Raw genomic sequence first — 55854 nt, forward strand, 5'->3', positions numbered from 1 at the left:
AGAAGATCGACGGCCGGACGCTGCGATTTCAGCATCGCCGTCCGGAGCTGCTGGCCGCCGCCACCGAATACGTGCTCGACAACGGCATTCACGATCTCTCCCTCCGCCCGGTCGCGCAGGCCCTCGGAGTCAGTCACGCCACCCTGATCCGGCACTTCGACACCAAGGATGCGCTGCTCGTCGAAATCCTGGACCGGATCCGGACCGATTTCGAGGAGCGACTGCTGTCGGAGGAGATTCGCCGCGTCGATTCGGCCGCCGACCTGCTGCGCGCGGCCTGGCGGCATCTGTGCCGGCCACGCGAACAGCGCCAGTTCCTGATCCTGTTCGAACTGGTCGCCACCGCCGCGCGCACTCCCGACCACCCGGCCTCCCGGCTGGTCACCGATTGGCTCACGGTCATCGAGCGTGAGCTGGTGCGCTATCACTGGCCTGCCGAAACCACCTCCCGCACAGCTACTTTCATCCTCGCGCAGATCCGCGGTCTGCAGCTCGATCTCATCACCACCGGCGATCGTGTCCGCGTGGACGAGGCCTTCGAGACCACCGTCGAATTGCTGACCGGCGGGTAGTACGGGCAGCAGAGGTGTAGCCCCCTGTCGCATCCCGCTAGGGTGACGCCCGTGGCCGAATTCGTAACCGTGGACCGGGGTGTGGCGGAGGGCGTTGCCGTTCTCCGGATCGCCCGCCCGCCGATGAATCTGATCGATCTGCAGGTGGCCCTGGAGGTTCAGGCTGCCGCGGTGGAGATCGCGGCGGACCCGGCCATTGCGGCCGTGGTCGTCTACGGCGATGAGCGGGTGTTCTCGGCCGGCGATGAAATGGCCGAATTGGCACGCTTCACGCCCGAGCAGGCGCAGGCCGTTGCCGCGGATCTGCAGGCGGCCCTGAGCAGTCTGGCCAAGCTGCCGCAGCCGACCGTCGCGGCCATCAGCGGTTATGCGCTGGGCGCGGGACTGGAACTGGCCCTGGGCGCGGACCGTCGCATTATCGGCGACAACGTGAAACTGGGCCTGCCGCAGATCAAGGCGGGACTGATTCCGGTCGCCGGAATCCGCCGGCTGAGTCTGCTCGTCGGCCCCTCGCACGCGAAGGATCTGGTCTACAGCGGCCGCTTCGTGGATGCGAAGGAAGCCGCGAAGATCGGCCTGGTCGACGAGGTGGTCGCACCCGACGATGTGTTCCAGGCGGCCCTGCGCTGGGCCAAGCAGTTCACCGGCGGTCCGGCTCTCGCGCTCGCCGCGGCCAAGCGCGTCTTCGAGGCCGGAACACACGGTCATGATCGCGCCCGCACCGAATGGATTGCGCTGTTCGGCACCGAAGATCAGCAGGTTGGAACACGTTCTTATTTGGCGGACGGCCCGGGCTCGGCCCGATTCGTGGGCCGATAAGCGGCCCCACCGGGGCGTTCATTAGGCTGCCCTGTTATGACCGTTCGTCCTGAAGACCCCGCGCCCAACCCGCACGCCACCGAGGCGCAGGTCCAGGCCGCGTATTCCGACAACAAGCTCGCGCAGGTCCTCTACCACGACTGGGAAGCGGAGACCTACGACGACAAATGGTCCATCTCCTATGACGAGCGTTGTATCGAGTACGCGCGCGGTCGCTTCGACGCGGTCGTGCCGGATGCGCAGCTGCCGTACGAGCGGGCTCTCGAACTCGGTTGTGGCACCGGCTTCTTCCTGCTGAACCTCATGCAGGGTGGCGTTGCCAAGCGGGGTTCCGTCACGGACCTGTCCCCGGGCATGGTCAAGGTCGCCACCCGCAACGGCCAGAACCTGGGCCTGGATGTGGACGGCCGCGTCGCCGACGCCGAGACCATCCCGTACGAGGACGACACCTTCGACCTTGTTGTCGGTCACGCGGTGCTGCACCACATTCCCGATGTGGAACTGGCGCTCAAGGAATGCCTGCGCGTGCTCAAGCCCGGCGGCCGTTTCGTCTTCGCCGGCGAGCCGACCACCATCGGCAATATCTACGCGCGCCGCCTGGGCCAGGCCACCTGGAAGGTGACCACCGAGATCACCAAGCTGCCGTTCCTGTCCGATTGGCGTCGCCCGCAGTCGGAGCTGGACGAGTCCTCCCGCGCCGCCGCGCTCGAGGCCGTCGTGGATCTGCACACCTTCGATCCCTCCGACCTGGAGTCGATGGCTCGCAGTGCGGGCGCGGTCGAGGTCAAGGCCGAGACCGAGGAATTCGCCGCCGCCCTCTGGGGCTGGCCGGTGCGCACCTTCGAGGCCGCCGTGCCCGAGGAGAAGCTGACCGTCCGCTACCGGATGGCGCAGTACAAGGCGTGGCTGGGCCTGAGCTGGCTGGACGAGAAGGTCATGCGCCATGTCGTGCCGCGCCAGTTCTTCTACAACGCGATGATCACCGGCGTGAAGCCCGGCAATTCCGCCAAGTAAGAGTGGGCTACGCCTTCTCTCGTGACGATATCGCCTACCTGGGCAGTGCGGCCGCGACGGCCGCGCTGACCGAGGTCGGCGCCTTCGCTCTCACCCCCGCGTCGCTGCTGGCGGATCTGGATAAGGTCCGCCGCACGCACGGTGACCGGACCGCGGCCCTGGTCGAGACCGTCCGGCTGCGCCGCCGCGCCACCGCCAAACTGGCGGGAGCGGGGGAGTGGCTGTTCACCGATGACGCGCTCCAGCAGGCGACACCCTCCGCCGTGGCCCGGCATCGCGCTACTCGTCTGGCCGGTCGGACCGTGCACGACGTAACCTGTTCCATCGGTGCGGAACTCGCGGAATTAGCGCGAGTCTGCCCGGCTGTCATCGGCAGCGACCTGGATGATGTTCGGCTCGCGATTGCCGCGCACAACCTCGGTGTGGCCGCGCTGGGTTCCGATACCCGCACCGCTGTGCCGACTGATGCCGGTGGCCCACAGGGGCGAAATGTGTTGCTGGTCAAGGCGGATGCCCTGCGGCCGTGCAGTACCGCCGAAGTGGTGATCGCCGATCCCGCCCGCCGGGCCGACGGCCGCCGCACCCACGATCCGGCAAAACTGCAACCGCCGCTGCCGGACCTGCTGTCCGCCTATACCGGTCGCGATCTGGCCGTGAAATGCGCTCCCGGACTGGATTTCGACAAGCTGGGCTGGGCGGGCGAGATCGAGGTGGCCTCGCTCGACGGTGCGGTGCGGGAGGCCTGCCTGTGGTCGCCCGGGCTGGCGGAGTCCGGCGTGACCCGCCGTGCCACGGTGCTGTCTTCCACTCGCGCACCTGAGATTCTCACCGATGCCGATCCCGACGAGATTCCGGTGCGGGAGCCGGGTGAATTCATCGTCGACCCCGACGGCGCGGTCGTCCGTGCCGGTCTGGTTCGGCACTACGCCGCGAAACACGGCCTCTGGCAACTGGACCCGCGCATCGCCTACCTGACCGGCGACACCGTCCCCGAGGGCGTCCGTGGCTTCCGCATCCTCGATCGTATGGAGTTCCGCGAGAAGCCGTTACGCGCCGAGCTGCACCGGCGCGAGTGCGGCCCGCTCGAAATCCTCACCCGTGGCGTAGATCTCGACCCGGATGCGCTGCGCGCCCGGCTCAAGCCGCGCGGTAAGCAGCCGCACACGCTGGTCGTCACCCGCATCGGCAGCACGGCCACGGTCTTCCTCTGCGCCACACCCTGATTCGCCGCTAGATACCGTCCACAGCAGCCACGGTGAAGGGTGCGGGAGTCCCGGCGCCATAGGGCCCGTTCTTGTCGAACTGCGAGATGGACACCAGCGCATGGTCTCCCACGTGCACGATGGATGTGGGGATGTCCAGCGCCGGATCCGTGAGGCGCTGCTGGAGTTCGGCATTCGCCCCGTCATCAGTAATGCGCCAGCGGCTGATGGCATCACTCTTGTTGTGCACCACCCAGAGTGTGTCGCCGCGCAATTCCAGCCCGTCGCCGTCCACCATATTCCCGCCGTGCAGCGTCACCTTGCGGATCTGCCGCTGCCCATCGAGCGCGACCCGATACAGGTCGCCATTGGGCATATCGACGGCCAGTAGATAGCGGCCCGCCGGATCGGCGACCAGGCCATTGAGGGTGATCGGCTGCTGTGCGGCAGCATCTTTCGCGGGACCCAGATCGCTGAAGGTGGACAGCTCTCCACGGCCGCCGTGCGCGACGGCATCACCGAACTGCTGCGGGGTGATGCGATAGATCACCGGCCGCACGCTGTCGGTCAGGTACACAGTGCCATCCGCGGTGATGGCCAGATCGTTCACGAACGGCTGCGCCTCCCGCACATCGAACCGGGCGATGAGCGCGCGAGTCCCGGTGTCGTACACCGCGACCCCGTGCGTGTGGTCGATGACCCACAGCCGCCCGGCGGCATCAACCTTCACCCCGTTGGCGGTCTGCCGGCCGTCGGTTCCGGCGGGCAGGAAGACCTCGGCCTGCTGTTTGCCGGGTGTGGCCCGGTAGACCGCGCCGTCGAGGAAGGAGCTGACGTAGATCGCCCCGCTCCGCGCATCCGCCGCAATGCTTTCCGGGTATGCCTGCGTATCGGGCAGCTCGTAGGCGATGCCGATGTGCGTGGCGGGCGCGGTCGCGGCAGGAGTGGCGTCCGTGTCATGGGAGCAGGCCGCCAGGGTGAGCAGCAGTGCCGCGGGAGCGGCGAAGCGGAGTCGTGTCAGGCGGAACATGCGGGGCCTTCCGATGGCAGTTCGATAGTAGTCGCACCATAGTGCGGACACGAACATAGATTAGAGTTCTAATACTCGTCAATATGCGAATGGTTGGAAGGGTCGATTACCATGCACCCTGTGACGTCGATGCCCGCCTCCGAGCGCCTGGGTTCCTACATCAAGCGCGCCGAACAGGCCCTCCAGGGCGCGAAGAACCCCGCCCTCAAACCCGCAGGCGTCACCGTCCCCCAATACGCCGCCCTCTTCGTCCTGAGCTCCAGCCCCGGCATCTCCGCCGCCGCCCTGGCCCGCGAATGTGGCGTCACCCCACCCACCATGAACACCATCCTGGCCAACCTCCAAGACCGCGCCCTCATCACCCGCACCCCCCACGCCTGGCACAAGAACGTCCTCGAAACCCGCCTCACCGCCACCGGCGAGCAAACCCTCCGAGACGCCGACAAACGCGCAGTCCGAGTAGAACGCGCCCTGGCCGACGAATTCACCGCAGCCGAACGCACAACCCTCGCGCAACTCCTCGAACGCGCCGCCACCCGCCTCGACTCGATCCGCCCCGAATAGCAGGCCCTGCAACGCAGTTCGGCCCCCGGATTTCTCCGGGGGCCGAATCTCGCGTCGTGCGTTTACTTCTTGGTGGGCTTGAAGACGAACAGTTCGCCGATGCGGGTGGCGACGACGATCTGGCCGTCGGGGCCGACGGTGGTGCCGGCGGTGCTGCCCTGGGCGCCGGGGAGTACGTGGGAGTCGACGGTTGCGCCGGATTGGGTGTCGAAGGTGACGAGGTTGAGGTTGTCGCCGATGGGGGCGACGGTGTAGCCGGTGCCGCCGGCGGTTTGGACGGGGTGGCCGCGGAGGGCGAGATCCTTGCGTTCCCAGGCGATTTCGGCGCTGTCGCCCTTGTCCCGGATGGCCATCAGGTGGCCGTCGTCACCGGCGGGGATGAGCAGGCCGTCGGCGGCGGATATGGCGCCGCGGGCCGGGAAGCCGAGGTCCTGAACCCATTTGGTGCGGCCGTTCGAGGTGTCCACGGCCAGTAGCCGATTGGTGTTGTCGCCGACATAGAGGGTGGAGCCGTCGGGGGAGAGGGTGGGGCTGGTGGCGCTGCCTCCGGTGAGCATTTCGGCGCTCCAGTCGCGCCGGATCTCCTTACCGCTGTAGGTCAGCGCGACCAGATCGGCGGTGCCCTCACCGGGGCGCCAGACGGTGGCGTAGAACCGCCCCGACTTCTCGTCCACCGCCGAGACATTCGCGACCGGGCATTGCGGGCCGCCGGTGGCGCAGTCGTCGAGGCCGGAGAAGTCCGGCGGCCGGGGCAGATCCGGGTGGGCCAGGAAATCTGGTTCGCCGAGCAGTTGGAAGGTGGAGACCTGGCGGTTGCCGGTCTGCCGGCTCAGCACGTCGATCTGTCCGAACTGGGTCACCGACAGCACATTTCCGTCACCGGTGAACTGCACCGACACCGGCACCCCGGCGGCCTGGGTACGCCAGCGCGGCTGTCCGAGATTATTGAACGCGTTCACACCGCCGTCGTCGCCGACGTAGATATTGGTGGCGCCGTCCACGGCCGCCCCGCCCTGGATGGCGCTGATCCCCATGGGATTACAGAACCGCTTGCGCCCGGTCGGCATGAGGAACGAGAAGATATCGCAGGAATCGGTGCGGGTGGTGACCACCACCTGCCCCTCCGGGCCGACCATGGCCGGCTGGGCCAGCGGCCCGCCGACCGGTCGCGACCAGCTCAGCGTGAGCGCCCGGGATCCGGTGACCGGACTGGTCGCGCTATTGCGGGCATCGTGGAAGGCGACCGGCCAGCCCCGGCCCGATCCGACCTTGATGTCGTCGACCGTGGTGCTGCCGCAGGCGCTCAGCGCGAGCACTCCGACCGCCGACAGCGCGAAGACTCGCGACACCGGGCGCAGCCAGGACGGCGCGCGACGATCCCGGATATGACCGATGCGCGGTCCCTGCTGGTCACGTCCGGTCTGCCGCCTGCCGCTTCGCACCTGCTGGTGTCCCTTCTGCCAGTACGGAGTCTCTCGTATGCCGTGGTGGCTGATGCAGCTAAGTGGTGGGGCTGACGCAGCCGGAGCACAGCCTACTTTCGACGTCGGCGGCCGGGACCGATACCCCGTGCGGAGCATCGTTTCGCGGGTGGCGCCGGGTGGGCGCGCAGGGTGCCGGGCACGCCGGCGGGAGCACGCGCCGGGGTTTCGGGATGCGCTATCGCGGTGGGGTCCGGGCGGTTCGGTGCGCGTACACGGCGAGCCGCACGCGGTTGTCGCAACCGGTCTTCTCCATGAGATTGCCGATATGGGTTTTGACGGTGGTGACGCCCAGATGCAGGGCGCCGGCGATCTCCTGATTGCTGAGTCCGTCGCCGACCAGCGCCAGCACCTCCCGTTCGCGCGGCGTCAGATCCGCTTGCGCGGGAACGGGTTCCACCGCGTCCCGGGTGGTGACGACTCGATCGACCAGACGCCGCAGCAGCGGCGGGGAGAACAGCATGTCGCCCTCGGCGGTGCGCCGGATGGCGGTCAGCAGATCGGCCGGTTCGGTGTCCTTGACGAGGTATCCGGTCGCGCCCGCCGCCAGCGCGGGGAACAGATGATCGTCGTCATCGAAGGTGGTGAGCACCAGGATGTTCGCGCGGGACCCGGCGCGCACAATGGCCTCGGTCGCGGCGACACCGTCCAGACCGGGCATGCGCAGATCCATCAGAATCAGATCGGGCACGAGTTCGGCGGCGAGGCGAATGGCCTCGACACCATTGGCGGCCTCACCGACCACGCTCAGATCCTCGGTGGATTCGATGAGCATGCGCAGTCCGGCGCGTACCAGCCGCTGATCGTCGACCAGCAATACGGTGATCATGCGCGATACTCTCCGTTCGGCAGCCAGGCATCGACGATCCACTCCGCACCGGTGGCGCCCGCGGTGACCCGCCCGCCCGCGAGCTGCACGCGTTCCCGCATACCGATAATGCCGTGCCCGGCCGGCGGATTCGCGGCTCGACCTGTGGCGCTGCGTACCCGTACCGAGGTGCCGCCGTCCACGCTGTCGATGGTGAGCACGACGGGCACACCAGGCTGCGCATGTTTCATCACATTGGTCAGCGATTCCTGTACCAGCCGCAGCAGCGTGAGCCGTCCGATGGCATCCAATCCGCCCACCCCGGTGCGGATTTCGGCCGTGACGTCGAAACCGGCCGCCCGCACCCGCTCCACCGCCGCCTCGATCTCGGTGCGCGCTGCGTCCGAATCCACCAGTGCGACTTCACCGAGCGCCGGATCCCGCAGCGCGGTCAGCAGCCGCCGAATATCGGCGAGCGCGTCCGAGGCGGTGCCGTGCACATCGTCCAGCACCGCCCGCACCCGCGGATCGGCCTCGGCCACCACATGCCGTGCGACGCCGATGCGCAGCACGATCGAGGCCATATGGTGCGCGACCAGATCGTGCAGTTCCCGTGCCAGCGCACCGCGTTCGATGAGTCGGGTGCGCTGTTCGGCTTCGGCGCGCCGGGTTTCGGCATCGGCGGCGCGCAGGGCCAGATTGGCCGCCAGTTGCCGCTGCCCGCGCAGATACAACCCGAGCAGCAGCGGTAGCCCGACATAGGTGCTCACCTCGAGAACCAGCGAAGCCCGCGACAGCGTGGGATCGTGCTGACTCCAGCGCCCGAACCCCACCGCGCCCGCCCAGCACGCGGTGGCGAGCACCACCGCCGCGGTGCGATGCGTGCGGCGCACGACGTCCACCAGGGCGATCGCCCCGAGGAACGGCACCAGCCCCGACAGTCCCCACGCGGGAATCCGGAACATGGGGGTCGCCAGCGCCGACATCGCGAGCGATGTCGGCAGCGGCCACCTGGCGCCGAGCGCGAACACCAGGCTCGCGGCCATGGCCAATACCCAGTAAACCCAGGGCACCCGGTACTCGCCGGGAAAGGTGCTCGCCGCCAGCAGCAGTGGGACCAGAACCAGCGGCAGGCAGCGCACCACCGTCTCCAGGTGCTGCCGCGTCCGGATCTCGTTCACGCCCCAACGGTAGGGGACGAGGACTGCGGCACGGTCCGGGGGAGGGCGGGGCGCGCCGGTAAAACCGCTGGTTAGCACGTTTCGATCGGCTCCGCCTCCTCCGCTGGGAGGAGGCGGGCCGGATCGGTCTCGGACCTTTGGGAGGAGCGAAAGCAACCGGTCGGCAAACGAAGCTGGAGAGGTATCGATCGAAGGAGTGCGCTGTGGTCTCGAGACGAGGCTTTCTCACCGGATTCGCCGTGGCATCGGTGGCTCTCACCGCCGGGTGCACCCGGTCCGGGTCCTCGGCCCCCGCAACCGCCGGGGGCTCGCGACCGCTGCCGATCCCGCCGCTGGCCCCGTCCACGGTGGGCTCCGACGGTGTTCGCCGCTTCAGCCTGCGGGCGCAGGCGGGCAAAACCGAGATCCTCGCCGGAAAGTCCACGCCCACCTGGGGATTCAACGGTTCCATACTGGGCCCGACCCTGCGTGCCAAGCGCGGTGAGACGGTGGCCTTCACCGTGCGCAATGCGTTGCCGGAGGCGACCACCGTGCACTGGCATGGCATGCATGTCCCCGCGAGCTGCGATGGCGGCCCGCATCAGACGATCCAGCCCGGCGGCACCTGGCAGCCCAGCTGGACGGTGGATCAACCGGCCGCGACGCTCTGGTATCACCCGCATCCGCACGGGGCCACCGAGAAGCATGTCTATCGCGGGCTCGCGGGCATATTCCTCATCGACGACGAATCCTCGGCCCTGGACCTGCCCGAAGACTATGGCGTGGATGACATTCCGCTCATCATCCAGGACCGTCGGCTCACTCCCGACGGCGCGCTCGACGAATCCGATCCCTCCGATATCGGCCTGCTCGGCAAGACCATTCTCACCAATGGCATTGCCGGAGCGCATCTTCCGGTCCGCACCGAGCGGGTGCGTCTGCGCATTCTCAACGGTTCCTCCGGTCGCATCTACCGCCTGGCGTTCTCCGACAATCGGGAATTCCAGATGATCGCCAGCGACGGTGGCCTGCTCACCGCGCCGATCCCCTTGCGCGCCATCCAGATCAGCCCCGGCGAGCGCGTCGAAATCGTCGTGAGCCTGCGCGGAGGAGACCCCGTCACCCTGCGTTCCCTGCCGATCGAACAGCGCGCGGGCATCAGCAAGGCCGCCGCCTTCGGCTTCGACGACACCTTCGACATCCTGAGTCTGGAACCGGAGCAGAAGCTGAAACCCGCTGCACCCCTACCCACTTCGCTGGCCGCCATCCCCGCCCTGGTCGCCCCCGGCACCCCCGCGACCCGCACCTTCGACCTGCGCTGGCACATGATCAACAACCAGCGCATGGACATGAACCGCATAGACATGACCATCCCCGTCGACACCACCGAAGTCTGGTCCGTCCGCAACAGCGACAACTGGCCCCACAACTTCCACGTCCACGACGTCCAATTCCAGATCACCTCCATCGACGGCCAAGCCCCACCCCCGGAACTCGCCGGCTGGAAAGACACCGTCTACACCACCCCCGGCCCCACCTACCTGCTGGCCATGCGCTTCGCCGGCCACACCGACCCCACCTACCCGTACATGTATCACTGCCACTTATTGCTTCATGAAGACCAGGGCATGATGGGCCAATTCCTGGTCCTGGCCCCGGGTCAGCAACCCGCGCCCATGCAGATGGATATGCCGGGCATGGGCGAGACGACCATGCCGGGCATGCCGATGCCCGGTATGGAAGGTCACGGCGCGCACGGCTCCTGACCCTGGATCAGGCGTGCGACGCCAGCACGGCGGTACCGAGCAGGGTTACTCGACTGCCGGGCCGCAGGTCCGGCTGTGAGGTATTCCGAGCGGGTATCAATCCCCGCGTCGTCTGCCCTATGAGCGAAGTCATATGGTGGACGCTGAGATCGCCCGCCCCGCCCGATCGGAGCGGTGGGCCGACCAGCGAAAAACAGGAGTAGTTCGTGACGAGCATGTGGGGCGCGCCGTTGAGTGCGCGTTGGCGCGGGTCGCGTCGCCAGGATCCGGAGCAGGCGCGTTTCCTGACGGTGGCCTCGGCCAAGTGGGTGCTCGCCAATCGGGCCTACACGCCCTGGTACATCGTGCGGTACTACCGGCTGTGGAAGTTCAAGATGGCCAATCCGCACATCGTGCTGCGCGGCATGGTCTTCCTGGGCCGCAATGTCGAGGTGCACTGCACACCGGATCTGGCCCGCCTGGAAATCGGCCGCTGGGTGCACATCGGCGACGGCAATGCCATTCGCTGCCACGAGGGTTCGCTGCGCATCGGCGACAAGGTGGTGTTCGGCAAGGACAATGTCGTCAATACCTACCTCGATATCGAAATCGGCGAATCCACCCTGGTCGCGGACTGGTGCTACATCTGCGATTTCGACCATGTCACCGATGACATCAATCTGCCCATCAAGGATCAGGGCATTGTGAAGTCCCCGGTCCGCATCGGCCCCGATACCTGGATCGCCGCCAAGGTCACCGTCCTGCGCAGCACCCGCGTCGGCCGCGGCTGCGTGCTCGGCGCGCATGCCGTCGTCAAGGGCGATGTCCCCGACTACGGCATTGCCGTCGGTGCCCCTGCCCGCGTGGTCAAGAACCGCAAGGACGCCTGGGACGCCGCCGCCGAAGCCCGCGCCGCCCATATGGCCGCTCTCGCCGATATCGAACGCAAGAAGAACGGCGTCACCGCATAGCGCAGCGCCTGTGACAGGGCAGCGCCGCTGACGAATGGCCGGGCCCGGATTGCCCGGCCATTGTCGTATCCGCCCGGTACCGTCGGCGATATGAGTCGCTACGCCGCTTTCCTGCGCGGGATCATGCCGAGCAATCCGAATATGAAGAACGACAAGCTGCGCGGCGTATTCGAGGGGCTCGGATTTGAAGAGGTGAGCACGCTGCTCTCCAGCGGCAATCTGGTGTTCTCCAGCGATGAGACCGATATGCCCGCCCTGGAAGACCGAATTCAGCGGGCGCTGCAGGCCGAACTCGGCATCGGCGGCGGAACCTTGATTCGCAGTCGTGAGCAGCTGCAGGCGCTGGTGGATCTCGACCCCTTCGCCGGGCTGACCCATTGCCGGGAAACGTATTTGACGGTGACGTTCGTCAAGAACCCCGCGGTGGGTCCGCCCGGAGCCAATACCGAGGAGACGGTGCGCGTGCTCGGCTATGACAAGCACGCTGCCGCGATCCTGTCGGTCATCGACAACACCAATCCGAATACCACGTCCTACATGCAGTGGCTGCAGAAGAAGTACGGGAAGGACGTCACCACCCGCACCTTCCTGACCGTGCAGAAGACCTTGAAGAAGCTCGGCTGACTCAATCCCTGACGACAAGCTCCGCATGGAAAACCTCTGAGGGCGGCCGGGTTCCGGTTCGGATTTGACTGATGAGCAGGCGGGTCGCCGCGACGGCCTGTTCCTCGCGCTTGGTGTCGACCGCAGTGAGCGGCGGGTGGCTCAGGCGGGCGATCATGCCGTCGGCGGTGATCAGGGCGATACTGCGGCCCGTTGCGGTCAGGGCTGACGAGACGCCTCGGGCGATCGAATCCAGTGGGGCATAGACGCAGTCGGTGTCCGGGAAGCGTCGCAGGAGGTCGGTGGCGGCCTCGTGGCCGGCCGCGACGCGGGCGTCGCCGGCGTCGGCTATTCCCACTCGTGGCGGAATGCCTTGGCGTGCACACCAATCCAGGAATGCGCGGTGCGTTCCGGCGGCGGTCTGGCGGCGGCTGGAATCGACGATGAGCGCGGGGCGGGTGTATCCGCGTGCCAGGAAATGGCTCATTGCGCACTCCACCGCGCTGCCACGGTCCAGCGAAACCGTTGCCACATCCTGTCTTTCGGTGTCCCCACTGATCAGGACGACGGGGAGGCCGCGGTCGACGAGTGCGGTGACCAGTCCGTCGTCGGGATCGGGATCGACGAGCAGAACACCGTCCACCGTGAGGTTCTGCACCCAATTCTGTTGATCCGAAGGCGGAACGAGGGTGAGTGCGTATCCCTGCGCGAGGCTCTCGGCGGCCGCGGCGACTGCGGTGCGCATGTACCAGTCGAGCCGGCTGTCGCGATCGGCGCTCTCATCGGACATGAGCGAAGCGACAATGGCGAGGGTATTGCCCGCGCCGGTGCGCAGTGCGCGGGCCCGGGGGTCGGCCTGATAGCCGAGGTCGGCGGCGACCTGGTGAATGCGTTCCCGGGTGCGGCTGTCGATGCGGCCCTTGCCGTTCAGGGCATGCGAGACGGTGGCGACCGATACTCCGGCGGCCCCCGCGACATCGCGAATGGTGGGTCGGGAACCGGCCACCGGAATCTCCTCGTCTCGTGCGTCGTCGAACTCGGTGCTCGATGCTACACGCTCTGCCAAAACGTTTTTGCAACACGGTCGTAAAGCGCGTTCACGCCCAGGAAATCTGCGGCGCGCAAGCTGTTTCGCACGGGTGCTGAAACGTTTTGGCATCCAGGGATTGGAGGCAGCAGATGGCCCATCGCACCGTGTTCACCGACGCCGTCGTCTTTCCGGTGCACGACGAGAGCCTGGATCCCTACCGTGGGTACCTGGTGGCCGACGAGGCGGGAATGCTCATCGAGACCGGCGCGGGGGATTACCGGCCGCGGTCCGAGCAGGAGGCCGTCGTCGATCTCGGCGGCGCGCTGGTCTTCCCGGGATTCGTCTCCGCACACAGTCACCTGTGGCAGAGCGTCTTCCGCGGCGTCGCCGACGGCTGCTCCACCATGGGCTGGATCGGCAAGCTGCACAAGCGATTCGGCGCTGCCATGGAGCCGGGCGATATGTACGCTTTCACCAGGCACGGCCAGCACGATTTGCTTCGCCACGGAATCACCCTGGTGTGCAACCACACTCACGAATTCGGCGGCGGCCCCGCCGAGCAGTGGCAGGCGGCGCTCGACGGCCCGCAGCGGACCGTGTACTCGTTCTCGCCGCCGCTGTGGCTCTCGGCCGACGAACGCCTCAGCGAGCTGGACAAATTCATGCACCTCATCGCCGAGGACCGGCATCGCCTGCCCGCGATCTCGGTGAACACCACCGCCCTGCACAGCGTCGAGCAGATGCGCCGCGAGAGCGAAATCCTGCGCGAACTCGGTCTCGGCCTGCACGCGCACTATCTCGAAGACCCGACAGTCGCTGCGGAACAGCAGCATTCGTTCGAGGACCTGGTGGCCGCCGACCGCCTCGGCCCCGATACCGTCTTCGCCCACTTCATTCACACCACCCCGCATATTCGCGATACCGCTGCCCGCGCCGGTGCGGCCATGGTCTGGAATCCGCTCTCCAACGGCCGGCTCGGCTCCGGAATCGCCGATATTCCGGGCTATCGCGCCGCCGGTCTGCGCATCGGCATGGGCGTGGACGGTCAGGCGAGCGCCGATACCGCGGATCCCTTCCAGAACATGCGCACCGGGCTCTATCTGCTGCGCGCCGCGGCGCAGGACCCGGCCGTGCTCGATGCCCGCACGGTGCTGCGCATGCACACTCTCGACAGTGCCGCGGTGCTCGGCGTCGATCAGCTCGCGGGCAGCCTCGAAGTCGGCAAGGCCGCCGATTTTGTGGTCTGCGATCCGCCCGCGCCCTACGCCCACCTGCCCGCCGCCGAGCTGTGGCCGTTCGCGGTGCTTTCACTGTCGGCCGCCGACATCACCGATGTGTACGTCGGCGGTCAGCGTGTCAGCGGCGGCGCCGCCGATCGCGACCGGGCCCTCGAAAAAGACTGCGGCGCGCGGGTTTCCCGCCTCTACAGCGCCGTCTGAACCATTCCCGCCGCACACAAGGAGAACAACCATGTCCGCATCCGTCGATTTCTCACCGATCGAGAGTCTTGTCGCCGATCTGGGTGAGATCGAGCATTCGGTGGACGAGCGCGTACTGCGCGCCAAGAGCCGAGACCGCTTCGCACAGAGCCCGCTGCTGCGCGAGGTCATGCGCGGCCTGCTCGCCGATATCTACATCGCGCCGACCTCCAAGGAGGAACTGCGCACCGTCGTGGCTTCCTGTGCGCGACACCGCATTCCGATCACCCTCCGAGGTGGCGGCACCGGCCAGTTCGGCCAGGGTGTTCCGCTGACCGGCGGCGCGGTCATCGACGTCACCGGCATCGTGGGCGTCGTCGGCCAGAAGTTCGGTACCGTCCGGGCCCTGTGCGGCACGATCATTTCCGATATCGATGCCGAGATCCGCCTCACCGGCTGGGAATTGCGTATGCATCCCTCCACCACCCGCAAGGCCACCATCGGCGGGTACGTCGCGGGCGGCCACGCCGGAATCGGCAGCTGCCAGTGGGGAATTCTGCGCGACCGCGGCAATATCACCGCCATCGAGGTCATGACGGTGGAGGAGGAGCCGCAGCTGATCGAGCTGATCGGCGATGACGTCAATATCGCGCATCACGCATACGGCGCCACCGGAATCATCACCGAGGTGGAATTGCCGACCGCGCCCGCGTGGAAGTGGCAGGAGCTGATCATCTCCTTCCCTGAATTCTCCCAGGCCGTCCGCTTCTCCATCGATGTCTGCAAGAGCGAGGGCGTCCTGAAGAAAGTGGTTTCGCCGCAACAACATCCGCTGCCCACGCTCTACCCCGACCTGGCGCGGTTCGTCCCGGAGGGGCATTCGATGGTGCTCATGATGGCCGCCGAGCAGAGCATGCCCAATGTGGCGGATCTGGTGGCCGACAATGGCGGCGAGATCCGCAATCGCTCCGAGGAGGAGGCGGGCCCGTACCGGCTGCCGCTCTACGAATACACCTGGGGCCATTCGATGATGCACTTCCAGCGCAAGAACCGCAGCCTCATCGGCCTGCTCGCGCTGTACCCGCAGGACGGCCTCTACGAGTCGATCATGAAGGTCTGCGAGGAGTTCGCCGACCTCGGCCCGACCCACGTGGAGATGAAGCGCTTCGACGGCGGGCTGTCCGCACAGGGATCTCCGGTGTGGGACTTCCAGAGTCAGGAACACCTGGCGGAAGTCACCCGCCGCCTCCAGGAGGCCGGACTCGTGATCGCGAATACGCACACCCCGACCCTGCTCGCCAGCGGAATGAAGCCCTGGGCGCAGGCCGAGGCCGAGTTCAAACGCCGCGTCGACCCGTATCGCCTTCTCGCCCAGGGCAAATCCGACGACGAGGTAGAAGACGAGGTCACCCTCTCCACCCAACTCCCCAACAGCGGCTGGTCCTACAGCCTCACCGACTCGACCGCGCCCGCCCAAACCGCCGCGCCCGCCGAGACTGCCGCGCTCGCACAGACTGTGGAGCAGCTCCGATGACCGCGTGGTGGAGCCGGGCAGGCGCTGCCGCCCTGGCCCTGGCCGCAGTCGGCTCATTGGCCGCCTGTTCCTCGTCCTCCGACAGCACCGCGGCGTCCGGGTTCAGCGGACCCATCGGCGCGGTGAACCTGAAGGATGTTTGCCCGGCCAAGATCGTCGTGCAGAGCGGCTGGAATCCGGAGTCGGAGTTCGGCTTCCTCTACAACCTGGTCAGCGCGCACCCGAAGATCGACGCCGGGAGCAAATCCGTCAGCGGTCCACTTTTCTCGCACGGTGAGTACACCGGCGTGGATATCGAAATCCGTGCGGGCGGACCGGCAATCGGCTTCCAGCCGGTCATGTCCCGCATGTATCAGGACCACGACATCATGCTCGGCTCGGTCGACACCGAACAGGCGGTTTCCACTTCGTCCTCCGCGCCGGTGACCAGCGTCTTCGCGCCGATGGTCAAGAGCCCGCAGATGATCATGTGGGATCCGGCCACCTACCCGCAGGTCAAATCCATCGCCGATCTCAAGGCCACCAAAGCGAAGGTGCTGTACTTCCAGGGCGAGGCGTACATGGATTATCTGACCGGCTCGGGCATTCTCGACAAGGGTCAGGTCGATTCCAGCTACGACGGCACACCTTCGTATTTTGTTGCGGCAGGCGGGAAATCAGCACAGCAGGGCTTCTCCAGCACCGAGCCGTACGTGTACGAGCACCAGGTGCAGGCGTGGAACAAGCCGGTGGCCTATCAGCTCGTCGCCGATGCGGGCTTCCCCACCTACAAGTCGACCGTCGCTGTGCGCACCGGTGATCTGGCGAGCGAATCGGCCTGCCTGAAGAAGCTCGTCCCGGTCCTGCAGCGCAGCCAGGTCGACTTCCTCGGCTCGCCGGAGGCCGCGAACAAGGTCATCGTCGACGCCGTCTCGGCCTACAACACCGGCTGGGCCTACGACGACGACAATGCCAAGTTCGCGGTGAAGTCCATGCTCGCGGACGGCATCGTCGGCAATGGAACCGGCTCCGCAATAGGCGATTTCGATCAAGCCAGGGTCGCCAAGATCCTCGATATCACCAAGCCGATCTTCGCCTCGGGCGGCGTCTCCATGGCGGGCACGCTCACCCCCGCCCTGCTCGCCACCAATGAATTCATCGATCCCACCATCGGATTGACCAAGTGAGGTCCGGGACATGACCACTATGCAGCGTGTCCGGGCCGATCTCGGACCGGAACTCGTCGGATTCGATCAGGCGGCGGTGGTGTTCGGCAACGGCACGCCCGCGCTCGAACGGGTCGATTTGACCGTCCGCGCAGGCGAATTCGTCAGTATCGTCGGCCCGTCCGGCTGCGGGAAGTCCACGCTGCTGCGGGTGGCGGCGGGACTGCAATCCCTCACCGCCGGTCACGCGCGCATCGAGGCCAGCCGCATCGGATTCGTCTTCCAGGACGCCACCCTGCTGCCCTGGCGGACGGTCCGTGAAAATGTCGCGCTGCCCGGCGAACTCGACAAGCTCAACCGAGCCGAACGCAATAGCCGAGCGGACCGCGCCATAGACAGCGTGGGCCTGACCGGATTCGCGAATCACCTGCCGCACATGCTTTCCGGCGGTATGCGCATGCGAGTCTCGGTGGCCCGCGCCCTCACCTCGGACCCCGAACTGTTCCTGTTCGACGAGCCGTTCGGCGCACTGGACGAGATAACCCGCGAACACCTCAATGACGAGACCGCGAAACTGTTCGCGGACAGGCGATTCGCGGGCCTGTTCGTCACCCACTCGGTCGCCGAGGCGGTCTACCTCTCCACCCGCGTCGTGGTCATGTCCGGCCGGCCGGGCCGGGTCCTCGCGGATATCCCCATCCCGTTCGATCACCCCCGCGAGCGTGCGCTGCGATTCACTCCCGAATTCAATGAAATAGCCGCGCACATCAGCGATCTGCTCCGAGGAGGACACAGATGAAGCGCCCCTCCCGAGTGCTCGCACCGGTGGCTGTCCTGTCGGCGCTGCTCGGCTGCTGGTACCTCATCACCTACGTGGTCCTGGCCCCGTCCCGCCGCTTTCTCATGCCACCCCCGCAGCAGGTGCTCACCCAGGGCATCTTCGGAACCCACTCCGACCAGATGTGGGATGCCCTGGGCCGCACCACCGTTGTCGCCCTCACTGGTCTGGCCATCGCCGCGGTCCTGGGCATCGCCTGGGCGACACTCATGTCCCAGTTCCGCTGGGCTGAAACCGCACTCTTCCCCTATGCGGTTGTCCTGCAATGCATCCCGATCCTGGCGCTGGTCCCGCTGATCGGCTTCTGGTTCGGCTTCGGCTTCAATGCCCGAGTCCTGGTCTGCGTCCTCATCGCCCTGTTCCCGATCGTCTCCAACACCGTCTTCGGCCTGAAATCCGTAGACGCCGCCCACCGAGACCTGTTCGCCCTGCACCACACCGGAACCCTCACCCGCCTGCGCAAACTCGACTTCCCCGCCGCCATGCCCGCCATCTTCGCGGGCCTGCGCATCTCCGCCGGCCTCTCGGTCGTCGGTGCGATCGTCGGCGACGTCTTCTTCAAACAGGGCCAGCCGGGTATCGGCGTCCTCATCGACACCTACCGCGCCCGCCTGCAATCCCCCCAGCTCTTCGCGGCGATCATCATCGCCTCACTCCTGGGCGTAACAGTCTTCGTCCTCTTCGGCTGGCTCTCGAAACTGGTGGTGGGCAAGTGGTATCAGCCCACCCATCAGTGAGCGCATCGCGGTGAATTAGAACACGTTCCAATTCAAAGCAGACGGGTGTCCCTCACGAACCGCTACCGGTTCGGCGTGTCGGTTCAGTACGGCTGGTTCGGATCCCGTTCCGGCAGTGGACGTTCCACGATGACCGGGCGACCCATCGGATTGCGCACCCCGCGTTTGGCGGACTGGTAGACCAGGGCGGTCTCCTGCGCCACCACATCCCAGGCGAAATCGGCGGTGAGGCGTTCGCGGGCGGCCCAGGCGCGATCCTGCGCCGCGGCGGGATCGTCGAGGACGGTGCGGACGGCGTCGACGATGCCGTTCACATCGGCGGGCTCGAAGGACGCGCCGGTGACGCCGTCGGTGACCAGATCGCCGAGACCACCGGCGGTCGAGGTGACCAGGGGGGTACCCGCGGCGGCGGCTTCCAGGGCCACGATGCCGAAGGGCTCGTAGCGGCTCGGCAGCACGATCGCGTCGGCGCTGTGCAGCCAGCCGAGCAGATCCGTATGGTCCAGCCGTCCGACGAAATTCACGGCCCGCGCGACCCGATGGGCGCGGGCGCGCTCCCGCAGCCAGTCGATCTGGGTGCCGATACCGGCAATGGTGAGGGTCGCGCCCGGATGCGCCTTGCGAATGCGCGGCAGCGCGGCGATCGCGTCCTGCACACCCTTCTCGTATTCGAGCCGCCCGACATAGAGCAGCCGCGGCGGACCCGAGCGGGGCGCGCGTTCGCGGAAGGTCCAGGAACTCACGTCGATGCCATTGCGAATCACCGTGACCGGCGTCCGCTCCGGCGTGTAGAGCCGCTCGACCTCATCCTTCATGGATGCCGAACAGGTGATGAGCGCATCGGAATCGTGCGCCAGCCACCACTCGACCGAATGCACCTGCTTGTTCACCCGGCCGGACACCCAGCCGCTGTGCCGTCCGGCCTCGGTGGCGTGAATGGTCGAGACCAGCGGAACGTCGTAGTGCTCGGCCAGCGTGATGCCCGGATGCGCGACCAGCCAGTCGTGCGCATGCACCACATCCGGCGTCCAGCCCTCGCCGATGCCCGGCTTGTTCAGCGCGATTCCGGCCCGCACCATGGCGTGACCCATGGCCAGGGTCCAGGCCAGCATGTCCTCGCCGAAATCGAAGCACGGCGGGTCCTCGGCGACCGCGACCACCAGCACCCCGTCTTCGATGAACGAGTGCGTCGGGTGCGTGGTGGCATCGCTGCCCATGGGTCGCCGGGCCAGCACGACCACTTCGTGTCCGGCGGCGGCCAGCTCCGTGGCCAGGTGATGGACGTGGCGGCCCAGCCCACCGACAACGACGGGTGGGTACTCCCACGACACCATCAAGATCTTCATTGGGGTCCTTCTGTATCGATGCGGCGTCCGCGGGCCCCTACGTGGTTACGCAAGCTGCCTCCTTCGGGTCCGTCGCGGCCGCCGTGGCAGGGCCGAGCCGGCGCGCATCGAGCGCTGGGAAGAATCCGTCGGCCGCGTACCATCCTGCCGCCAACTGCTCTGCTTTGGCGAGTTGTCCACCCGCGACCGCGGCTGCGATCTCGCGCACCGCATGGGCGTGTTCATGGGCTCGGTCACGCGCGTAGCCGGCGGCCGAATCCTTCGACACCATGAAGGCCCAGTCGCTGGAGACGGTCAGAATCGCCTCGCGCAGCAGCTGATCGGCGACCCGGTTGCGCAGTCCGCCGACCGCGAATTCGCCACTGCCGGAACCGGTTTCGACATGCATCTTGTCCAGGGTGTCCAGCGCCAGCCGGACGATCTCGGCATTGAGCTCGACCAGATCGGACACCTGATCCCCGGCCCACACCCGCCAATCCTTGCCCGAACCCCAGGACGAGTCGCTGAGCTGCACGGATTCTCCGACATACCCATTGGCCCGGGCATCGGCGAGCGTGCCGACGGTGACGCCCGCTTCGGGCAGCGCGCGCAGCACCTGCTCCAGCCACTGCGGTCCCTCATGCCACCAGTGCCCGAAGAGTTCGGTGTCGAATGCCGCTACGACCAGGGCGCCCCGGCCGATTCGCGCGGACTCGGCGATGAGCCGCTCGCGCACGGTCGCCACGAAGTCGGCGACATCCTGCTGTACGGCCGCGGCTGCGAGCTGCGGATCGTAGGGCGCCTTGTCCGCACCCTCGACGGTCTTGCCGGTCACCCGCGACGGTTTGAGGCCCGTGGCGTGATCATAGTGATGGAAATCACGGTAGGCGGCATGTCCCGGATACCCGGATTTCGGCGACCACACCCGATAACTGACCTGCAGATCGCGTCCGAACGCCACCACATCCGAATCCCACACCGGTCGCCCGAGTGTGGTGTCGCCGCGCAGTGCCGGACCGTCCACCATGAAATGAGTCACACCGGCGGCGGCATAACCATGTTCCATTCCGGGCGTGAATCCGCATTCGGGCGCCCAGATTCCGGTGGGCGTGGTGCCCCAGCGCTGCTGCGCGTCGGCCAATCCCTCGCGGAGCTGATAACTGCGCAGCCGCTCGTCCAGCAGCGGCTGGAACGGATGCGCCAGCGGCCCGCCCAGCAATTCGATGGCCCCGGCATCGATGAGCTCACGCCACACCGGTGACGCACCGTGCTGCCATCGAGTTTCGAAATCGCTGATGGCTTCACCCGCCAGCCGATGCTCATGGCTGCCCAGCGCGACATTGCCCGACATGGAGGCCTCGTCGGCCCGCAGCTGCCAATTGCCCAGCCAGTGGTGCATGGCCGAGAGGCTGTGCGGATCATCCAGCTGCGCCGCGAGCACCGGCGTGATGCCCAGGCTCAGTAGGTGCGAACGTCCTTCGGCCGCAAGGGTTCTCAGCACCTTGGCGACGGGAAGGTAAGACGCCGCCCAGGATTGGTAGAGCCACTCCTCGCCGACCGGCCAGCGCCCGTGATGCGCCAGCCACGGCAGATGGGAGTGCAGGACCAGGGTGAACTGGCCCGGCACCGGAGATTGCTTGCCACTCACGGTTTCACCGCGATGGCGACCAGATCGAGGCTGGCGTCGATATCGGATTCGCTGTCCGCGAGCAGCGCGAAATCATCGGTGCGCACGGCGGCGACATCGGCGGTCAGATCGGCGGGCCACGGCTCACCCGCGAGCGCGCGCTCGATCTGCGCGTCGATGATCGAGCCGCCCCACTTCTCGTCCAGCGCGACCAGTGCCGGGCCGTGGAAGACGCCCGCCATCAGTTCCACCTGGAAACCGGCCTCGACACAGAGTTCGGTGAGTTCGGCGGCATTGAGCTCGCGGGTGTGGAACGGGTTGAGCGGGGTGTCGCGGCCGGGGGAGAAGGTGATCCGGTTCGGCGTGCTGATCAGCAGCTTGCCGCCCGGCTTCAGCACCCGCAGGCATTCGCGAACGAACTGCGCCTGATCCCAGAGGTGTTCGATGACCTGGAAATTCACCACGACATCGACGGATTCGTCGTCGAGCGGCAGTGCGGCCAGATTGCCCTGGATCATTTCCACGGCCGGGTACTTGGAGCGCACGTGCGCCACGGCGCTGTCGTCGTAGTCGAGGCCGATCACCCGCGCGGCGACACCCGCGATCATGTTGGCGCCGTAGCCTTCTCCTGATCCGGCTTCGAGCACGGTCTTGCCGGCGCAGCGTTCCAGCAAGCGCACGTACGCGATCTCGTGCCGACGGAACCAGTAGTTCTCCTCGGCGATTCCGGGCACCGTCCGTTCACCGGTCAAAGGCAGGGGATCGGTGTGGTTTTCGGTGGGTATCACGGCCTCGCTCATTGGATCGACGTTAGCGGTTGCCCATATCACAGCGGCAGCCGGATCGGCCGATGGAGAAGATCACAGCCTAAGTTACCGACGGGTAACTTAACGTAGGGTAATCTCCATCGCGAGCTACTTGTGGACGTACGGCCAACCAATCGTGCGACCGCCACACCCGTGCCATCAGAACAGGAGGTCGACGAAGACCCATGCCTAACATCGTCGTACTGATCAAGCAGGTTCCTGACACCTGGTCCGAGCGCAAGCTGACCGATGGTGACTACACCCTGGACCGCGAGGCCGCCGATGCCATCCTCGACGAGATCAACGAGCGCGCTGTCGAAGAAGCGCTGCTGATCAAGGAGGCCCAGGGCGGTGAGGTGACCGTGCTGGCCATGGGCCCGCAGCGTGCCACCGAGGCCATTCGCAAGGCGCTGTCGATGGGTGCCGACAAGGCCATCCACATCAACGATGCCGCCATCCACGGCTCCGACGCCGTGCAGACCGCCTACGTGCTGGCCGCCGCTCTCGGCCAGATCGAGGGCATCGAGCTGGTCATCGCCGGCAACGAGGCCACCGACGGTCGCTCCGGCGCCGTGCCGGCCATCATCGCCGAGTACCTGGGCCTGCCGCAGCTGACCCACCTGCGCAAGCTGGTTGTCGACGGCGAGCGCATCACCGGTGAGCGCGAGACCGACGAAGGCGTCTTCAAGCTCGAGGCGACCCTTCCGGCCATCGTCTCGGTCACCGAGAAGATCAACGAGCCGCGCTTCCCCTCCTTCAAGGGCATCATGGCCGCGAAGAAGAAGGAAGTTCAGACCTTCACGCTGGCCGATCTGGGCGTCGACCCGGAGACCGTCGGTGTTGCGAACGCCGGCACCCAGGTGACCGGTGTGACCCCGAAGCCGGCGCGCACGGCGGGCGAGAAGATCGTCGACGAGGGTGAGGGCGGCCAGCAGATCGCCACCTACCTGGTCGGCCAGAAGATCATCTAAAGCCCCTCGAGCCCAACTGCCGGGGCGCAGTGCTTGCAGCTCGCCCCCATGGACACAGCAGGAGAAAGAACAATGGCAGAAGTACTGGTGCTCGTGGAGCACGCTGACGGTGCACCCAAGAAGGTGACCACCGAACTCATCACCGCCGCCCGCGGCCTCGGCACCCCGGCCGCTGTCGTCGTTGCCACCCCCGGCACCGCCGACAAGCTGGCCGACGCGCTGGCCGCCGCCGGCGCCGAGAAGATCTACGTCGCGGAATCCGATGAGGCCGAAGGCTTCCTGGTGACCCCGAAGGTCGACGTGCTGGCCGCGCTGTCCGAGTCCGCGACTCCGGCCGCGATCCTGGTCGCCGCCACCGCCGACGGCAAGGAGGTGTCGGGCCGCCTTGCCGCCCGCATCGGCTCCGGCCTGCTCGTCGATGTCATCGCGATCGACGCCGACGGCACCGCGCAGCACTCCATCTTCGGTGGCGCGTTCACCGTGGCCGCCAAGGCCACCGGCGATGTGCCGGTCATCTCGGTGCGCCCCGGCGCCATCGAGGCGGCCCCGCAGGCCGGCGCCGGCGAGAAGGTCGTCGTCGAGGTGCCCGCCCAGGAAGAGGGCGTCACCAAGGTCGTCTCGCGGGAGCCGAACGCCGGTGGCGATCGTCCCGAGCTGACCGAGGCCGCGATCGTGGTCTCCGGTGGCCGTGGTGTCGGCTCGGCCGACAACTTCGGCAAGGTCATCGAGCCGCTGGCCGATGCGCTGGGTGCCGCTGTCGGCGCCTCGCGTGCCGCTGTCGACTCGGGCTACTACCCGGGCCAGTTCCAGGTCGGTCAGACCGGTAAGACGGTCTCCCCGCAGCTGTACCTCGCCCTCGGCATCTCGGGCGCGATCCAGCATCGCGCCGGCATGCAGACCTCGAAGACCATCGTCGCTGTCAACAAGGACGAGGAAGCCCCTATCTTCGAGATCAGCGATTACGGCATCGTCGGCGACCTGTTCAATGTCGCCCCGCAGCTGACCGAGGCGGTCAAGGCCCACAAGGGTTAAGCACCTCGCGCTGAGCGCAATTCAGTGGCCCCGGCTGGAAACAGCCGGGGCCACTGGCGTTCTGCCCCTGCTTTTGGGGGCAGCGTGAAAGGCTCGGGACGCTTATGTCTGAAATGAATTTGCTTTAGATTCGAGCGGTCGCGGCAGTCGCCGGGACTGATCGGAAGGTTCTCGCTTATGCGTTCTCTTGTTATTGCTGTTGGTACTGCCGGTCTGCTCATGTCCGGTGCGGGGATGGCGGCGGCGGCCCCGCTGCCGCTGACCGCGCCTGCGCCCGTTGCCGATTCGACGGGCTCGAGCGACCTGCTGAACAGTTCCGCCGCGGTGCCCGACAGTGGTTCGGCCACCTCGGTCCTGACCGGTTCGGGTGGTCTGCTCGCCGTGCCGATCTGGCTGCTGAGCTGCTCGCTTTCGGCGCAGTGCCAGTTGCCGATCTAGGCTCTCGGTGTGGGCCGATCGGCCCGCAGAAATCGAGATTGCCGGTATGTCTTCCATTCCCGACGTGACCGACGTGGTCGCCGCCCTGCACTGGGACCTGGCCGAGTGGCTGGGGTCCGATGCGCTGCCCAAGGTCTTCGACCGGATCGGCATCGCGCTGGACAACCAGTTCTCGTCGGTGGTGACCACCGGTCAGGCCGTGGACCGGGAGACCTTTCTGGCCGGTATCTGGTCGGCGCGAAATGTGCAGCCGGGGTTGGAGATCGAGGTCTCCGACGTGCAGGAGCTCGCGCGCAGCGGCAATCTCATCATCGTCCGATTCGTCGCCGAGAATGTGGTCGGCGAGGTGCGGTCCGGACGCCTCGTGACCGCCGTGCTGATGACGGACGGCCGTACCTACCTGTGGCGATCGGTGCACGAGACCGCGGCGCCGGCCGCCTCCTGACGTCGTCGTTCAGGAGGATTCGGGTACGCCCACGCAGGTCAGGGTGAAGTAGGAGTACGGGCTGGGGTGCCGCCAGGAGTCGTGGGTGACCTCGCCGGGTGACTCGAAACCGAAGTGCCGCAGGAAGATCGCGGTCAGCTGCGCGGCCTCGGTGATGGCGGTGGGGTCGGCGGTGTAGTCGCGGGCCTGGACGCCGTCGCCATAGGGCTTGAAACCCTTGGCGGTCAGCTCGTCCTGCCAGTCGTCGCCATCGCTGACCAGCAGCAGCAGCGTGTCGGGGTACAGCACGATCTGCACCTTGAGATCGCTGTCGACGGTGCTCGCGTCCCGGTCCTCGTCGTCCTGTTCGTCTTCCTCGTCGAGGTCCGTATCGGCCTGCAGGGTGATCACCAGCCGATCGGGCCCGAGTTCGGGATCGGGATCGGCGGTGCCCAGCGCCCACATGCCCAATTGCACATCGAGCAGGGTGTTCTTCAGTGCTTCGGCGACATCGTCCCAATTCGAGACGACCTTCTCGCCCATGGCGAACCCGTCCATCCCGGGCCCGTCCTTATCGCCCATCCAGGTGAAGGGCACCTCGGTGAGGTCGTCCTCGAAATCCCAGGCGCGATAGTCCCATTCCTCGAACACCTCGGTGGAGGCCGCGCGCAGATTGAGCTCGCCGGAGTGGTCCATGGACAGCTCGCGGAAGGTCACCTTGTCACGCCATCGCACGAAGACATTGCGGCTGCCGCCGAACATCGACGGCTCACCCCACACCTCGATCGCGGCGGCCAGATAGGTCGGGAACTGATCGGGCTCGGCGTGTCCCACATACATGCCGACCGCATCGTATTCGGGTGCGCCCGGATCGGTCCGGTGGTCGTTGTCCGACATCCAGCCGCCGCGTTCGGCCCCTGGGATATCGGCGATCTCGTCGTCATCGTCCACGGTCCAGCCCGCTGTGGTGCAGGCCGTGACCACGGCGGCGCGATCCCACGCGCCGAAGTCGGCGGCCAGCCCCGTCAGTGCGGCGTGAAACTGCTGATCTGTCATCCCTTGCACGGGCGGACCCTATCGCGTCGATCCGGCTGCGGCGCCGAGGCAGCGCCTTGTGTACAACACCGGATTGCTCGGCCGGTGCGTTTTCGGGCAGGCTGGTTCGATGTCGATCACACTGCCGCCGGAGGTCTCCGACAATATTGCCACGGCATTCGGGGCGCGCGGTCGTGAGTGGTTGCGGGATCTGCCCGCGGTGGTGGCGCAGCGGTGTGCGGCTTGGGAGCTCGAGGTAGTGGGCGATGGATTCGGCGGCGGGACGCATTCCTATGTCGCGCCGGTCCGGCGGGCCGACGGATCGGTCGCGGTACTCAAGGTGCCGGTGGTGGACGAGGAGAACCACGGCGAGGCGGCCGGAATGTTCTGCTATCGCGGTGCGGGTGCGGTCCGGTTGTACGAATTCGATTCCGCCAGTGGCTCTTTACTGCTGGAGTGGGCGCGGCCCGGCACACCGCTGCTCGAGCAGCCGGGATTTCCGAGCCTGGAGGGCCGGGCCGAGAATATCGGGAAGGTCGAGTTCGCCTGCGAGCTGTACCGGCGATTGCGCCGGGAACCGGAAGCGGTCCCCGAGGGTTATCCCGCCCTGCCCACGGCGGCGGGCATGGTGCAGCAGTGGAGCGAAATGTTCATAGACCCCGAAGCCGCTGTATCGCAGGTGATTCCAGCCCGGCTGCTGGCGCGGGCCACTGAATGGTGCGGCGAGCTGGCGGCGCCCGACGGCCCGCTGCTCATCGTGAATCGGGATACCCATCTCGGCAATATCGTTGCGGCGGAACGTGAGCCGTGGTTGCTGATCGACCCCAAGGCCTATCTGGGTGAAGCCGCGTTCGATGCGGGATTCCTGGTGATGATCCAGGTGCAGAGCATCCCGGTGGCCGAACACGCACGCACGGTGGTGCACCGGACCGCAGCGGCCCTGGACGTCTCCGCGGACCGCGCACACGGCTGGGCCTTCATGCGGTCGATGGAGGAGATCGTCTGGGCCATCCAGGACGACGAGCCCGAGGACCTGCGCCTGCACCTGGCGGTAGCGACCGCCCTGGGGTAACCCTCAGTGCCGGTGCTGTTCCCGCGCCCGCTCGGTCCGGCTGTTGTCCCGCCCGACAACAATGCCGATGGTGCTCGGAATGAGCAGCGCCAGCCCCCATGGCACCGCCACCCAGAACGGCCAGAAATACCCCGCACCGGTCGCCAGCCAGATGACCAGGCACAGAATATTCACGAAGACCCACGGGATCCACATAATGATCACCCAGGTCGGCAGCCCACCCCTGCCGGTCCCGCCACTCGTACTCGACCGGGAAACCCGTTGCACGGGAAGGTCGGACAGCACCGGCGCCAGCTCGCCATAGGTCTTGGCGGCATACACCTGCTGGAGTCGCTCATCGAATTCATGCAGATCGATCCTGCCGTCATCCATGGCCGTCCGTAACTTCGCGACGATCTGTTCCCGATCGGCATTGGACGCCCGCATGTGCTCCTGGCTCACACCAGCCAGCGTAAGTCGCTTCCGGCTCCGCTGTCGGCTCAATGGCGCGTGATCTGATCGGCCTGCGCGATGTACTCGATCTCGGGGATGCGATGGAACAAATAACCTGTGATCCCCTCGGGCGCGAAGTGCGCACCGCTGTGCGGGTCGTACGCGAGATGATCACGCCCGCAGTAGGCGAGCGTTTCCCACAGTGCCGCACGCTGTCCGGCGCGCTGCCATCCTTGCTGCTTCGGTGTATCCGCGGCGGTGGCGGCCTCGTCGAGTCTCTGGGCGATCAGCCTGGCGAGTGGAACCACCAGGACCCACGCGACCGTCGGCAGGAAAATCCAGGAGACCAGAAAGTCGAGGGATCCGCCGTCCGTGGTCGCATGACTCAGCAGCCCGACGAGGACGGGTATCGCCCAAGCACCCAAAACCAAAAGCGTACTGGCCCGACGGCGGGTCAATCCGGCATGTCGTGGGTCGAGGAACATGGTTCCTGCGAGAGTTCCGGCGAGCACGCTGCCCTCGATTCCGTGCTGAACGATCGAACCGCGCACCGACGTCGTGGCGCGCCCGTGCTGGCTGGGGAACAGGTCACCGGCTCGTGTCACGGTGAAGTGCTGTCCGGCACGGAGATTGACACTCCCCACCGACGTGCTGTGCCGGATGTCGTTCTGCAGAATCGCGCGTAGACCGCGCACTTGATCGAGCATGCCGCAGCGCGGACACGGTCTCATGGCTCCCCCTACCTCCGGGCCACTCCCCGCGGCCCGCTTCGACGGAACGACGATAGCCGACGAATGCTGTAGCGCCGCTCCGTTTTCAGGCGCTCCGCTTCAGGCGCAGTGCAGGGCGGCGAGGAGGGTGGTGAGGATGGGGGAGGGGCGGAGGTCGCTGCGGATTACGGCGGAGACGGGGATGCGGAGGGGGTTGCCGGTGAGGCGGAGGATGGCGATGCCTTCGGTTTGGCTGTCGGCGTAGAGGATGGTCCAGGCGTCCGGGCGGTTGATGAGCTCCATGGTGGCGGTGTGGTCCGGGGGGATGGGGGGACCGTAGGCCGGGCCGGTGGGTAGATCGGCGAAGGCGGCGCGGACGACATTGTGCAGCAGCACCTGATCGAGTTCGGGCGGTAGTAGTAATGGGTACGCGCCGAGATCGGCGAGGGTGGCGTCGGCGCGTCCGGCGAGGGGGTGCGCGGTGGAGGTGGCGATGACCAAGTCCTCCACCCAGAGCTTCTCCACGGTCAGTCCGGGCTGATCCACGCTGCCCCGGATGAGAGCAAGATCACAGTCACCGTCGGCTACCGCCTGAATGCGCTGGCGGAAGGGCTTGATGACGAATTCGATCTCCGCACCCGGATGCGCCTCGCGTGCTCCGGCGATGGCGGACAGCGATCTTGTTGCGAAGGACATATTGGCTGCCAGGCGAATCCGCGGCCCGGAGGCCCTTACAGCTGCGCGAATGGCGGATTCCAGGCTCAGCATTTGCTTCGCAAGGGGAAGTAGCCGAGTGGTCGCGTCGGTCGGTACGACCGACCGGGTGGACCGCTCGAAGAGGGGCACGCCGAGGTCGCGTTCCAGCCGCGCGATCTGGTGGCTGATGGCCGACTGCGAAATGAAGCAGCGCGTGGCCGCGCGGCTGAAGCTGAGCTCCTCGCAGACGGCGACGAAGTAGGCCAGCTGTCGCAGCTCCACGGCATTTCTCCCATTCATGATCGATCTAGATAAGAGTCATATTGATTATGCGCCCTGACCCCTGGAACAACTGCGTTCCGAATTACGGTTAGTCATGAGAGAAGGAGGCTGTCATGCAGAGTGTGGACGCGGGTATCGAGACCGTCGAGGTCGTCATTGTTGGTTCGGGGTTCGGTGGGCTGTCTGCCGCCAAGCAACTCAATAAGTCGGGAGTTCCGTACGTCCTTATTTCGAGTACCCCCGAACACCTCTTCCAGCCTCTGCTCTACCAAGTTGCGACGGGTGTGCTGGCCTCCGATGAGATCGCACCGCCCATCAAGAACATCCTGAAGCACCACAAGAACGGTCAGACCCGCGTCGGCAAGGTGGTCGCCATCGACGCCGAGGCCGCGGTGCTGACCTACGAAACCGCCGAGGGGCAGCGCAAGATCCGCTACGGCTCGCTGATCGCGGCGACCGGCGCCAGCCAGTCCTATTTCGGCCGTGACGATTTCGCCGAGAAGACGTATTCGCTCAAGACCATCGACGATGCCCGGGACCTGCGCGCGCAGATCGACCGCGTATTCACCGAGGCCAAGGATGCCGATCCGGAGACCCGCCGCCGGCTGCTCAGCTTTGTCGTGGTCGGCGCCGGCGCCACCGGTGTCGAGGTCGCCGGTCAGCTCAAGGAACTCGCGAAAAGGTACTACCACCAGGATGATTCGGTCATCCTGGTCGAGGGCGCGGGCGTGGTGCTGCCCCCGTTCGGCGGCGGCCTGTCGGAGTACACCAAGAAGTCGCTCACCAAGAGCGGCGTCGAGGTGCTGGTCGATACCTTCGTCACCGATATCGACGAGGGCAAGGTGACTGTCAAGAGCAAGGACGGTGTGGAGCGCGGCATTGCCGCCGAGACCGTGGTGTGGTCGGCGGGCGTGGCGGTGGGCGGTTTCGCGCAGCTGCTGGCCGAGGCCACCGGTTGCGAAACCGACAGGGCCGGACGCCTTCTCATCAATCCGGACTGCACCGTCGGCGGACATGCCGATATCTACGCCATCGGCGATATGACCTCCCTCAAGGGCTACCCCGGCCAGTCGCCGGTCGCCATGCAGGAGGGCCGCCACGTCGCGGACATCATTCGCGGCAAGAAGCACGCCGCCACCGAGTTCAATTACTGGGACAAGGGCAGCATGGCGGTGATCAGCCGTTTCAGCGCCGTCACCAAGCTGAACGACAAGATCAAGTTCACCGGCACCCTCGCCTGGTTCACCTGGCTGGCAGTGCACCTGTTCTACCTCGTCGGCTTCCGCAACCGCTTCGCGGCCGTTTTCTCCTGGCTGGTCGCCTTCATCGGCACCGGCCGCCCCGGCTTCAACGAGGTCCAGAAGACCTCGGCGGCAAAGGATCAGGCCGAACCTCGAGCCGCCTGACCCATGCCCCGAAATGAGCCGCCCGGCAGTCCCCGCCGGGCGGCTCCTTCGTGTTCGGCCGCCGCTCTCGCCGCTGCTAACCTGCGAATATGGCTGTTCCTACAACGCGGTTGCTGGTGCTGTCGGTGGTGCGGCTGCTGCAACCGGTGCACGGATATGACGTGCGGCGCGAATTGCTGTCCTGGCATGCGGACGATTGGGCGAATGTGAAGCCCGGGTCGGTGTACGGGGCTTTGAACACCCTGCAGCGGGATGCGCTGATCTCGGTGGATGAGGTGGGGCAGGAGGGGGCCAGGCCGGAGCGGACCACGTATCGGCTGACCGCGGAGGGCGAGAAGGAGTTCGGGCAGCTGCTGCGGGATGCGCTGTTCGACGCCGATCAGCTCAAGCATCCGTACTTCGCGACGGTGGCCTTGTTCCCGCATGCGCCGCGGGAGGATGTGGTGGCGGCGTTGCGCAGCCGGATTCTGAAGTTCGAGGCGGCGATCGTGTTTCTCGAGCGGGAGGAGCAGCGGATTCTCGCCGGCAGTGGGAAGCCGGAGGAGTCGGAGCCCTTCCATGTGGCCGATGCGGTGCGGTTGTCCGCCGATCACACCCGGGCGGATCTGGAGTGGTCGCGAAAAACCCTGCGGCGCATCGAAAGCGGTGAGCTGGATGTGTGGAGCGAGGGGATGGGCGGGTCGATGATCCCGGCCCCGCTCGCCGATTAGTCAAGTCTTAATAGTCAAGCTTGACTATGTCGCCGATCGTTTCTACCGTAGACATGTGGAAACGACATCACCCGATCGTCGCCACTCCGCTGAACCGGCGATCCGGGTCCGCGGTCTGGCTCGTTCCTTCAAAACCAAAACCGGTGCCGTACAAGCGGTTACCGGTATCGACTTCGATGTGTACGACGGTGAGATCATCGGCCTGCTCGGCCCCAACGGCGCAGGCAAGACCACTACGCTGCGAATGATCGCCACCCTGCTCGCGCCCAGCGCGGGCGAGGCCACCGTCGCCGGTGCGGATCTGCGCGGTGCACCGCGCACCGTGCGCTCCCGGATCGGCTATGTCCCGCAGGGCGGTTCGACCTCGGACACCGAACTGGTCGACGACGAATTGATCCTGCAGGCAAGGCTTTTCGGGCTGTCCAAGGCCGAGGCTGTGGCCAATGCGGCGGAGCTGTCCAAGGCCCTGGAGTTCGATGGCATGGGCCGGCGCAGGTGTGGTCAGCTCTCCGGTGGTCAGCGTCGGCGGGTCGATATCGCCCTCGGAATGATTCACCGCCCGTTCCTGATCTACCTGGACGAGCCCACCACCGGGCTCGATCCGCAGAGCCGCGCCAATCTGTGGGAGCACATTCGGCGGCTGCGCGACGAGGGCACCACCGTCGTACTGACCACTCACTATTTGGAGGAGGCCGACGCCCTCTGTGATCGGGTGCTCGTCATGGACCACGGCGGCATAGTCGCCGAGGGCACGCCCGATGAGCTCAAGCGCCGCATCTCCGGCGATGTGATCAGCCTCGAAATCGACAACGGCAGTGCCGATCTCGCCCTGGAGATCGCCGAATCGGTGCTCACCGTGCGGCACCGCCTCAATACCGGCGAAAACGGCCGTGCGGGAATGTCTCTCGTACATCTCACGGTCGATCAGGGTGACGAGGCCGTGGTTCCGCTACTGCGTGCGCTCGGGGAGAACGGCATCACCCCCGGCGCCCTCACCGTGAAACGCCCCAGCCTCGACGACGTATTTCTGACCCTCACCGGGCGCTCATTGCGAGAAGGGAACCAGTCATGACATTCGCGCGCGACACCGGGCTGGTGTTCTGGTCCCAACTGCGATCGAATCTGCGAAATCCGGTGTGGGTCATGATCGGATTGACCCAGCCGATCCTCTATCTCGTCCTGTTCGGACCGCTGGTGAAGGGCGTATCGCCGTCCTTCGGCGCGAGTTCGGATCCCTGGAAGCTCCTGACACCGGCGCTGGTCATCCAGATCGGCCTGTTCGGTGCCATGTTCGCCGGATTCGCCATTGTGTCCGAGCTGCGGTCGGGCGTGATCGAGCGGCAGCGGGTGACGCCCGCGGCGCGTGGCGCCCTGCTCCTGGGTCGTGTCCTCAAGGACATGGTCGTGCTGATCGTGCAGGCGCTGGTGCTGGTCGCGGTGGCGATGCTGGCCTTCGATCTGCGGCCCGATCCACTCGGGCTGGTGTTGTCGGTGCTGCTGATTTCCGTGATGGCGGCCGGTCTGGCATCGGCGTCGTACGCACTGGGGCTGTGGGCGAAGGAGGAGGGGACCCTCGCCTCCATACTCAACTCGGTATCGGTCCCGATCATGCTGCTGTCGGGCATTCTGCTGCCGATGAGCGTCGGGCCGAAGTGGTTGCAGGATATCGCGAAGGCGAATCCCTTCTCGCACACCGTCGATGCGGCACGGGCGCTGTTCCGCGGTGACTTCGGATCCTCCGATGTCTACGTCGGGACCACGGTCACGATCGCGCTGGCCCTGGTGCTCATGGTGATCGGCGCCCGCAGTTTCGCCCGCGAGAACGCCTGACGGCAGGACCGATCGCCGTGTCATCGGGCTTCGCTCCCGGTGAACGACCTTGACCTGAACTGAGGTTCAGGTTTCACGATGGAGTCATGACGAAGAACAGAAGAGCCCTGATCACGGGCGCCTCGGCGGGATTCGGCCGCGCCGTCGCACTCGCCCTCGCCGAACAGGGGTGGGAATTGATCCTCACCGCGCGCGGCGGCGATGCGCTGGACAAGGTCCGCGCCGCAACGGGAGCCCACGCCGTGGTGGGCGATATCGCCGATCCCGCGCACCGGGACGAACTGGCCGCCGCTCTCGGCTCCGGCCCGCTGGACCTGCTGATCAACAATGCCAGCGCCCTCGGCCCCAGTCCGCTGCCGCCGCTGGACCGCTATCCGATCGCTGAGCTCGCGGCAGTGCTGGATACCAATGTGGTCGCGCCCCTGGCAGTGCTGCAATGTGCGCTTCCGGCGGTGCGCGCCGCGGACGGCACTGTGGTGAACATCAGCTCCGATGCCGCGGTGGGCGCCTATCCGGGCTGGGGTGGTTACGGCGCCTCCAAGGCCGCCCTGGATCAGCTCACGGCCGTACTGGCCGCCGAGAATCCGGACCTGCGGATCTACGCCTTCGATCCGGGGGATATGCGCACCGCCATGCATCAGGCCGCATTCCCCGGGGAGGACATCTCCGACCGGCCCGAGCCGGAAACCGTTGTGCCCGCACTGCTCCACCTCCTCGGGACCAGGCCGCCGAGCGGTCGCTATCTGGCCTCGGAACTACCGGTGGCGTCATGACGGTGGGGACGGAGGCGGTGGAATTCCTGCTGCCCGACGAGCTGTCGGCGACCAGTCCGCCGGAGGCGCGCGGGCTGGCACGGGACGAGGTGCGGCTCATGGTGTGCGAGGACGGTGCGGTGACCCACGCTCGATTCCGGGAACTACCGGGCTTCCTGCACCCCGGAGACCTTGTGGTGGTGAACAATTCGGCCATGGTCACTGCGGCCGTACCGGCTCGGTACGGCCGGGAGGAAGCGGTGCTGCACTTCTCGACGCCGCTCGACGACGGCCGCTGGGTGGTCGAGCTGCGCGATCCCGGTGGCACGCCCTGGCGGGGAGCTGACCTGGAACCCGGTGCCCACGTGCGGCTTGCGGACGGACACAGCGCAGTTCTGCGCGCGCCGTGGCTGCCGGACGCCGAGCGCCTGTGGACCGCCGATATCGATACCGACGTGCCGCGACTGCTGGCCGAGCGGGGGCGGCCGATCACGTATTCGTATGTCCGCGAACGCTGGTCTGCCTCCTACTATCAAACTGTCTTCGGCAGGGAACCGGGCAGTGCGGAAATGCCCAGCGCCGGAAGGCCGTTCACCGATGCCCTGGTGACCGAGTTGGTCGCGAGCGGTGTGGGCCTGGCATCGATCACCCTGCACACGGGTGTTTCCTCACCGGAATCGGGTGAGCCGCCGAGCCCGGAGCGCTTCGCGGTTCCCGAGTTGACCGCCCGGCTGGCGAATCTCACCCGGGATGCGGGTGGACGCGTGGTGGCGGTGGGCACCACGGTGACGCGGGCCCTCGAATCCGCCGTCGGCGCTGATGATCTGGTCCATCCGGTATCGGGCTGGACCGATCTGGTGCTCGGTGGTGACCGCCCGACCCGCGTGGTCGACGGACTGATCACCGGCTGGCATGCGCCGGGTGCCTCGCATCTGCATCTGCTGGAGGCGGTGGCCGGGGCCGACGTGGTGCGGCAGGCGTATCGAGCCGCGCTCGACGGCGGTTATCTCTGGCACGAATTCGGCGATACGGCCCTGCTTCTGCGTTCCCGACCCGGCGCGAACACGGGGCGCGCGGTGGCGTAGCCTTCCGTAATTCGCCCTTTGCGGCGGGCTCGCCCGATGCCTCGGAAGGGTGATCCGCGGTGGCGAAAACCCCGCTGTACCCAGCCAGGATACGAGCGTTTGTCCTGGTAGAGAACGTTCAGCGGCCCTGCGATGAACTCCGGGTGTGGTGTGCGTCGCGTTCACCGGACTGGCATCGAGCCGCCATCTGACCGTCGCTCCAGCGCATTCTGAGCCTCGTTTGATCAACCGTATGACCACCATGGCAGCGTCGAGCTCCAGCCGGCTCACACCCGCGTCATATGTCACTCCGGAGCCGCTGCGCACGTCGGGCCGCTCCCAGTACTCACTGGTTGTGTCCTCCGATGCCGAGCATCGCGAGGCCGCGCAGCGCCTGCGCTACCAGGTCTTCGCCAATGAGCCGGGATTCACCATCCCGGTCAACGAGAACGGCCTGGACGCAGACCGTTTCGACGACCACTGCGACCACCTGCTGGTGCGAGACGATCTCACCGATCAGTTCGTCGGCTGCTACCGGATGCTGCCGCCCGATAAGGTGACCGCCGCCGGCGGTTACTACACCGCCACCGAATTCGACCTCACCGCAATGGATCCCGCCGGGAACCGGATGGTCGAAATGGGTCGTGCCTGCGTGGTGCCCGATCACCGCAACGGTTCCACGCTGACCCTCATGTGGGCGGGCATCCTGCACTACATCCAGCTCACCGGTTACGAATGGATCATGGGCTGCGTTTCGGTGCCCATGCAGACCACTCCCGAGGAAGCACCCGGCCGGAATGTGCGGGCCGTGCGCGACCAGCTGCTCGGCAAGTACGCGCTGGAGCCGGAACGTCATGTGCGCCCGTACAACCCGGTGGTCGTCGACGGTCTGACCCTCGACGAGCTGGACGCTCCGGCCCGCCCGAAGCTCCCGCCGCTCATGAGCGGCTACCTGCGCCTGGGTGCGCAGATCTGTGGCGAGCCCGCACACGATCCCGACTTCGCAGTAGCCGACTTCGTTGCGCTGCTGGGCCTTTCGACCATCAACACTCGCTACCTGGAGCGCCTGCAGGGCGCGGTGGCCACTCTCGAGCGGTGATGAATCATGATGCCTGCCTTCCTTTCCCCCGGCGTGGGTTCGCTGCCGTGTCCCCCGCCCGCACCCGCCGCCCATGCCTGGATGCCGTCCAGCCCGTGCGGCCCGGACTGCGTCGAAACCGCCCCTGAGGCCGGAAACCTGCTGGTCGCCGCCCGCGCCCTCGGCGTGGGTGCGGTCCTGGTGAGTTTCCCGGTCGCGCACCTGGCCACACCGCGTCGCTGGCGGACCGCCCTGCACAAGCGGTACGCCCGAACGCTGCTGCACTGCTGCGGAATTCGCCTGCGCATCGTCGACAATCGCGCCGATTTGACCGCCGTACAGCAGAATCCGCTGGTCGCCGGACCTCGGTCCCCGGGTTTGGGCACTGCAATAGCGGCCGCCGCCGAAGCGGCGCCACCAGTGGCCGGCGCTGAGATCGCGGTGCAGTCCGCGACAGCCCGTCGGGCGGAGTTCGCTACGCAGGCTGTGCCTGATTCGGCTGTGGCACAGGGTGATACCGCTGCGCCCGCGCCGCAGGGCCGCCTCATGGTAGCCGGGCATATCGGCTGGACCGATATCTTCGCGCTGTCTGCCGTCGAGTCCATGGGTTTCGTGGCCCGTGCCGATATGGTCGATTGGCCGCTGGTCGGCGATATCGCGCGACTGGTGCGGGTGATCCCCATCGAGCGGGAGCGGCTGCGCGCCCTTCCCGGCGTTGTGAACCAGATTGCCGAGCGGCTGGCGGCAGGCGAGCGGGTCGGCCTCTTCCCGGAGGGCACCACCTGGTGCGGCCGTGCCCGTGGTCGCCTGCGCCCCGCGCTCTTCCAGGCGGCCATCGACACCGGCACCCCCGTGCAGCCGATCCGGCTGCGCTACCTGGACGCGCACGGCCGGGTATCCACCGTCCCGGGTTTCGTGGGTGTGGACACCATGGGCGATTCGGTTCGCCGCGTACTGCGTTCGCGCGGCATCGTCGCGGAGATCGTGCTGCAACCGCTCGAACTCCCCGGCACCGACCGCCGTGACCTGGCCCGCCGCTGTGAGCGTGCCATCCACGGTGACGCCGTGGACCGCGCCTTCGCCGGCATCGTCCGCCGCGCGGAAGAGGGCGCCGTCCTGCTGGATTCGGAACGGCACCCCGAACTCCATACCGAGGTGAAGCTCCCCGCCCGCGTGTGAATTCACGTCGATAGCGCCGATCCGCCGTCTTCCCCCGGCGGGTCGGCGCTGTTGTCTTCCGGCAGCCGAGCGGTGTTGATCCGTTTACTGCAATCGGCTTCGCGTGCAGTGCATTGCAGGTACGCGATGGTGTTGGCGTGCGAGCGCAGCGGTTGCCAGCGCTGGGTAGCTCTCTGCACCGCGCTGCAATCGCATTGCCTTGTAGGCTGCCCGCCGGCCCTGTGTTCCAGAGTCACCGTCGTCACCAGCGAGGTTGGTTCCGGTCTCGGCCACCGTTGACCACGCTGCCTGACAGCCCGATTACAGCGACAGGAAACGTTGATGGGCGGGTCGGGGGGCGGCGAGATCATCGCGAGAATGCTGCAGGCAGCCAAGCGGCTCACCGATGCGCTTGCTGACAGGGGCGCCGCGCGACTCGGTGAATCGCACCGCGAATTCCCGCACGAGATACGGAGCGGCCTCGAGCGGATCACGCACGACGACGAGCAACTCGCACCTGAGCTCGACACGATCGGTCCGGCTGAAACGGGCCAAGTACGTCGAAACGGTCGTGGCCGCTACGAAATATCTCCCGAGGAGGCCCATGGGTTGTACGCGCAGGTCCGGGAGAAGGAACCGGACTTTGCTGGGACCGGCAATAGGGTGAATATGGTCGACACGAGCGCAGGTCCGGCGGTGGTCAGATTTGAAAAAGAACAACAAACCGTGACGTTCCTGAAGAAGTGGATGCCCGAGAACACCGCCATAGAATACGCACGTGAATGCGACGTGCGAACACCCGAGATTCTCTACGCTGGCACGGACCTGTCTTCTGGTAAAGAGTTCAGTATTATGCGATTCATTCCCGGCGAAACTCGGGCTTCCGCCGATCCCGAGCTGATGAATTGGCTGCCAGATCTTCTGGATCAGGTGCAGTCGATGTCCGAGCATTTCGTACCGGGAGGAATGGATCTGGATATCCCAGCCTGGCAGCAGCAGATTATCCAGCATGCCGACGACGCGTATCGCAACCTGCCATCGGACCAGCTGTCGAAGCTGGATGAGCTCGGGATCGGGCCGTTGTCGCGGTATGTTCAGCCGGACTATGGTCGATCAGGCGAACCGGTTGTCTTTTCTCACAACGACCTGTATCCGCACAACCTTCTTCTCGATAGCCAACGTAGATTGTGGATTCTGGACTGGGAAACTGCTGGACCCGGTGATCTGCTGTATAACGCGTCATTATTCCTCGAGCGCATGGGAGAGGTGGGCGAGGTGACCCGTGCGCGGGCCACTGCGATGTGGACCGAGCGAATATCTGCTGTGAATCCTGCTATTGATACTGGGACGGCTCTGCGCATGTATCGCGGTATGGAGGACTGGAGAGGAACTGTAATGACCCCGGAGGTGATGCCGTCCAGTGTTGCCGCGGACCCGAGCTGCTTCGAAGACTGGGTCGACTGGAACCACACGCTGTTGTCTCGGCATCCGGCACCGTGGCCTGAAATTTCGCGAGTTGATTTGCGCGCGCTACTCCGTAGCTGGGTGGAATGAGGCATGCCTCCGGACGGCGTTTGGCAGTGCGAGCGCGAGCCCGCGACGGCGAAGCCGGCGCTCGGTGTGAAACTTGGGCTGTATGCCGGGCGTCGGACACGGTGCATTTCCGAGGGCGGTGTGGCAGACGATATCTGTGCCATCGCACTCTGGCTGCCCACCGGGACCTGGGGGTGATTCTCTGAGTGGCAGCGGAGAACACCTATGCGTCAGTGCTTTTCGCTCCCGCCGAGAAGGCGTGACAGGTAGTCGTGGAGCGCTTCGGCGATGTTGTTGTCAGCGGCGAACCCGATGTATCCGTCCGGGCGCACGAGGAACGCTATCTCGTCACCGACGGTGACGTCATAGGTGGCCTGTAAGATATCGGCGGTCGCCGGTGAATTGCGTGGCACCTCGAGTACCTGAACCTTGATATTCGAATGATGGTGTCTTGCCACCGAATTGACCGAACCAGCGGCCCGGCTGCCGAACGTGAGACACGTCAGCTCCGCATCGCGCAGCAAGTCGAAAACCCGCTGCGCCGCACCCCCCTCGAGCTTCAGCGGTCCATCCGGTGCACGGTCGCCGGCTCGAACACCGCCCGGCGCGGTCCGAGTTTCCGCGCTGAGTCCCCGCGCGCGATAGTTGTTGCGCAGCTGGAAGATATCGGGTGTCTCGCCGTGCTCGTCGGCGGTACTCAGACCGGCCATCAACCGAGCCGCAATCGGTCGCCGCTCTTCCTCGTAGCTGTCGAGCAGCTGCGCAGGCGCCCCGTCGAGCACGGCGGCCAGCTTCCAGGTGAGATTGTGTGAATCCTGCACAGCGGTATTGAGCCCCTGTCCACCGGCGGCCGGAACGGCGTGTGCGGCATCGCCGACGAGGAATACCCGCCCGTCACGGAATCGGCTCGCCAGCCGTTCATTGGTGCGGTGCAGCGTGATCCAGGGTGCGTCGGTGAAGCGCACGGCGGTGTCGCCGGAGCGCTCCTCGAACAGCCGCTGCAGGGTCGGCAGCGTCAATTCCGGCGCTATCTCGTCCGGTGCGAGCGGTGCGACGAACTGGAAGGTATCGGTGCCGGGCAGTGGGCAGATCGATACGCGTGCCGCCGGATCGTCCGGCTTCGACCAGTTGTGCCAGAATTCGCGATCCAGATCGGCGGTGCGCACATCGGCGGTGAGGAAGCGTTCGTCCTCCCGCGTGCGGCCGTCGAACGAGATGCCGAGCAGGCCCCGGACGGTACTGGCCGCGCCGTCGGCGGCGACCACATACGACGCCCGGATCTGCTCGGACCCACCGGAGCGGCGGATGGTGGCGGTGACGCTGTCGCCGTCCTGGTCCACAGTGTCCAGCGCCGAACCGTATTCGACCTCGACACCCCGTGCGGACAGTGCGCGCCGCAGTATGTCCTCGGTCCGCCACTGCGCGACCATCCAGGTCTCGGGGTAGGGGATGGCGGTGGTGGCGACCGGATCCCCGGTGCCGAGAAGCTCGTAAATGGACTTCTCCCACGCCAATTCGCCGGACCGGTAACTGCGCCAGCGCGGAAACCGGCCACCGGCGGCGAGGATCTCCTCGAGCACTCCGAGTTGCTCGAGCATCTCGAGTGTGCGCGGCTGCAGGCCCTTCGCACGCGAAGCGACGGACGGCCCTTCGGCTCGTTCGAGGAGCCGGACGCCGACGCCGCGCCGCGTCAATCCGAGCGCGGCGACCAGGCCCGCCGGTCCACCACCCACGACAAGTACCGGAGTCTGCACCGGATCAGTCTTGTCGATCGGCGGCCGCGCCCCGGCCCGGGGTGCTAGTTGCAGCCGGCGAGCAGCTTGTCCATGGCGTCGTGCTCACCGGAGGTGATCCATAGGCCGTAAGCGGTTTTGACCGCGATCTGCCGCTCGACGTACACGCACCGATAGGCGGTATTCGGCGGCAGCCAGGTCGCCGCGTCGCCATCGCCCTTCGACTCGTTGGTCGGCCCGTCGACGGCCTGCAGATTCAGCGGGTCATTGGCGAGGTCCTGGCGGCGCTGCGCGGTGAGCTGCTGCGCCCCGGTCTGCCAGGCATCGCCGAGTGGAACCATATGATCGATCTGGACCACCGAGCTCTTCGGACCGCGTTGGAAGGCAATCGTTTTGCCCGTGTAGACATCGTGCAGCGTGCCCGATTGAATGGTGCAGCCCGAGGCGGGGGAGACGTCGGTGAGATCGCGGCGCAGGATGTCGTCGCGGGTATCGCAGCCGTTGTGCCCGCCCGGGTCATTGTTGTTATCGGTCCACGCCGGCCCGAATTGATCTCGGGTGTAACCGGTCATGGCCGCGCGACCCTTGACCGGCAGCGCCGCCAATTGGGTGCGGGCCTGGGCGGCGCTCACCCCGGCCGGCGGCGCGATGGCCGGCTGACTTCCGGACGGCTGCGCGGCCGCGGGAGCCATCGGAGCCTTGGCCGGCGTGGACGCCTTGCAGCCCGCCAGTCCGGGAATGATCAAAGCGCACAACCCGATTGCCACGAAAACCTTCATCAGATGATCCTTCGGTACAGCGCCGATCGTTCCATTGCCAATGAAAGCAGATCGGCCGGACCGAAGCACCGGCAAGCCTGAAGCTGGCCTCCTGACCAAGACCTATTGCACGCCAACGGCATAAGTATCCGGTCGGGGCAAATCCTCGGCTAGCTAACGGACTTCGGTGTGAGGGCATCGACCACCAGGGTCAGCGCGCGGCGGAATCCCGCGATATCGAGCTCCGGCTCCCATGACTGCTGCAGGATGAAACCCTGGATGATGGCCAGGATGATTCGAGTGAAGGCGTCCGCATCGACCTGATCGGGAATCGTCCCCGCCGCCTGTGCCGCCCGGACGAAATCCAAGGCCAGTGTGCGCTGGCCGATGCCCTCGCTGATGGATTCCCGGAGTTGATCGTTGACGAGCGATTCGGCCCACACCTGCACGCCGACACGCCGCCGCTGCTGCTCCTCGGGATCGGCGAGCCAGTCGAAATAGCTGTCCAGGAACGAGTGCAGGCTCGCCCGCGGGTCGGCGTTGCCCAGCGCGGTTTCGAGGATCTCGCGCTCGCGCTGATGGCGCTGCTCGGCAACGGCATTCACGATCGATTCCTTGCTGGGATACCAGCAGTACACCGCGCCCGGACTCAATCCCGCTGTCCGGCAAATATCCTGCATGGTGGTCGCGTGCAGGCCGCGTGTCGCGAAATATTCCATGGCCGCGTCGATGATCCGGCCACGTCGCTCCGCGGCCGTGCGGGCGGTCAGGCGGGGCATGCGACTCGGGCGAGGGCCACTCGGTACAGCTCCGAGGCGCGGTCCGGGCGGCCGACCGGGCCGAAGTAGCGCCGTCCGGCCGCGGCGGTCGATTCCTCCCAGATGAGTTCGTAGCCGCGTCCGATCAGGAAGTCGCGCAACTGTTCCGGCCGCAGACCGAAGGTCCACGGCTCACCGACCGTGGCCACGCTGCGAAGCCAGCGCGCGGCTTCGGGAAATTCGGCGCTGCCATCGATGACTCCGGCGTGCACGAAGGTGAAGACCAACCGGCTGCCGGGCGCGCTGAGGCTGTGCACGATCTCCAGGGTGCGATCGACGGCCTCGGCGGTCAGATAGTTGGTCACGCCCTCCCAGAGGAAGAGGGATTGCTCGTCCTCGGCGAATCCGGCTGCGCGGAGCGCGGTTTCGAGATCGTCCCGTTCGAAGTCGACAGCGACGAATCGGACGTTGTCGACCGATCTGCCCGACCGCCGGACGGCGGCGATCTTCTCCGCCTGGGTGCCCTGCCGGTCGATCTCGATCACCCGGGCATCACGCAGACCGTCCAGTCGCCATGCGCGGCTGTCGAATCCCGCGCCGAGCACCACCAATTGCCGAATCCCGGCATTCAGGGCTTCCGAGACGGCGTCATCGATCAGCCGGGTGCGCGCTACTGCGGACGGCCGCGGCCCCGGAAGGGCCAGGTCGTACACCCGCGGCACGATCCACCCGAGCACCGGTAGGCGAGCCAGCGCCGCCACGCCGCGCAGCGGCCCGGACAGGAATGCCGTAGCCAGGGGATCGGTGAACAGTCGCGAATTCGCGGGCCGCGCAGTCTCCATGGCCCGCTGAAGTGCCATGGTCTGCGCGGTGAAGCTCGGTGCCATAAACAGAATATAGATTCTGTTTATGGCACTCGCAAGAGCTCTCCCCACGCCAATGCACGAACGACACCGCGACGTAAGTCCGATGCAAGCGAGTCCGCGAACGCTTGACCTATGGCACACAACGACATCCGCACCGGCGCTGCGGCTCTCGCCGGCATGGCAATGACCTTCGAGACCGGAGCGGTGCGGTCGAGCGACGGCACGACCATCGGGTATCGGCGAATCGGCGTCGGTCCGGGGCTGGTCCTCGTGCACGGCGCGATGATGACCGGACAGCTCTTCGAGATGCTGGCTCGAATGCTGGCCGATCGCTTCACCGTCTACATCCCCGACCGGCGGGGTCGCGGTCTGAGTGGCCCGTTCGGTCCGGACTACAGCATCCAGACCGAGATCGACGACCTTGCCGCCCTGCTCCGGGAAACCAATGCGCACAATGTCTTCGGACTCAGCTCCGGCGCGGTCATCTCCTTGCACGCCGCCCGGCAGCTCCCGCAGATCACCAAGCTCGCACTCTATGAGCCGCCGCTGGCCACCGGCGGTGTCTCACCGACCGCGTGGTCGGGTCGCTACGAACGCGATCTGGACGCCGGTAAGACCGCCTCGGCTTTCGTCTCGGTGCTCAAGGGCACCGGTGACGTCCGGGGTATGGCCGTACTTCCCCGAGCGGTACTGGTGCCGCTGATGGCGCTGTTCCTGCGGATGGACAAGGGCGACACCGATCACGGCCCGCTCCGCGAACTCGTCCCGACGGTCCGCTACGACATCGAAGTGGTGCGCGCTGCCGAGACCGACCTGTCGGTGTTCTCCACGCTGCAATGCGACACCCTGCTGCTCGGTGGCAGCCGGAGCGCCGGTTATCTGGGTGTCGCATTGCGGAGGCTCGCGGCAATCCTGCCGAATGCCCGATCTGTCACGCTGCCTGGTGTCGGCCACACCGCGACCTTCAATGACGAAAAACCCCAGCTCGTCGCCGCCGAACTTCGCGAGTTCTGCTGAGCGGCCACGGTGTTGATAGGAGGTCTGCATGAAACCCTCCGGTCCTGGCCCGTGGCGAGCTAGCCTGTCCACGTAGGTGTGTGGCCGGTCGATCGAAGTGGTGATGGGATGGAAAAGGTTATGCCACTGGATCTGCCGCACACTTCGCGCATATACGACTATTTCCTCGGCGGTAAAGACAACTACGAGGCCGATCGCAAGGCCGCACAGGAGATCTTGAAGGCGTGGCCCGATATTCGGACCGCGGCGCGGGTGAATCGGCAGTTCATGCAGCGCAGTACCCGGTACCTGGCGGAGGCGGGGATTCGGCAGTTCCTCGATATCGGGACCGGGATTCCGACCGAGCCGAATCTGCATCAGATCGCCCAGCGGGCCGCCCCCGATGCGCGGGTGGTGTACGTGGACAACGATCCGGTGGTCTTGGCGCACGCGCGGGCGTTGATGCCCGGAGGAACGGCTGGGGCGACGACCTACATCCAAGGCGATGTCACCGATCCGCTGTCGATCCTGGCGGCCATGTCCGGGGTGCTGGATCTGTCGAAGCCGGTCGGTTTGAGCATGATCGCATTGCTCCATTTCGTGGAGGCGAGCATCCCGTTGATCGTCTCGACGTTCTTGGACGCGCTGGCGCCGGGGTCGTTCCTGGTGATCTGCACGATCACGGCCGACTTCGCCCCGGAGCAGGTGGTTGCTGCGCAGGATGTGTACCGGGTGCGGAAGTTGCCGGCGCAGGTGCGTACCCGTGATGAGGTGACCGGTTGGTTCTCGGGTTTGGAGTTGGTCGAGCCGGGTGTGGTGCCGCCGCATCGGTGGGGTTTGGCGGAGACGACGGAGATCTCCGCGTCCTTCGATGCCAAGGTGTCCTGCTACTGCGGTGTAGGCCGCAAACCCTGATCGCACGCGGCGCGCCGACCGAGGGAATAACCGACAGCCATCGGCCTGTTGCCGAAACCGTGCGCAGAATCGTTGGGAAATCGTAGACCGCCCGGGGATACCCCAAGGAAGCGCAGGTCAACGATGGGATAGGCTTTGTCGGTCATGAAGTCGGGTTTCCCGGGTCCGGTCGGTGCCCAGACGGTCTACCTCGATCACGCGGCCACAACACCCATGTTCCCGGTCGCTGTCGAGGCGATGAGTGCTGTCCTGGGGTCGGCGGGCAATGCGTCCTCGCTGCATGCTTCCGGGCGCGCCGCACGGCGGCTGCTCGAGGAGGCTCGGGAGTCGATCGCGGCGGGGCTGGGCGCGCGGCCGTCGGAGGTCATCTTCACCTCCGGCGGGACCGAGAGCGACAATCTCGCCGTCAAGGGCATCTACTGGGCGCGCCGTGACGCCGATCCGAAGCGCACCCGGATTCTGGTGAGCTCGGTCGAGCATCATGCGGTGCTCGATGCCGTCGAGTGGCTGGAGCAGCACGAGGGTGCGCAGGTCACCTGGCTGGATCCGGATGCCGAAGGTTTCATTTCGCCCCGCACCCTGCGCGACGCGCTGGCCGCACATGCCGGCGATACCGCGCTGGTGAGTGTCATGTGGGCCAATAACGAGGTCGGCACCATCCAGCCCATTGCCGAATTGGCCGCGGTGGCACAGGAATTCGATGTGCCCATGCACAGTGATGCGGTGCAGGCGGGTGCGCAGCTGCCCATCGCCTTCGGCCGGAGTGGTTTGGCGGCAGCGAGTTTCGCGGGCCACAAGGTCGGCGGGCCGCACGGTGTCGGCGTACTGCTGCTGGGCCGTCAGGTGCCGGCGGTGCCCATGCTGCACGGCGGCGGGCACGAGCGGGATCTGCGCTCCGGTACCTCGGATGTTCCCGGTGCGGCCGGTCTGGCCGCCGCCATCCGCGAGACCGTCGCCGGAATGCACACGCGCACACTCGAATTGAACAGACTGCGGGATCGTCTCATCGACGGCGTATTCGCCGAGGTGCCGGAGGCGATCCTCAACGGACCCACCGGCGACCGACGGCTGCCCGGCAATGTCCACTTCACGTTCCCCGGTTGTGAGGGCGATTCGCTGCTCATGCTGCTCGACGCCGCCGGGATCGAATGCTCGACCGGATCGGCCTGCAATGCCGGTGTCGCCGGACCCAGCCATGTGCTGCTCGCCATGGGTGTGGATCCGGGACTGGCACGCGGGTCTCTGCGATTCACCCTGGGACACAACTCGACCGACGCCGATGTCGATGCCCTGCTGGCAGTGCTGCCGCAGGTGGTCGAGCGGGCGAAGGCGGCCGGAATGGCCGGCGCGAAAGGAGGCTTCTAGATGCGAGTACTTGCCGCGATGAGTGGTGGTGTGGATTCCGCGGTAGCGGCCGCGCGCGCCGTTGCCGCCGGACACGATGTGGTCGGGGTGCACCTGGCGCTGTCCGCGTCACCGGGCACGCTGCGCACCGGATCGCGCGGTTGCTGCTCCAAGGAGGACGCCGGTGATGCCCGGCGCGCCGCGGACATGCTCGGAATCCCGTTCTACGTCTGGGATTTCGCCGACCGCTTCAAGGAAGACGTGATCGACGACTTCGTCGCCGCGTACGCCGCCGGGGAAACCCCCAATCCGTGCCTGCGCTGCAACGAGAAGATCAAGTTCTCGGCGCTCGCGGATCGCGCGGTGGCACTGGGCTTCGACGCCGTGGCCACCGGCCACTACGCCCGCCTCGAGGACGGCGTACTGCGCCGTGCCGTGGACGCCGACAAGGATCAGTCCTATGTGCTCGCGGTGCTCACCGCCGAGCAGCTCTCGCGCGCCATGTTCCCCATCGGCGACACCCCCAAGCCGCAGATTCGCGAGGAGGCCGCCGAGCGCGGCCTGGCCGTCGCGGACAAGCCGGACAGCCATGACATCTGCTTCATTCCCTCCGGTGACACCCAGGCGTTCCTGGGCGCCAAGATCGGTATCCGCCCGGGTGCGCTGCGCGATGCCGACGGCACCAAGCTCGGCGATCACAAGGGTGTGCACGAGTTCACCATCGGCCAGCGCAAGGGCCTCGGCCTGCCCGGCCCGGCGGCCGACGGCAAGCCCCGCTACGTCACCGGCATCGACCCCGACTCTGGCGATGTCCACGTCGGCTCCGCCAAGGACCTCGAGGTGTGGACGGTCCTGGCCGCCCGCGCCATCTGGACCTCCGGCGCGACCCCCGACGGCCCGATCGAATGCGTGGCCCAGGTCCGCGCCCACGGCGGCACCGCCCCCGCGGTCGCCGAGGCCGTAGGCGACGGCCTCATCGTCCGCCTCCGCGAACCCCTCACCGGCGTGGCCCGCGGCCAGGCCGTGGTCCTCTACCGCCCGGACACCGCCGGCGACGAGGTCCTCGGCAGCGGCACCATCTCCGGCACCGAACGCGAACCCCACTCCTACGCAAACGAATTGGTCGCGGACACCGCGCAGTGACACTGGCGCGGTCGTCCTTCGGCCCGTCACCCGGCCCCGTCATTCCGGCGCGCTTTCGGCCGGAATCCGCTGGCACAGCCCGGGCGCTGTGCCGCGGACCTCGGCCAAAACATGCCGGGACGACGGTTGATGACGGTTAGCGAGATCTCTCGGTGGCGTATTGGGGTGACGGTTAGCGAGATTCATCGGTGGGTGCTGGGATGACGGATGGCGAGGTTCCTCCGTGGGGTGCCGGGGAGACGGTTAGCGATCTCTCGGTGGCGTGCCGGGACGGTGGATGGAGCGGGCCGTGGTGATAGCCGTGGGCGGCGGGTTGATGGGGCGTCGGTGGAAGTCGAGCGCCGGTGTAGCCTCCGGCGTGCCGCGATGTCGTCCAGTTCCGGTGGGCGGTGCGGAGTGGTTGTGTGAGTGCTGGATCTGGATGGCCGAGTGATGCGGAGTGGCGCGGATGAGTGACATCGAGACTGGTGGCGGGGTTTTGCGCGGGGGGATCGCGACCGGGGTCGGGTCGTGGCCCGGGAGCGAGTCGCGGGAGGCTGCGGCGACCGTGGTGGGGGAGCTGGGGGAGCTGCCGCATCTGGTGGAATTGCCGGGGCGCGGGGTGGGTGCGGACATGATCGGGCGGGTGTCGGCGCTGCTGGTCGATATGCGGTTCGACAGCACCACGCGCGGGTATCGGCTGGCCGTGCGACCGGGGGCAGTGGCGCGGCGGGCGCGCGATTTCCTGCACGCTGATCTCGATGCGCTCGAAGAGGCTTGGGAGACAGCCGGTCTCATGGGATCCGGTCGGCCGATCAAGGTTCAGGTCACCGGGCCGCTGACGCTCGCCGCCGAGGTGGAATTGCCGCTCGGGCACCGGGTGATCACCGATTCCGGTGCGCTGCGCGATCTTTCGGAATCCCTCGCCGAGGGGCTGGCGACCCATGTGGCCGAGGTCGGTAAGCGGCTGGCCACAGACGTGCTGGTGCAGTTGGACGAACCGCTGCTGACCGATGTGCTGGAGGGCTCGCTGAGCGGTGTCAGCATGCTCAATACCGTGCGCGCCATGCCGGAGCCGGAAGCGCTGCACGTACTCGATACGGTGATCGGCGCGCAGTCGGGGCCGGTGCTGGTGCACAGTTGCGCCGCCAAGCCCCCGCTCGGCTTCCTGCGCCGGAGTGGCGCTGCCGCAGTCGGTTTCGACATCTCCACCATTCATACGGCAGATCTCGATCGCATCGGCGAATTGCTCGACGACGGCAGGTATCTGGTACTCGGGCTGGTGCCGACCACGGCTCCGGACAAGCCCGTCACCTGGCGTGAGATCGCCGAACCCGGTGTGCGGCTGATCGATCGGCTGGGTTTCCGGCGCCGCCTGCTGGCCGAGCAGATTCTGGTCTCCCCGGCCTGCGGCCTGGCGGGCGCACCGCTGTCCTGGGCACGGCAGGCGCTGAGCCTCGCGGCCGAGACCGCGCGTGTCTATGCGGACGAGCCGGAGTCGATCAACTTCGAATAATCCGGCACGGCACCGGTATTCACATATCGGCGAGAATGCCCGAGGCGATGCGGGCGGCGGCCGCATTGCACTGCTCGTCGGTGAGTTCGAGGTCGCTCATCATGGTGATGCTCCAGCTGATGGCCAGTAGCGCCTGGCGAGCGTGGAATACGGCCAGTGCCGCATCGTCCGGGGCGGCCATCAGATCTGCCAGCACCCGGAACTGATAGCGCAGGCCGACCCCGAACCCGAGTTGCCGGAAGGCGGGCTGGTTTTCGTGCCAGAACCGCATCATGTCCTTGCCCAGACTGTGCAGCAGCGTGCCGTAGCGGGTGAGGATTTCCTGCGCCCGTTCCCGGCCGGGCGGCGCGGCCTCGGCCCAGGTGACAATGTCGTCGATGCCGCTGCGCAGATCGTCGGACAGACTGGCGACTATGTCTTCCTTGGTCCGGAAGTGGTAGTACAGCGCGGCTTTGGTGACGCCGAGCTGTTCGGCGATCTCGCGCAGTGAGGTCTTCTCGTATCCGTGCTCGCCGAACAGCTCCATGGCCACGGCGCGGATGCGCTCCCGGGTATCGCTGCGACGCCCGTCCATGGGTCCCTCCAGTCGTATTCGGCTTCCGGTGGCTTGACGACCGGCAAGGGAGCAGCCTAGCGTCGGCGGCAAGCTCGGATAACTAGTCGGGCGGCAAGTTAATGGTACGGGGAGATTTGATATGACCGAGGCAGGGCAAGTACCCGTTGCCGGCGTGGCCATGACCGCGATCGGGGTCGCCGTCATCCGGGCCAGGGAGTCGCAGCGACCGGATCGGCTCTACGACGATCCTTTCGCACAGCTTTTCGTCGACGCCGCGAAACCGTTCTTCGGACAGCGCTGGGATCGGCTGCTGCCGCTGGTCGACATGTTCTTCGACGGTCGCACCATCGGGGTGCGGCTGGTCGACGATCATGTCGAAGATGCTGTCCGCCAGGGTAATCGGCAGGTTGTCATCGTGGGCGCCGGGCTCGATACCCGGGCGTTCCGAATGGATCTGCCCGCGGAGACCCGCTTCTTCGAACTCGACCTCCCGGTCACCTTCGACTTCAAGGAACCGGTGCTCGAACGCGCCGGTGTGACCCCGCGCTACGAAAGACACGTACTGCCGGTCGATCTCCGCGAGGAGTGGGCCGAACCGCTACTGGCACAGGGCTTCCGGCCCGAGGAGCCGACGCACTGGGTGGACGAGGGCGTGCTCGGCTACCTGACTCGCCCCGATGCGCAGCGGGTGGTCGAGAAGATCACCGAATTGTCCGCGCCGGGAAGTCGATTCGGCGTCGCGAAGTTCGCAGTGGACGCGGATACCGGGCCATATCCGGAACTGCGCCGACTCGTCTCGGGCGATGACGCCGCTCCCGGCGAGCTGGGCGGCTTGGGCCCCGATATCGGGGACTGGCTGATCGCCAACGGCTGGGACACCGAATTCCGCACCTGGGACGATATGGTCGCTGGCTACGACCGCCCCGGCGCCACGGGCGACCCCACCAACGGCACCATCTTCGCCATCCGCCGCTGACCGATTCGCGCACGAGCCTGCCGGTCGCGCCGAGCTTGCCGGTCGCGCCGAGCTTGCCGGTCGCGCCGAGCTTGCCGGTCGCGCCGAGCTTGCCCGTCGCGCCGAGCCTGCCGGTCGCGCCGAGCTTGCCCGTCGCGCCGAGCCTGTCCGACGCGCACAAGCCTGCCTGCTGCGCCGAGCTTGCCCGCCGTACCGGGGCTTGCCCGGTGCGGACGAGATTGCGCGGGACGTGAATACGTGCGCGGCGACGCCGTCAGTTGCGCTGGTCGCGCTGGCGGGAGCCGAAGTAGGGGCGTGCGCCGGGGTGTCCGAGCTGCCAGCGGTCGGGCTTGCCCGCGGGGTAGGCCACGGGGATCTGCTCGCCGATGGATGGCCACTGGTTCACATCCCAGGCGAAGCGGCCGTAGACCTCGTGTGCAACCACCGACGGCCCGGAGATGCTGCCGCTGAGTGTCACGTACTGCTCGCCGGTGGCGTCCGGGCGCGGGCTGACCCCGGTCACGTACAGCGTGCCGGATTCCGGAGCGACCATCTGACCGCCGCCGCCCCGGCCCCGCCGGAAGGCCATGATGGTCGCCACCAGCGCGCCGCCGATCAATACGATGAACGTGAGCTGCATGAGCATGACCCCATGCTAGGCGGGCCGCGCGCACAGTGGGTCGATGTGGTTGCTGACCAGTTGCTATCGGCTTGCCGCGCGGCGGTTCAAGTGGCCGCGCAGTGCCGTCCGGATGCTTCGGGGTCGGGGATATGGCTGGTTCTGCCCAGCGATGGATTGGCCCGGTCCGGCTCACGGTGATGGGTTGGCCCGGTCCGGCTCACGGTGATGGGTTTGGCCGGTCCGGCTCACGGTGATGGGTTTGGCCGGTTCAGCTCACGGTGATGGGTTTGGCCGGTTCAGCTCACCGTGATCGGTGCGGCCGGTTCAGCCCGCGGTGATCGCCGCGATGGCCCCTGCCGGTAGCGATGTGGTGGTGCCCGCCGGCAGTGCGGGGCGATCGGCGGGGGTGAGCTCCGAGGTCCCGGCCAGGGTGCGCCGCACCCCCCAGACGATGGTGCGCTTGGACTGCGAACGCCCGTTGCCACGATCGATCAGCATGCGGTTGGCGGTGGTGAAGACCAATTGCGCACCGTGCGTATTGGTTTCGGGGTTCTGGAAGAGCTGGATCAGGCTGTCGGCCGTCTCCGGGGCGAGATGTTCGTCGATATCGTCGACCATGAGCACACCGCCGGCGTCGAGCGCGTCCAGCATGGGCGGGAGCAGCCGCAGCATGGCCAGGGTGGCGCTGGACTCGTCGGTGATATCGAAGGCGGTGTCGATGCCCTCGTGCGCCAGCCCGAGGCCGACGCCCCGCCGCGCGACCATGCGGGAGTAAAGGGCATCACGCGCACCGAACAGATTCGACAGCTCGCGTTGCAGCAGCGTGATGGTGATGCCGTGCTCGAGGAACAGCTCCTCCGCATAGCTGGAGGAGGTGGTGCAGGACTCGATTTCCTTTGTGGTGCTGGCGATATCGGTGTCGAGGTCGTGCAGGTAGTCGGCGTACATGGGATCGTCGCTCGGCAGCAGCAGATCGGTGATGCCCAGATCGGCCGAGCGCAGCACCGTCAGCAGGCGCACCGCATGCTCGGTGGAGCGGGAGATGTGACTGCCCACCCGCTGTGCGATATCGGCCGGATCCGGTTGTCCGCACTGCACTTCCAGCAGCGACTGGAACCAGCGGTAGGCCGGCACCAGGGGTTCGGCGTACAGCTGCCCGGACAGGCTGAGCAGCAGGGCATTCGGGCGCACCAGCGGCACCACCGCGCCGAGTCCGTAGCGAGCGGCTTCGAACATGGGCCCGATGCGAATATCCTCCCCCGCGCGCTCGAACACGATGCGCTTGCGATTGTGCGGGTACGAATGCAACCATTCGGCGCTCACATCGGCATTGTCGAGCCGGAACCCGTAGGTGTACGGGCACCCCTCGGCGACGAAGTGCGCCACGAATGTCGAAGGGCGGTCCGCGAATCCGAGGTGCGGAGTGCGCACCGGTCCGGAGAAGGGATCCCAGCCCGTGACCGAGTTCAGTACCGCGTCACGCATGCGGTCCAGTGCACCGACAAGACTGGATTTGCCCGAGGCGGCGGCGCCGTACACCGCGGTGACCGGAGCAGCGACAGGACCATTGCCGCGGGTGAGCCGCAACTCCTGCGGCTCGGCGAGGGATCGGTGGTTCGCCACCTGAAAACTGCGCAACACCCTGGTCATCCTGCCGGTCGGCGCGCGTTAAAGCCATCCGCCCGTATCGGACACGTGTCGCGCGAACCGATTTCAGCAACGCCGTCGTCGGCGCGAGCATTGACAGGCAACCGGACGGCTGCCTATTCTGTTCATGCAACCAATAGTTTGCATATGGCGAGAACGTAGACAGAGGTGCAGGTGGACGAGGTTTTCAAGGCACTGGCCGACCCCAGTCGCCGCCGCCTGCTCGACGGCCTGAACGAGCGCACCGGCCAGACCCTGCGGGAGTTGTGCACCGGCCTGGAAATGTCCCGGCAGGCGGTCAGCAAGCATCTGGCCGTCCTGGAGGCGGCCAACCTGGTCACCACCCTGTGGCGCGGCCGCGAAAAGCTGCACTACCTCAACGCCGAACCCGTCAACGCCATCGCCGAGCGCTGGATCAACCGATACGACCGCGGCCGGGTGCACGCCCTCGCCGACCTCAAAACCGCATTGGAGAGCGCCACCATGAGTGAGGAATTCGTCTACACCACCTACATCAGGACCACGCCCGAGAAACTCTGGCAGGCCCTGACCGACCCCGCCTTCACCAAGCGCTACTGGGGCGCCACCTTCGAAACCGATTGGCAGCCCGGCTCGCCCATGGTCTGGGAGCAGTCCGGCTGGATTGGCAAAGACTCCGAACAAGTCGTAGTAACCGCCGACCCATACCGCACCCTGTCCTACACCTGGCACACCGTAGACCAGGCCTTCGCCGACCAGTTCGGCTTCAGCCCAGAGGATTTCGCCCAACTGGCCGGCGAACCCCGCTCCACCGTCACCTTCGACCTCACCCCCCTGCGAGACATGGTCAAACTAACCGTCATCCACAACGGCTTCGGCCCCGAAAGCCTCATGCTCTCCGGCATCCGCGAAGGCTGGCCCGCCATCCTCGCCAACCTCAAAACCTTGCTCGAGACCGGAGAAACATTGCCCGAGCCCGAGCCCGAGCTCGCGCCATAACTGGAGCCAGTGGTCAGGAGAAGTCTTCGTCTTTTCGTGTCTTGTTCTCGAGAACGGGACCACAGCCGGTCGACCCCGCCAGTACCGCAGGTACCTCTCCCAACTGCGGAAGGTCAACCGGGTACGGCTCCCCACGTGCCCAGCACGGCCATCTCGGGCTTTGCCCGCACCCCGTGCCAGACCAACCCTGCCCGGGACGCAACCAACCCAGGTGCACCGACCGTTTCGGCATAGAAGCCGTCGGCTCCTGAGGACTGAACAGCGGGTGTCTCAGCGGCACAGCGGTTATCGGGTCTGTGCCGTGCGGACGGCTGGCTGTGTGGCCGTCGAGAAGGCGTGTGTGGTGCCCGCTCCGGGTGGATTCGAGGCCGAGGCAGGTCGGTGCACCTGGGTTGCGTGGGTCGAGGGGTGGTGTTGGGTCTCTGGGTGCGGGCAGGGCCCGAGAGGGCCGTGCTGGTGGCGTCGGGTGGGGTACCCGGTTGACCTTCCGCGGTGACGAGGGAAGCTGCGGTACCGGCCGGAAGACTGGTTGTGGTCCGGTTTCAGAGAGAAAACGCGAAAAGACGAGGACCGGAAAGACCAAGGGACGCCTGGAGAGAAGGGATCGAAGAGAAAGAGCCCGTGCAACCTTGGTGGGCAACAGCTTGTAGCACCGTCAGGATCAACCTGACGGTGTCCACAAGGGGCGAGTCCACTTATTCGCGGGTGGTGGTGGTTTTGCGGGCGTCGAGCCATGCTCGCCGTCGCTCGCGTTGCAACCGTTCCCGGGCCCGGATCTCGCTCAGGGCACCGGCCATCAGCTCACCGGTGTGATGCAGGTGATTCACCTGTGGGGTCCCGGTGGGGTCGATGTGGGGTGGGGCGATCCACCCGGTCCGGCCCGGGAACTGCGTATCCTCGCCCATGACAATGGTTTTCCAGCCGCCGGGGCCGTCGTGGATCATCGCGTGGCAGCCATCGCACGCGAGGGTGAGGTTGTCGATATCGGTGGGCCCGCCTTCGGCCCACCCGGTGACGTGATGAGCGGCCGCCAGGCTCGCGGGGGCGCTGCACCCGGGGCGGGTGCAACCCTTGTCGGAAGCGATCAACGCCAGTCGTTGTGCGGGCGTGGCCAACCGGTCTCGCCCGCGCCCCAAATACAGCGGCAGCCCGGCCTTGTTCAACACCACCAACAACGGTCGGGTCCCGGCGGCCAACTCCAGGGCTTGCGGGATGGTCAGGGTGCCCCCGGTGGCGGTGGTCGCGATCCCGGCACCACGCTCGAGGTCCTCCACACGGATGGTGATGATCGCTTCCACGGGCAGCCCGCGGTGGGAGCCGAGCTTGGGGCGGTCGAGCTGAAACCGCAGCACCGCCAGCAACGCATCATGGTTGCGTTGCGCCGCCGAGCGGGTATCACGCTCGGCCGCAGCCTTCAGTTTCTGGCGGTCGAGGGTACGGTCGGCGACCTTCGGGCTGTCCGGATCGGCGGGGTTGCACATGCCCGGGCGGGCGAACTTGGCCAGCAACGGCTCCAGGACTTCCCGCAAGGGCTCGGTGATCTCCCCGATCAACGGGGACATCCCGTCGGCGCGTTTGCGTCCGAGGGTGAGCCCGCGCATGCGTTCGCGGTCCTTGTCCTGGGTGAGGGTGCCGTCGGGGTCGATGTTCGCCAGGATGACCTCCCCGAGATCGACCAGCTTGTCGGGGCTGCCGGTGCGGGCGTAGGTGGTCAGCACGTCTTGGGCGAGGTCCTTCTGGCCGGGGTCGGCGGCACAGGGGATGCGCTTGAGGACCTGCGCGATCCGGCGCACGTGATCGACGGAGATGTCCCCGGCGCGTTGGGCTTGGGCGACGTAGGCCAGTTCCGGTTCCAGCTCGCCGCCGAGGGCTGGTTGCGGGCTCAGTTGCTTGGCGGCGTTGACCCGCGAGGCCGCATCAGCGTGCGAGAGCCGCAGGGTTTGTTCCAAGAATTTGATCGGGGACGCTGATCCGGCGCGGGCCGCGAGGGAGCGGGTGCAGGTTTCGGTGACGAACCGGTGCTTGACGGCTTCGAG

The 55854-nt window shown here is 66.7% G+C and carries 55 protein-coding genes (2 of these 55 running past the window's edge); 34 read left to right on the forward strand and 21 right to left on the reverse strand.

Annotated elements, in window-relative coordinates; genetic code table 11:
- The 4 genes in view from ABZX86_RS14400 to ABZX86_RS14415 are tightly spaced (at most 51 nt apart) and all read left to right on the forward strand, a layout consistent with a single transcriptional unit that may run on beyond the window.
- Positions 1-572, forward strand: the 3' portion of a protein-coding gene (locus ABZX86_RS14400) for a TetR/AcrR family transcriptional regulator (protein ID WP_355123532.1). 37 nt of this gene lie to the left of the window's left edge; the window shows 572 of its 609 coding nt (coding positions 38-609); its start codon lies beyond the left edge, outside the window; its stop codon occupies positions 570-572.
- A gap of 51 nt (positions 573-623) precedes the next feature.
- A complete protein-coding gene (locus ABZX86_RS14405; protein WP_355123534.1) occupies positions 624-1391 on the forward strand; it encodes an enoyl-CoA hydratase-related protein in 768 nt (255 codons plus the stop codon).
- Between the two features lie 36 nt (positions 1392-1427).
- Positions 1428-2405 carry a class I SAM-dependent methyltransferase gene (locus ABZX86_RS14410; protein ID WP_327144606.1) on the forward strand — a complete coding sequence of 326 codons (978 nt, stop codon included), beginning with the start codon at positions 1428-1430 and terminating at the stop codon, positions 2403-2405.
- A gap of 2 nt (positions 2406-2407) precedes the next feature.
- On the forward strand, positions 2408-3628 hold the full coding sequence (locus tag ABZX86_RS14415; protein ID WP_355123536.1) for a class I SAM-dependent methyltransferase: 1221 nt from the start codon (positions 2408-2410) through the stop codon (positions 3626-3628).
- Positions 3629-3635: 7 nt separating this feature from the next.
- On the opposite strand, the gene ABZX86_RS14420 is transcribed toward ABZX86_RS14415, so the two are convergent.
- Positions 3636-4637 (reverse strand): SMP-30/gluconolactonase/LRE family protein, encoded by a 1002-nt coding sequence (locus tag ABZX86_RS14420; protein ID WP_355123538.1) that lies wholly within the window; start codon positions 4635-4637, stop codon positions 3636-3638.
- 129 nt (positions 4638-4766) lie between these two features.
- Between ABZX86_RS14420 and ABZX86_RS14425 the strand changes: the two genes are divergently transcribed.
- The gene (locus ABZX86_RS14425) at positions 4767-5201 is read left to right on the forward strand and encodes a MarR family transcriptional regulator (protein WP_355123848.1); all 435 of its coding nucleotides are present in this window, start codon (positions 4767-4769) and stop codon (positions 5199-5201) included.
- 62 nt (positions 5202-5263) lie between these two features.
- On the opposite strand, the gene ABZX86_RS14430 is transcribed toward ABZX86_RS14425, so the two are convergent.
- The 3 genes from ABZX86_RS14430 to ABZX86_RS14440 all read right to left on the reverse strand — a co-directional run bounded on the left by ABZX86_RS14430 (position 5264) and on the right by ABZX86_RS14440 (position 8671).
- On the reverse strand, positions 5264-6643 hold the full coding sequence (locus ABZX86_RS14430; protein WP_355123540.1) for a PQQ-binding-like beta-propeller repeat protein: 1380 nt from the start codon (positions 6641-6643) through the stop codon (positions 5264-5266).
- Positions 6644-6860: 217 nt separating this feature from the next.
- A complete protein-coding gene (locus ABZX86_RS14435; protein WP_355123542.1) occupies positions 6861-7511 on the reverse strand; it encodes a response regulator transcription factor in 651 nt (216 codons plus the stop codon).
- Positions 7508-8671 (reverse strand): histidine kinase, encoded by a 1164-nt coding sequence (locus ABZX86_RS14440; protein WP_355123544.1) that lies wholly within the window; start codon positions 8669-8671, stop codon positions 7508-7510. Before ABZX86_RS14440 ends, ABZX86_RS14435 begins: the two co-directional genes overlap by 4 nt.
- A 203-nt stretch (positions 8672-8874) precedes the next feature.
- Here ABZX86_RS14440 and ABZX86_RS14445 point away from each other — a divergent pair, with 203 nt between their 5' ends.
- Positions 8875-10416 carry a multicopper oxidase domain-containing protein gene (locus ABZX86_RS14445; protein ID WP_355123546.1) on the forward strand — a complete coding sequence of 514 codons (1542 nt, stop codon included), beginning with the start codon at positions 8875-8877 and terminating at the stop codon, positions 10414-10416.
- A gap of 7 nt (positions 10417-10423) precedes the next feature.
- Here ABZX86_RS14445 and ABZX86_RS14450 read toward each other — a convergent pair whose 3' ends face one another.
- Positions 10424-10549 carry a hypothetical protein gene (locus tag ABZX86_RS14450; protein ID WP_355123548.1) on the reverse strand — a complete coding sequence of 42 codons (126 nt, stop codon included), beginning with the start codon at positions 10547-10549 and terminating at the stop codon, positions 10424-10426.
- Between the two features lie 73 nt (positions 10550-10622).
- On the opposite strand from ABZX86_RS14450, the gene ABZX86_RS14455 reads away from it, so the two are divergent.
- Positions 10623-11366 (forward strand): acyltransferase, encoded by a 744-nt coding sequence (locus ABZX86_RS14455; protein ID WP_327144613.1) that lies wholly within the window; start codon positions 10623-10625, stop codon positions 11364-11366.
- Between the two features lie 90 nt (positions 11367-11456).
- Entirely contained in the window at positions 11457-11990 is a 534-nt protein-coding gene (locus tag ABZX86_RS14460) for a DUF1697 domain-containing protein (RefSeq protein WP_355123550.1), read from the forward strand.
- 1 nt (position 11991) lies between these two features.
- Here the strand turns inward: ABZX86_RS14460 and ABZX86_RS14465 are convergent, their stop codons facing one another.
- Positions 11992-12975: a LacI family DNA-binding transcriptional regulator gene (locus ABZX86_RS14465; protein ID WP_355123552.1), complete on the reverse strand. Its 984-nt coding sequence runs from the start codon at positions 12973-12975 to the stop codon at positions 11992-11994.
- A gap of 173 nt (positions 12976-13148) precedes the next feature.
- Here ABZX86_RS14465 and ABZX86_RS14470 point away from each other — a divergent pair, with 173 nt between their 5' ends.
- From ABZX86_RS14470 to ABZX86_RS14490, 5 genes are read left to right on the forward strand one after another with little or no spacing between them, the layout of a single operon-like run.
- Entirely contained in the window at positions 13149-14438 is a 1290-nt protein-coding gene (locus tag ABZX86_RS14470) for an amidohydrolase family protein (RefSeq protein WP_355123554.1), read from the forward strand.
- A 31-nt stretch (positions 14439-14469) separates the two neighbouring features.
- On the forward strand, positions 14470-15951 hold the full coding sequence (locus tag ABZX86_RS14475) for an FAD-binding oxidoreductase (protein ID WP_355123556.1): 1482 nt from the start codon (positions 14470-14472) through the stop codon (positions 15949-15951).
- A complete protein-coding gene (locus ABZX86_RS14480; protein WP_355123558.1) occupies positions 15948-17117 on the forward strand; it encodes an ABC transporter substrate-binding protein in 1170 nt (389 codons plus the stop codon). Before ABZX86_RS14475 ends, ABZX86_RS14480 begins: the two co-directional genes overlap by 4 nt.
- Before the next feature lie 19 nt (positions 17118-17136).
- Positions 17137-17895: an ABC transporter ATP-binding protein gene (locus ABZX86_RS14485; RefSeq protein ID WP_355123850.1), complete on the forward strand. Its 759-nt coding sequence runs from the start codon at positions 17137-17139 to the stop codon at positions 17893-17895.
- Positions 17892-18671 carry an ABC transporter permease gene (locus ABZX86_RS14490; protein WP_355123560.1) on the forward strand — a complete coding sequence of 260 codons (780 nt, stop codon included), beginning with the start codon at positions 17892-17894 and terminating at the stop codon, positions 18669-18671. Before ABZX86_RS14485 ends, ABZX86_RS14490 begins: the two co-directional genes overlap by 4 nt.
- 83 nt (positions 18672-18754) lie before the next feature.
- On the opposite strand, the gene ABZX86_RS14495 is transcribed toward ABZX86_RS14490, so the two are convergent.
- From ABZX86_RS14495 to ABZX86_RS14505, 3 genes are read right to left on the reverse strand one after another with little or no spacing between them, the layout of a single operon-like run.
- Positions 18755-20017 carry a glycosyltransferase family 4 protein gene (locus ABZX86_RS14495; RefSeq protein ID WP_297621365.1) on the reverse strand — a complete coding sequence of 421 codons (1263 nt, stop codon included), beginning with the start codon at positions 20015-20017 and terminating at the stop codon, positions 18755-18757.
- Between the two features lie 37 nt (positions 20018-20054).
- Positions 20055-21644, reverse strand: a complete 1590-nt coding sequence (locus tag ABZX86_RS14500) for a glycoside hydrolase family 57 protein (protein ID WP_355123562.1) — start codon at positions 21642-21644, stop codon at positions 20055-20057.
- On the reverse strand, positions 21641-22423 hold the full coding sequence (locus tag ABZX86_RS14505; RefSeq protein ID WP_355123564.1) for a class I SAM-dependent methyltransferase: 783 nt from the start codon (positions 22421-22423) through the stop codon (positions 21641-21643). Before ABZX86_RS14505 ends, ABZX86_RS14500 begins: the two co-directional genes overlap by 4 nt.
- Positions 22424-22614: 191 nt before the next feature.
- On the opposite strand from ABZX86_RS14505, the gene ABZX86_RS14510 reads away from it, so the two are divergent.
- From ABZX86_RS14510 to ABZX86_RS14525, 4 genes are all read left to right on the forward strand, one after another.
- Positions 22615-23400, forward strand: coding sequence for an electron transfer flavoprotein subunit beta/FixA family protein (locus ABZX86_RS14510; RefSeq protein WP_327144625.1), 786 nt, complete (start codon positions 22615-22617; stop codon positions 23398-23400).
- Between the two features lie 72 nt (positions 23401-23472).
- Positions 23473-24432, forward strand: a complete 960-nt coding sequence (locus tag ABZX86_RS14515; RefSeq protein WP_355123566.1) for an electron transfer flavoprotein subunit alpha/FixB family protein — start codon at positions 23473-23475, stop codon at positions 24430-24432.
- Between the two features lie 177 nt (positions 24433-24609).
- Positions 24610-24870 carry a hypothetical protein gene (locus tag ABZX86_RS14520; RefSeq protein ID WP_355123568.1) on the forward strand — a complete coding sequence of 87 codons (261 nt, stop codon included), beginning with the start codon at positions 24610-24612 and terminating at the stop codon, positions 24868-24870.
- Between the two features lie 46 nt (positions 24871-24916).
- Positions 24917-25315, forward strand: coding sequence for a hypothetical protein (locus ABZX86_RS14525; RefSeq protein WP_355123570.1), 399 nt, complete (start codon positions 24917-24919; stop codon positions 25313-25315).
- A gap of 9 nt (positions 25316-25324) precedes the next feature.
- Here the strand turns inward: ABZX86_RS14525 and ABZX86_RS14530 are convergent, their stop codons facing one another.
- Complete coding sequence (locus ABZX86_RS14530; RefSeq protein WP_355123572.1) at positions 25325-26359, reverse strand: hypothetical protein; 1035 nt, start codon at positions 26357-26359, stop codon at positions 25325-25327.
- Between the two features lie 100 nt (positions 26360-26459).
- On the opposite strand from ABZX86_RS14530, the gene ABZX86_RS14535 reads away from it, so the two are divergent.
- Entirely contained in the window at positions 26460-27401 is a 942-nt protein-coding gene (locus tag ABZX86_RS14535) for an aminoglycoside phosphotransferase family protein (RefSeq protein WP_355123574.1), read from the forward strand.
- Between the two features lie 3 nt (positions 27402-27404).
- Here the strand turns inward: ABZX86_RS14535 and ABZX86_RS14540 are convergent, their stop codons facing one another.
- The 3 genes from ABZX86_RS14540 to ABZX86_RS14550 all read right to left on the reverse strand — a co-directional run bounded on the left by ABZX86_RS14540 (position 27405) and on the right by ABZX86_RS14550 (position 29521).
- The gene (locus ABZX86_RS14540) at positions 27405-27842 is read right to left on the reverse strand and encodes a DUF1707 domain-containing protein (protein ID WP_355123576.1); all 438 of its coding nucleotides are present in this window, start codon (positions 27840-27842) and stop codon (positions 27405-27407) included.
- A gap of 38 nt (positions 27843-27880) precedes the next feature.
- Entirely contained in the window at positions 27881-28528 is a 648-nt protein-coding gene (locus ABZX86_RS14545; RefSeq protein ID WP_355123578.1) for a hypothetical protein, read from the reverse strand.
- Between the two features lie 135 nt (positions 28529-28663).
- Complete coding sequence (locus ABZX86_RS14550; protein WP_355123580.1) at positions 28664-29521, reverse strand: LysR family transcriptional regulator; 858 nt, start codon at positions 29519-29521, stop codon at positions 28664-28666.
- 113 nt (positions 29522-29634) lie between these two features.
- Here ABZX86_RS14550 and ABZX86_RS14555 point away from each other — a divergent pair, with 113 nt between their 5' ends.
- The 9 genes from ABZX86_RS14555 to ABZX86_RS14595 all read left to right on the forward strand — a co-directional run bounded on the left by ABZX86_RS14555 (position 29635) and on the right by ABZX86_RS14595 (position 39073).
- Entirely contained in the window at positions 29635-30927 is a 1293-nt protein-coding gene (locus tag ABZX86_RS14555) for an NAD(P)/FAD-dependent oxidoreductase (protein ID WP_327144632.1), read from the forward strand.
- Positions 30928-31016: 89 nt separating this feature from the next.
- Positions 31017-31637: a helix-turn-helix transcriptional regulator gene (locus tag ABZX86_RS14560; RefSeq protein ID WP_355123581.1), complete on the forward strand. Its 621-nt coding sequence runs from the start codon at positions 31017-31019 to the stop codon at positions 31635-31637.
- Positions 31638-31692: 55 nt separating this feature from the next.
- Positions 31693-32709 carry an ATP-binding cassette domain-containing protein gene (locus tag ABZX86_RS14565; protein ID WP_355123583.1) on the forward strand — a complete coding sequence of 339 codons (1017 nt, stop codon included), beginning with the start codon at positions 31693-31695 and terminating at the stop codon, positions 32707-32709.
- The gene (locus ABZX86_RS14570; protein ID WP_355123585.1) at positions 32706-33467 is read left to right on the forward strand and encodes an ABC transporter permease; all 762 of its coding nucleotides are present in this window, start codon (positions 32706-32708) and stop codon (positions 33465-33467) included. The genes ABZX86_RS14565 and ABZX86_RS14570 overlap by 4 nt, the downstream gene beginning before the upstream one ends.
- Before the next feature lie 86 nt (positions 33468-33553).
- The gene (locus tag ABZX86_RS14575; protein ID WP_355123587.1) at positions 33554-34240 is read left to right on the forward strand and encodes an SDR family oxidoreductase; all 687 of its coding nucleotides are present in this window, start codon (positions 33554-33556) and stop codon (positions 34238-34240) included.
- A complete protein-coding gene (locus tag ABZX86_RS14580) occupies positions 34237-35304 on the forward strand; it encodes an S-adenosylmethionine:tRNA ribosyltransferase-isomerase (RefSeq protein ID WP_355123589.1) in 1068 nt (355 codons plus the stop codon). Before ABZX86_RS14575 ends, ABZX86_RS14580 begins: the two co-directional genes overlap by 4 nt.
- Before the next feature lie 232 nt (positions 35305-35536).
- A complete protein-coding gene (locus ABZX86_RS14585; protein WP_327144638.1) occupies positions 35537-36382 on the forward strand; it encodes a GNAT family N-acyltransferase in 846 nt (281 codons plus the stop codon).
- Between the two features lie 6 nt (positions 36383-36388).
- Positions 36389-37540: a lysophospholipid acyltransferase family protein gene (locus tag ABZX86_RS14590; RefSeq protein WP_355123591.1), complete on the forward strand. Its 1152-nt coding sequence runs from the start codon at positions 36389-36391 to the stop codon at positions 37538-37540.
- A gap of 357 nt (positions 37541-37897) precedes the next feature.
- Positions 37898-39073, forward strand: a complete 1176-nt coding sequence (locus ABZX86_RS14595; protein ID WP_355123593.1) for an aminoglycoside phosphotransferase family protein — start codon at positions 37898-37900, stop codon at positions 39071-39073.
- A 209-nt stretch (positions 39074-39282) separates the two neighbouring features.
- On the opposite strand, the gene ABZX86_RS14600 is transcribed toward ABZX86_RS14595, so the two are convergent.
- From ABZX86_RS14600 to ABZX86_RS14615, 4 genes are all read right to left on the reverse strand, one after another.
- Entirely contained in the window at positions 39283-40806 is a 1524-nt protein-coding gene (locus ABZX86_RS14600; RefSeq protein ID WP_355123595.1) for an FAD-dependent monooxygenase, read from the reverse strand.
- Between the two features lie 44 nt (positions 40807-40850).
- Positions 40851-41564 (reverse strand): HNH endonuclease family protein, encoded by a 714-nt coding sequence (locus ABZX86_RS14605; protein WP_355123597.1) that lies wholly within the window; start codon positions 41562-41564, stop codon positions 40851-40853.
- 149 nt (positions 41565-41713) lie between these two features.
- Positions 41714-42322, reverse strand: coding sequence for a TetR/AcrR family transcriptional regulator (locus tag ABZX86_RS14610; protein ID WP_355123599.1), 609 nt, complete (start codon positions 42320-42322; stop codon positions 41714-41716).
- A complete protein-coding gene (locus ABZX86_RS14615; protein ID WP_355123601.1) occupies positions 42310-43188 on the reverse strand; it encodes an SAM-dependent methyltransferase in 879 nt (292 codons plus the stop codon). Before ABZX86_RS14615 ends, ABZX86_RS14610 begins: the two co-directional genes overlap by 13 nt.
- A 111-nt stretch (positions 43189-43299) precedes the next feature.
- Here ABZX86_RS14615 and ABZX86_RS14620 point away from each other — a divergent pair, with 111 nt between their 5' ends.
- From ABZX86_RS14620 to ABZX86_RS14640, 5 genes are all read left to right on the forward strand, one after another.
- On the forward strand, positions 43300-44184 hold the full coding sequence (locus tag ABZX86_RS14620; RefSeq protein ID WP_355123603.1) for an alpha/beta hydrolase: 885 nt from the start codon (positions 43300-43302) through the stop codon (positions 44182-44184).
- 108 nt (positions 44185-44292) lie between these two features.
- Positions 44293-45078: an SAM-dependent methyltransferase gene (locus ABZX86_RS14625; protein WP_355123605.1), complete on the forward strand. Its 786-nt coding sequence runs from the start codon at positions 44293-44295 to the stop codon at positions 45076-45078.
- A gap of 144 nt (positions 45079-45222) precedes the next feature.
- On the forward strand, positions 45223-46443 hold the full coding sequence (locus ABZX86_RS14630; RefSeq protein WP_355123606.1) for a cysteine desulfurase family protein: 1221 nt from the start codon (positions 45223-45225) through the stop codon (positions 46441-46443).
- On the forward strand, positions 46444-47565 hold the full coding sequence (gene mnmA, locus ABZX86_RS14635; RefSeq protein WP_355123608.1) for a tRNA 2-thiouridine(34) synthase MnmA: 1122 nt from the start codon (positions 46444-46446) through the stop codon (positions 47563-47565).
- 448 nt (positions 47566-48013) lie between these two features.
- Entirely contained in the window at positions 48014-49060 is a 1047-nt protein-coding gene (locus ABZX86_RS14640; RefSeq protein ID WP_355123610.1) for a methionine synthase, read from the forward strand.
- A gap of 19 nt (positions 49061-49079) precedes the next feature.
- Here the strand turns inward: ABZX86_RS14640 and ABZX86_RS14645 are convergent, their stop codons facing one another.
- A complete protein-coding gene (locus ABZX86_RS14645; RefSeq protein ID WP_355123612.1) occupies positions 49080-49634 on the reverse strand; it encodes a helix-turn-helix domain-containing protein in 555 nt (184 codons plus the stop codon).
- 121 nt (positions 49635-49755) lie between these two features.
- Here ABZX86_RS14645 and ABZX86_RS14650 point away from each other — a divergent pair, with 121 nt between their 5' ends.
- Positions 49756-50592, forward strand: a complete 837-nt coding sequence (locus ABZX86_RS14650) for an SAM-dependent methyltransferase (RefSeq protein ID WP_355123614.1) — start codon at positions 49756-49758, stop codon at positions 50590-50592.
- Positions 50593-50845: 253 nt separating this feature from the next.
- On the opposite strand, the gene ABZX86_RS14655 is transcribed toward ABZX86_RS14650, so the two are convergent.
- A complete protein-coding gene (locus ABZX86_RS14655) occupies positions 50846-51160 on the reverse strand; it encodes a hypothetical protein (RefSeq protein ID WP_355123852.1) in 315 nt (104 codons plus the stop codon).
- A gap of 357 nt (positions 51161-51517) precedes the next feature.
- Positions 51518-52843: an ATP-binding protein gene (locus tag ABZX86_RS14660; protein WP_355123616.1), complete on the reverse strand. Its 1326-nt coding sequence runs from the start codon at positions 52841-52843 to the stop codon at positions 51518-51520.
- A gap of 171 nt (positions 52844-53014) precedes the next feature.
- Here ABZX86_RS14660 and ABZX86_RS14665 point away from each other — a divergent pair, with 171 nt between their 5' ends.
- Complete coding sequence (locus ABZX86_RS14665) at positions 53015-53818, forward strand: metalloregulator ArsR/SmtB family transcription factor (protein ID WP_355123618.1); 804 nt, start codon at positions 53015-53017, stop codon at positions 53816-53818.
- Between the two features lie 695 nt (positions 53819-54513).
- Here ABZX86_RS14665 and ABZX86_RS14670 read toward each other — a convergent pair.
- Positions 54514-55854, reverse strand: the 3' portion of a protein-coding gene (locus ABZX86_RS14670; protein ID WP_355123620.1) for a DUF222 domain-containing protein. The gene runs 147 nt beyond the window's last position; only the last 1341 of its 1488 coding nucleotides appear in the window; its start codon lies beyond the right edge, outside the window; its stop codon occupies positions 54514-54516.

Origin of the sequence: Nocardia sp. NPDC006630, assembly GCF_040611495.1 — a bacterium.
GTDB lineage: Bacteria > Actinomycetota > Actinomycetes > Mycobacteriales > Mycobacteriaceae > Nocardia.

Coding starts and splice junctions, on each gene's coding strand:
- ABZX86_RS14410 (WP_327144606.1), top strand. CDS start 1,428: ATGACCGTTCGTCCTGAAGACCCCGCGCCCAACCCGCACGCCACCGAG.
- ABZX86_RS14420 (WP_355123538.1), bottom strand. CDS start 4,637: ATGTTCCGCCTGACACGACTCCGCTTCGCCGCTCCCGCGGCACTGCTG.
- ABZX86_RS14425 (WP_355123848.1), top strand. CDS start 4,767: ATGCCCGCCTCCGAGCGCCTGGGTTCCTACATCAAGCGCGCCGAACAG.
- ABZX86_RS14435 (WP_355123542.1), bottom strand. CDS start 7,511: ATGATCACCGTATTGCTGGTCGACGATCAGCGGCTGGTACGCGCCGGA.
- ABZX86_RS14450 (WP_355123548.1), bottom strand. CDS start 10,549: ATGACTTCGCTCATAGGGCAGACGACGCGGGGATTGATACCCGCTCGG.
- ABZX86_RS14460 (WP_355123550.1), top strand. CDS start 11,457: ATGAGTCGCTACGCCGCTTTCCTGCGCGGGATCATGCCGAGCAATCCG.
- ABZX86_RS14470 (WP_355123554.1), top strand. CDS start 13,149: ATGGCCCATCGCACCGTGTTCACCGACGCCGTCGTCTTTCCGGTGCAC.
- ABZX86_RS14475 (WP_355123556.1), top strand. CDS start 14,470: ATGTCCGCATCCGTCGATTTCTCACCGATCGAGAGTCTTGTCGCCGAT.
- ABZX86_RS14480 (WP_355123558.1), top strand. CDS start 15,948: ATGACCGCGTGGTGGAGCCGGGCAGGCGCTGCCGCCCTGGCCCTGGCC.
- ABZX86_RS14485 (WP_355123850.1), top strand. CDS start 17,137: ATGCAGCGTGTCCGGGCCGATCTCGGACCGGAACTCGTCGGATTCGAT.
- ABZX86_RS14490 (WP_355123560.1), top strand. CDS start 17,892: ATGAAGCGCCCCTCCCGAGTGCTCGCACCGGTGGCTGTCCTGTCGGCG.
- ABZX86_RS14495 (WP_297621365.1), bottom strand. CDS start 20,017: ATGAAGATCTTGATGGTGTCGTGGGAGTACCCACCCGTCGTTGTCGGT.
- ABZX86_RS14505 (WP_355123564.1), bottom strand. CDS start 22,423: ATGAGCGAGGCCGTGATACCCACCGAAAACCACACCGATCCCCTGCCT.
- ABZX86_RS14510 (WP_327144625.1), top strand. CDS start 22,615: ATGCCTAACATCGTCGTACTGATCAAGCAGGTTCCTGACACCTGGTCC.
- ABZX86_RS14515 (WP_355123566.1), top strand. CDS start 23,473: ATGGCAGAAGTACTGGTGCTCGTGGAGCACGCTGACGGTGCACCCAAG.
- ABZX86_RS14520 (WP_355123568.1), top strand. CDS start 24,610: ATGCGTTCTCTTGTTATTGCTGTTGGTACTGCCGGTCTGCTCATGTCC.
- ABZX86_RS14525 (WP_355123570.1), top strand. CDS start 24,917: ATGTCTTCCATTCCCGACGTGACCGACGTGGTCGCCGCCCTGCACTGG.
- ABZX86_RS14535 (WP_355123574.1), top strand. CDS start 26,460: ATGTCGATCACACTGCCGCCGGAGGTCTCCGACAATATTGCCACGGCA.
- ABZX86_RS14555 (WP_327144632.1), top strand. CDS start 29,635: ATGCAGAGTGTGGACGCGGGTATCGAGACCGTCGAGGTCGTCATTGTT.
- ABZX86_RS14560 (WP_355123581.1), top strand. CDS start 31,017: ATGGCTGTTCCTACAACGCGGTTGCTGGTGCTGTCGGTGGTGCGGCTG.
- ABZX86_RS14570 (WP_355123585.1), top strand. CDS start 32,706: ATGACATTCGCGCGCGACACCGGGCTGGTGTTCTGGTCCCAACTGCGA.
- ABZX86_RS14575 (WP_355123587.1), top strand. CDS start 33,554: ATGACGAAGAACAGAAGAGCCCTGATCACGGGCGCCTCGGCGGGATTC.
- ABZX86_RS14580 (WP_355123589.1), top strand. CDS start 34,237: ATGACGGTGGGGACGGAGGCGGTGGAATTCCTGCTGCCCGACGAGCTG.
- ABZX86_RS14585 (WP_327144638.1), top strand. CDS start 35,537: ATGACCACCATGGCAGCGTCGAGCTCCAGCCGGCTCACACCCGCGTCA.
- ABZX86_RS14590 (WP_355123591.1), top strand. CDS start 36,389: ATGATGCCTGCCTTCCTTTCCCCCGGCGTGGGTTCGCTGCCGTGTCCC.
- ABZX86_RS14595 (WP_355123593.1), top strand. CDS start 37,898: ATGCTGCAGGCAGCCAAGCGGCTCACCGATGCGCTTGCTGACAGGGGC.
- ABZX86_RS14605 (WP_355123597.1), bottom strand. CDS start 41,564: ATGAAGGTTTTCGTGGCAATCGGGTTGTGCGCTTTGATCATTCCCGGA.
- ABZX86_RS14610 (WP_355123599.1), bottom strand. CDS start 42,322: ATGCCCCGCCTGACCGCCCGCACGGCCGCGGAGCGACGTGGCCGGATC.
- ABZX86_RS14615 (WP_355123601.1), bottom strand. CDS start 43,188: ATGGCACCGAGCTTCACCGCGCAGACCATGGCACTTCAGCGGGCCATG.
- ABZX86_RS14620 (WP_355123603.1), top strand. CDS start 43,300: ATGGCACACAACGACATCCGCACCGGCGCTGCGGCTCTCGCCGGCATG.
- ABZX86_RS14625 (WP_355123605.1), top strand. CDS start 44,293: ATGGAAAAGGTTATGCCACTGGATCTGCCGCACACTTCGCGCATATAC.
- ABZX86_RS14630 (WP_355123606.1), top strand. CDS start 45,223: ATGAAGTCGGGTTTCCCGGGTCCGGTCGGTGCCCAGACGGTCTACCTC.
- mnmA (WP_355123608.1), top strand. CDS start 46,444: ATGCGAGTACTTGCCGCGATGAGTGGTGGTGTGGATTCCGCGGTAGCG.
- ABZX86_RS14640 (WP_355123610.1), top strand. CDS start 48,014: ATGAGTGACATCGAGACTGGTGGCGGGGTTTTGCGCGGGGGGATCGCG.
- ABZX86_RS14645 (WP_355123612.1), bottom strand. CDS start 49,634: ATGGACGGGCGTCGCAGCGATACCCGGGAGCGCATCCGCGCCGTGGCC.
- ABZX86_RS14650 (WP_355123614.1), top strand. CDS start 49,756: ATGACCGAGGCAGGGCAAGTACCCGTTGCCGGCGTGGCCATGACCGCG.
- ABZX86_RS14655 (WP_355123852.1), bottom strand. CDS start 51,160: ATGGCCTTCCGGCGGGGCCGGGGCGGCGGCGGTCAGATGGTCGCTCCG.
- ABZX86_RS14660 (WP_355123616.1), bottom strand. CDS start 52,843: ATGACCAGGGTGTTGCGCAGTTTTCAGGTGGCGAACCACCGATCCCTC.